This is a genomic window from Pseudomonas sp. App30 (genome assembly GCF_047947025.1).
In the GTDB taxonomy this organism is placed as follows: Bacteria; Pseudomonadota; Gammaproteobacteria; order Pseudomonadales; family Pseudomonadaceae; genus Aquipseudomonas.
This window is the reverse complement of record NZ_CP133165.1, coordinates 4,347,025-4,402,280: the sequence shown is the minus strand read 5'-3', so window position 1 is coordinate 4,402,280 and position 55,256 is coordinate 4,347,025. Positions and strand designations below refer to the sequence as shown.

The 55,256-nt window shown below is 65.0% G+C and carries 54 protein-coding genes and 1 pseudogene (2 of these 55 only partly in view); 33 read left to right on the top strand and 22 right to left on the bottom strand.

The genetic code is table 11. The annotated features are described in order from the left end of the window. Together RAM80_RS20540 and RAM80_RS20535 are read right to left on the bottom strand one after the other, a co-directional pair. On the bottom strand, positions 1 to 1,045 hold the 5' portion of the coding sequence (locus RAM80_RS20540) for a multidrug effflux MFS transporter (RefSeq protein ID WP_416422273.1). 140 nt of this gene lie to the left of the window's left edge; only the first 1,045 of its 1,185 coding nucleotides appear in the window; it begins with the start codon at positions 1,043 to 1,045; its stop codon lies off the left edge, out of view. Between the two features lie 90 nt (positions 1,046 to 1,135). Next, a complete protein-coding gene (locus tag RAM80_RS20535) occupies positions 1,136 to 1,327 on the bottom strand; it encodes a heavy-metal-associated domain-containing protein (RefSeq protein ID WP_416422272.1) in 192 nt (63 codons plus the stop codon). A gap of 149 nt (positions 1,328 to 1,476) precedes the next feature. Here RAM80_RS20535 and RAM80_RS20530 point away from each other — a divergent pair, with 149 nt between their 5' ends. The 3 genes from RAM80_RS20530 to cueR all read left to right on the top strand — a co-directional run bounded on the left by RAM80_RS20530 (position 1,477) and on the right by cueR (position 4,533). After that, positions 1,477 to 1,866, top strand: a complete 390-nt coding sequence (locus RAM80_RS20530; RefSeq protein ID WP_416422271.1) for a hypothetical protein — start codon at positions 1,477 to 1,479, stop codon at positions 1,864 to 1,866. Between the two features lie 71 nt (positions 1,867 to 1,937). Continuing rightward, on the top strand, positions 1,938 to 4,121 hold the full coding sequence (locus RAM80_RS20525) for a heavy metal translocating P-type ATPase (protein ID WP_416422270.1): 2,184 nt from the start codon (positions 1,938 to 1,940) through the stop codon (positions 4,119 to 4,121). 10 nt (positions 4,122 to 4,131) lie between these two features. Then, a complete protein-coding gene (cueR, locus tag RAM80_RS20520) occupies positions 4,132 to 4,533 on the top strand; it encodes a Cu(I)-responsive transcriptional regulator (RefSeq protein WP_416427530.1) in 402 nt (133 codons plus the stop codon). Between the two features lie 11 nt (positions 4,534 to 4,544). On the opposite strand, the gene RAM80_RS20515 is transcribed toward cueR, so the two are convergent. Both RAM80_RS20515 and RAM80_RS20510 read right to left on the bottom strand, forming a co-directional pair. Beyond that, positions 4,545 to 5,438 (bottom strand): PA4780 family RIO1-like protein kinase, encoded by an 894-nt coding sequence (locus RAM80_RS20515; protein ID WP_416422269.1) that lies wholly within the window; start codon positions 5,436 to 5,438, stop codon positions 4,545 to 4,547. After that, entirely contained in the window at positions 5,416 to 5,742 is a 327-nt protein-coding gene (locus RAM80_RS20510; RefSeq protein ID WP_416427611.1) for a hypothetical protein, read from the bottom strand. Before RAM80_RS20510 ends, RAM80_RS20515 begins: the two co-directional genes overlap by 23 nt. Between RAM80_RS20510 and RAM80_RS20505 the strand changes: the two are divergent. Both RAM80_RS20505 and RAM80_RS20500 read left to right on the top strand, forming a co-directional pair. After that, positions 5,645 to 6,823 (top strand): annotated as a pseudogene (locus RAM80_RS20505) (cache domain-containing protein); the annotation flags it as partial. The gene RAM80_RS20510 and the pseudogene RAM80_RS20505 overlap by 98 nt on opposite strands. Before the next feature lie 90 nt (positions 6,824 to 6,913). Beyond that, positions 6,914 to 7,681, top strand: a complete 768-nt coding sequence (locus tag RAM80_RS20500; RefSeq protein ID WP_416427529.1) for a methyl-accepting chemotaxis protein — start codon at positions 6,914 to 6,916, stop codon at positions 7,679 to 7,681. A gap of 62 nt (positions 7,682 to 7,743) precedes the next feature. Here RAM80_RS20500 and RAM80_RS20495 read toward each other — a convergent pair whose 3' ends face one another. Beyond that, complete coding sequence (locus RAM80_RS20495) at positions 7,744 to 8,724, bottom strand: autotransporter outer membrane beta-barrel domain-containing protein (RefSeq protein WP_416422268.1); 981 nt, start codon at positions 8,722 to 8,724, stop codon at positions 7,744 to 7,746. A gap of 152 nt (positions 8,725 to 8,876) precedes the next feature. Further along, positions 8,877 to 9,665, bottom strand: coding sequence for an AraC family transcriptional regulator (locus tag RAM80_RS20490; protein WP_416422267.1), 789 nt, complete (start codon positions 9,663 to 9,665; stop codon positions 8,877 to 8,879). Positions 9,666 to 9,753: 88 nt separating this feature from the next. Between RAM80_RS20490 and RAM80_RS20485 the strand changes: the two genes are divergently transcribed. Then, positions 9,754 to 10,788, top strand: a complete 1,035-nt coding sequence (locus RAM80_RS20485) for a bile acid:sodium symporter family protein (RefSeq protein ID WP_416422266.1) — start codon at positions 9,754 to 9,756, stop codon at positions 10,786 to 10,788. On the opposite strand, the gene RAM80_RS20480 is transcribed toward RAM80_RS20485, so the two are convergent. After that, positions 10,775 to 12,052: an acetyl-CoA C-acetyltransferase gene (locus tag RAM80_RS20480; RefSeq protein ID WP_416422265.1), complete on the bottom strand. Its 1,278-nt coding sequence runs from the start codon at positions 12,050 to 12,052 to the stop codon at positions 10,775 to 10,777. The genes RAM80_RS20485 and RAM80_RS20480 overlap by 14 nt on opposite strands. A 55-nt stretch (positions 12,053 to 12,107) precedes the next feature. Between RAM80_RS20480 and RAM80_RS20475 the strand changes: the two genes are divergently transcribed. The 11 genes from RAM80_RS20475 (at position 12,108) to RAM80_RS20425 (ending at position 22,924) form a co-directional block, all read left to right on the top strand. Beyond that, entirely contained in the window at positions 12,108 to 12,242 is a 135-nt protein-coding gene (locus RAM80_RS20475; protein WP_416422264.1) for a hypothetical protein, read from the top strand. Between the two features lie 205 nt (positions 12,243 to 12,447). Beyond that, a protein-coding gene (locus tag RAM80_RS20470) for an IS3 family transposase (RefSeq protein ID WP_416422263.1) occupies positions 12,448 to 13,979 on the top strand; the annotation gives its coding sequence in 2 pieces (ribosomal slippage) (positions 12,448 to 12,889 and positions 12,889 to 13,979; 1,533 coding nt in all). Between the two features lie 572 nt (positions 13,980 to 14,551). Continuing rightward, complete coding sequence (locus RAM80_RS20465; protein WP_416422262.1) at positions 14,552 to 15,895, top strand: 3-oxoacyl-ACP reductase; 1,344 nt, start codon at positions 14,552 to 14,554, stop codon at positions 15,893 to 15,895. 2 nt (positions 15,896 to 15,897) lie between these two features. Next, positions 15,898 to 16,752, top strand: coding sequence for a MaoC family dehydratase (locus tag RAM80_RS20460; RefSeq protein WP_416422261.1), 855 nt, complete (start codon positions 15,898 to 15,900; stop codon positions 16,750 to 16,752). A gap of 61 nt (positions 16,753 to 16,813) precedes the next feature. Further along, a complete protein-coding gene (locus tag RAM80_RS20455; RefSeq protein ID WP_416422260.1) occupies positions 16,814 to 17,653 on the top strand; it encodes an AraC family transcriptional regulator in 840 nt (279 codons plus the stop codon). Between the two features lie 48 nt (positions 17,654 to 17,701). Beyond that, positions 17,702 to 18,274: a LysE family translocator gene (locus tag RAM80_RS20450; RefSeq protein ID WP_416422259.1), complete on the top strand. Its 573-nt coding sequence runs from the start codon at positions 17,702 to 17,704 to the stop codon at positions 18,272 to 18,274. 295 nt (positions 18,275 to 18,569) lie between these two features. Beyond that, complete coding sequence (locus RAM80_RS20445; protein ID WP_416422258.1) at positions 18,570 to 18,875, top strand: MazG-like family protein; 306 nt, start codon at positions 18,570 to 18,572, stop codon at positions 18,873 to 18,875. Continuing rightward, complete coding sequence (locus RAM80_RS20440; RefSeq protein WP_416422257.1) at positions 18,872 to 19,621, top strand: methyltransferase domain-containing protein; 750 nt, start codon at positions 18,872 to 18,874, stop codon at positions 19,619 to 19,621. Before RAM80_RS20445 ends, RAM80_RS20440 begins: the two co-directional genes overlap by 4 nt. A gap of 16 nt (positions 19,622 to 19,637) precedes the next feature. Next, positions 19,638 to 20,228, top strand: a complete 591-nt coding sequence (locus RAM80_RS20435) for a DUF4136 domain-containing protein (RefSeq protein ID WP_416422256.1) — start codon at positions 19,638 to 19,640, stop codon at positions 20,226 to 20,228. A 19-nt stretch (positions 20,229 to 20,247) separates the two neighbouring features. After that, positions 20,248 to 20,811 carry a DUF4136 domain-containing protein gene (locus RAM80_RS20430; RefSeq protein WP_416422255.1) on the top strand — a complete coding sequence of 188 codons (564 nt, stop codon included), beginning with the start codon at positions 20,248 to 20,250 and terminating at the stop codon, positions 20,809 to 20,811. 145 nt (positions 20,812 to 20,956) lie between these two features. Continuing rightward, the gene (locus RAM80_RS20425) at positions 20,957 to 22,924 is read left to right on the top strand and encodes a pilus assembly protein TadG-related protein (RefSeq protein ID WP_416422254.1); all 1,968 of its coding nucleotides are present in this window, start codon (positions 20,957 to 20,959) and stop codon (positions 22,922 to 22,924) included. A gap of 69 nt (positions 22,925 to 22,993) precedes the next feature. Here RAM80_RS20425 and RAM80_RS20420 read toward each other — a convergent pair whose 3' ends face one another. After that, positions 22,994 to 25,678, bottom strand: coding sequence for an ATP-binding protein (locus RAM80_RS20420; RefSeq protein ID WP_416422253.1), 2,685 nt, complete (start codon positions 25,676 to 25,678; stop codon positions 22,994 to 22,996). After that, positions 25,675 to 26,124, bottom strand: coding sequence for a TadE/TadG family type IV pilus assembly protein (locus tag RAM80_RS20415; RefSeq protein ID WP_416422252.1), 450 nt, complete (start codon positions 26,122 to 26,124; stop codon positions 25,675 to 25,677). Before RAM80_RS20415 ends, RAM80_RS20420 begins: the two co-directional genes overlap by 4 nt. Before the next feature lie 74 nt (positions 26,125 to 26,198). Between RAM80_RS20415 and RAM80_RS20410 the strand changes: the two genes are divergently transcribed. Both RAM80_RS20410 and RAM80_RS20405 read left to right on the top strand, forming a co-directional pair. Then, a complete protein-coding gene (locus RAM80_RS20410; protein ID WP_416422251.1) occupies positions 26,199 to 26,669 on the top strand; it encodes a prepilin peptidase in 471 nt (156 codons plus the stop codon). Between the two features lie 128 nt (positions 26,670 to 26,797). Then, positions 26,798 to 27,568 carry a response regulator gene (locus RAM80_RS20405; protein ID WP_416422250.1) on the top strand — a complete coding sequence of 257 codons (771 nt, stop codon included), beginning with the start codon at positions 26,798 to 26,800 and terminating at the stop codon, positions 27,566 to 27,568. Between the two features lie 2 nt (positions 27,569 to 27,570). On the opposite strand, the gene RAM80_RS20400 is transcribed toward RAM80_RS20405, so the two are convergent. From RAM80_RS20400 to cpaB, 8 genes are read right to left on the bottom strand one after another with little or no spacing between them, the layout of a single operon-like run. Continuing rightward, positions 27,571 to 27,831 carry a DUF3613 domain-containing protein gene (locus RAM80_RS20400; RefSeq protein ID WP_416422249.1) on the bottom strand — a complete coding sequence of 87 codons (261 nt, stop codon included), beginning with the start codon at positions 27,829 to 27,831 and terminating at the stop codon, positions 27,571 to 27,573. 12 nt (positions 27,832 to 27,843) lie between these two features. Continuing rightward, positions 27,844 to 28,545: a hypothetical protein gene (locus RAM80_RS20395; RefSeq protein ID WP_416422248.1), complete on the bottom strand. Its 702-nt coding sequence runs from the start codon at positions 28,543 to 28,545 to the stop codon at positions 27,844 to 27,846. 22 nt (positions 28,546 to 28,567) lie between these two features. Further along, positions 28,568 to 29,452, bottom strand: coding sequence for a type II secretion system F family protein (locus RAM80_RS20390; protein WP_416422247.1), 885 nt, complete (start codon positions 29,450 to 29,452; stop codon positions 28,568 to 28,570). Between the two features lies 1 nt (position 29,453). Then, positions 29,454 to 30,338 carry a type II secretion system F family protein gene (locus RAM80_RS20385; protein ID WP_416422246.1) on the bottom strand — a complete coding sequence of 295 codons (885 nt, stop codon included), beginning with the start codon at positions 30,336 to 30,338 and terminating at the stop codon, positions 29,454 to 29,456. A 13-nt stretch (positions 30,339 to 30,351) separates the two neighbouring features. Continuing rightward, positions 30,352 to 31,620 carry a CpaF family protein gene (locus RAM80_RS20380; protein ID WP_416422245.1) on the bottom strand — a complete coding sequence of 423 codons (1,269 nt, stop codon included), beginning with the start codon at positions 31,618 to 31,620 and terminating at the stop codon, positions 30,352 to 30,354. Further along, positions 31,617 to 32,810: an AAA family ATPase gene (locus RAM80_RS20375; RefSeq protein ID WP_416422244.1), complete on the bottom strand. Its 1,194-nt coding sequence runs from the start codon at positions 32,808 to 32,810 to the stop codon at positions 31,617 to 31,619. The genes RAM80_RS20380 and RAM80_RS20375 overlap by 4 nt, the downstream gene beginning before the upstream one ends. After that, entirely contained in the window at positions 32,807 to 34,045 is a 1,239-nt protein-coding gene (locus RAM80_RS20370) for a type II and III secretion system protein family protein (RefSeq protein ID WP_416422243.1), read from the bottom strand. Before RAM80_RS20370 ends, RAM80_RS20375 begins: the two co-directional genes overlap by 4 nt. A gap of 20 nt (positions 34,046 to 34,065) precedes the next feature. Continuing rightward, positions 34,066 to 35,001, bottom strand: a complete 936-nt coding sequence (gene cpaB, locus RAM80_RS20365) for a Flp pilus assembly protein CpaB (protein ID WP_416422242.1) — start codon at positions 34,999 to 35,001, stop codon at positions 34,066 to 34,068. A 322-nt stretch (positions 35,002 to 35,323) separates the two neighbouring features. Between cpaB and RAM80_RS20360 the strand changes: the two genes are divergently transcribed. The 5 genes from RAM80_RS20360 to RAM80_RS20340 all read left to right on the top strand — a co-directional run bounded on the left by RAM80_RS20360 (position 35,324) and on the right by RAM80_RS20340 (position 39,238). Then, the gene (locus RAM80_RS20360) at positions 35,324 to 35,524 is read left to right on the top strand and encodes a Flp family type IVb pilin (protein WP_416422241.1); all 201 of its coding nucleotides are present in this window, start codon (positions 35,324 to 35,326) and stop codon (positions 35,522 to 35,524) included. Positions 35,525 to 35,601: 77 nt separating this feature from the next. After that, positions 35,602 to 36,015: a response regulator gene (locus RAM80_RS20355; protein ID WP_416422240.1), complete on the top strand. Its 414-nt coding sequence runs from the start codon at positions 35,602 to 35,604 to the stop codon at positions 36,013 to 36,015. Between the two features lie 290 nt (positions 36,016 to 36,305). Beyond that, positions 36,306 to 37,250 (top strand): IS110 family transposase, encoded by a 945-nt coding sequence (locus RAM80_RS20350; RefSeq protein ID WP_416422239.1) that lies wholly within the window; start codon positions 36,306 to 36,308, stop codon positions 37,248 to 37,250. Between the two features lie 317 nt (positions 37,251 to 37,567). Further along, complete coding sequence (locus tag RAM80_RS20345; protein ID WP_416422238.1) at positions 37,568 to 37,861, top strand: hypothetical protein; 294 nt, start codon at positions 37,568 to 37,570, stop codon at positions 37,859 to 37,861. Between the two features lie 39 nt (positions 37,862 to 37,900). Next, positions 37,901 to 39,238, top strand: a complete 1,338-nt coding sequence (locus RAM80_RS20340) for an MATE family efflux transporter (RefSeq protein WP_416422237.1) — start codon at positions 37,901 to 37,903, stop codon at positions 39,236 to 39,238. 33 nt (positions 39,239 to 39,271) lie between these two features. Here RAM80_RS20340 and RAM80_RS20335 read toward each other — a convergent pair whose 3' ends face one another. The 5 genes from RAM80_RS20335 to RAM80_RS20315 all read right to left on the bottom strand — a co-directional run bounded on the left by RAM80_RS20335 (position 39,272) and on the right by RAM80_RS20315 (position 44,501). Next, positions 39,272 to 40,114, bottom strand: coding sequence for an alpha/beta hydrolase (locus RAM80_RS20335; protein WP_416422236.1), 843 nt, complete (start codon positions 40,112 to 40,114; stop codon positions 39,272 to 39,274). Between the two features lie 36 nt (positions 40,115 to 40,150). Further along, positions 40,151 to 42,064, bottom strand: coding sequence for an arginine decarboxylase (speA, locus tag RAM80_RS20330; RefSeq protein ID WP_416422235.1), 1,914 nt, complete (start codon positions 42,062 to 42,064; stop codon positions 40,151 to 40,153). Between the two features lie 139 nt (positions 42,065 to 42,203). Beyond that, complete coding sequence (locus tag RAM80_RS20325) at positions 42,204 to 42,575, bottom strand: translation initiation factor Sui1 (protein WP_416422234.1); 372 nt, start codon at positions 42,573 to 42,575, stop codon at positions 42,204 to 42,206. A gap of 297 nt (positions 42,576 to 42,872) precedes the next feature. Beyond that, entirely contained in the window at positions 42,873 to 43,403 is a 531-nt protein-coding gene (locus RAM80_RS20320; protein ID WP_416422233.1) for an NUDIX hydrolase, read from the bottom strand. Between the two features lie 3 nt (positions 43,404 to 43,406). Continuing rightward, on the bottom strand, positions 43,407 to 44,501 hold the full coding sequence (locus tag RAM80_RS20315; protein WP_416422232.1) for a DUF2333 family protein: 1,095 nt from the start codon (positions 44,499 to 44,501) through the stop codon (positions 43,407 to 43,409). Between the two features lie 244 nt (positions 44,502 to 44,745). On the opposite strand from RAM80_RS20315, the gene RAM80_RS20310 reads away from it, so the two are divergent. From RAM80_RS20310 to purH, 9 genes are all read left to right on the top strand, one after another. Then, positions 44,746 to 46,359, top strand: a complete 1,614-nt coding sequence (locus RAM80_RS20310) for a diguanylate cyclase (protein WP_416422231.1) — start codon at positions 44,746 to 44,748, stop codon at positions 46,357 to 46,359. 170 nt (positions 46,360 to 46,529) lie between these two features. Continuing rightward, positions 46,530 to 48,305, top strand: coding sequence for a protein-disulfide reductase DsbD (locus tag RAM80_RS20305; protein WP_416422230.1), 1,776 nt, complete (start codon positions 46,530 to 46,532; stop codon positions 48,303 to 48,305). A gap of 446 nt (positions 48,306 to 48,751) precedes the next feature. Continuing rightward, entirely contained in the window at positions 48,752 to 49,210 is a 459-nt protein-coding gene (gene accB / locus RAM80_RS20300) for an acetyl-CoA carboxylase biotin carboxyl carrier protein (RefSeq protein ID WP_416422229.1), read from the top strand. 17 nt (positions 49,211 to 49,227) lie between these two features. Continuing rightward, entirely contained in the window at positions 49,228 to 50,589 is a 1,362-nt protein-coding gene (gene accC, locus RAM80_RS20295; RefSeq protein WP_416422228.1) for an acetyl-CoA carboxylase biotin carboxylase subunit, read from the top strand. A 234-nt stretch (positions 50,590 to 50,823) separates the two neighbouring features. Then, positions 50,824 to 51,702 carry a 50S ribosomal protein L11 methyltransferase gene (prmA, locus tag RAM80_RS20290; protein WP_416422227.1) on the top strand — a complete coding sequence of 293 codons (879 nt, stop codon included), beginning with the start codon at positions 50,824 to 50,826 and terminating at the stop codon, positions 51,700 to 51,702. 40 nt (positions 51,703 to 51,742) lie between these two features. Beyond that, positions 51,743 to 52,984, top strand: coding sequence for a DUF3426 domain-containing protein (locus RAM80_RS20285; protein ID WP_416422226.1), 1,242 nt, complete (start codon positions 51,743 to 51,745; stop codon positions 52,982 to 52,984). Between the two features lie 245 nt (positions 52,985 to 53,229). After that, complete coding sequence (gene dusB / locus RAM80_RS20280; RefSeq protein WP_416422225.1) at positions 53,230 to 54,243, top strand: tRNA dihydrouridine synthase DusB; 1,014 nt, start codon at positions 53,230 to 53,232, stop codon at positions 54,241 to 54,243. Beyond that, on the top strand, positions 54,240 to 54,560 hold the full coding sequence (gene fis / locus RAM80_RS20275; RefSeq protein WP_008368706.1) for a DNA-binding transcriptional regulator Fis: 321 nt from the start codon (positions 54,240 to 54,242) through the stop codon (positions 54,558 to 54,560). The genes dusB and fis overlap by 4 nt, the downstream gene beginning before the upstream one ends. A gap of 79 nt (positions 54,561 to 54,639) precedes the next feature. Further along, on the top strand, positions 54,640 to 55,256 hold the 5' portion of the coding sequence (purH, locus tag RAM80_RS20270; RefSeq protein ID WP_416422224.1) for a bifunctional phosphoribosylaminoimidazolecarboxamide formyltransferase/IMP cyclohydrolase. 991 nt of this gene lie beyond the right edge of the window; only the first 617 of its 1,608 coding nucleotides appear in the window; its start codon is at positions 54,640 to 54,642; the stop codon falls past the right edge of the window.

The following is a 55,256-nucleotide window of genomic DNA, read 5'->3' as shown; positions in this document are numbered from 1 at the left end:
CCGCCACGCTGAACTGCAGGCAGCCCAGCAGCGCCGAGGCACTGCCGGCGCGCGCGCCCTGGCCGTTCATGGCACAGGCCGAGGCGTTGGGAATGATGCAGCCCAGGCTGGCGATGCAGATGAACAGCGGGATCAGCAGCGGCCACAGTTGCGTGGTGTGCAGCGCGCTCACGGCCAGCAGGCTCAGCGCCGCAGCCAGGTAGACCCACACCGCCCGCGACAGCATGTGCGCCGGGCCGCGCTTGGCCAGCAGGCGGGCGTTCACCTGGGCCACCAGGATGAAGCCGGCGGCGTTGCTGCCGAACAGCCAGCCGTAGTGCTCCGCCGGCACGCCATAGAGCTTGATGAACACGAACGGCGACCCCGCCACGTAGGCGAACATGCCCGCCATGGCGACGCCGCCGGTCAGGGCGTTGCCCAGGAACTGCGGGTCCTTCAGCAGGCCGAAATATCGGCCCAGGGCGCCGCTTAGCGGCTGGCGCGGGTGGTGTGCGGGCATGCTTTCCGGCAGGCCCAGGGCCACCGAGAGCCCGGCCAGGGCGCTGAACGCGGTCAGCAGCAGGAAGATCCACTTCCAGCCCAGGGTGTTCACCAGCAACCCGCCGAGCATCGGCGCCAGGATAGGCGCCAGGCCCATCACCAGCATCAGCTGCGAGAACACCTTGGCCGACCCCACCGCATCGCACTTGTCGCTGACGATCGCCCGCGACAGCACCATCCCCGCGCAACCGCCCAAGGCCTGGATGAAACGCGCGGCAATCAGCCACTCAAGGCTCGGCGCAAACGCGCAGGCCAGGGACGACAGGGTGAACAGGGTCACGCCCACCAACAGCGGCACGCGGCGGCCGAAGCGGTCGGCAATCGGCCCGTAGGCCAGTTGGCCGATGGACAGGCCGAGGAAATACACCGCCAGGGTCAGCTGGATGTGCTGCTCGTCGGTGCCGAAGGCCTGGGCCATGGCCGGGAAGCCCGGCAGGTAGAAATCGATGGCCAGCGGCCCGAAAGCGCTGAGCGCGCCGAGAATGAGGATGGTTCTGAGGTTCATCAAGGATCCAGTGTGGGTGCTGCGAACAGGGCAACGGTACAGTTTAACCGCTCTGGATCCCGTGGGGCCAAAACCGCGACGCTATGTCACTCAAGCCACGGTGTAGCCTTCTTCCTTGATCGCCTCGACGATGGCTGCTTGCGGTTGCTGGCTTTCCACCCGCACCTTGGCGTTGGCCAGGTCGACCTCGACCACGGCGGCCGGGTCCAGGGCTTGCACCGCCTGGGTGACGGCGCGCACGCAATGGCCACAGGTCATGCCTTGAACGTTGAACTCTTGCATGGTGATGCCTCCTGAAGGTGATGAAGGTATAGCTTCAACCTTGCCATCATGACAAGGTCAAGTTCTGGCGTTGCCTGCCGGGGTGGAAATTAACGGGCGCGTCCGCCAAGCTTGGGCATCGAAGATTTCTACCGCAGGAGAAGTGCGCCATGCGCAGGTCCGTTTTCCGCCTTCTGGGCGCCCTGGGTCTGTTGACCCTGTCGCTCGGCGCCTACGCCGAGAGCATCCAGGACTACAGCGTCCTGATCGTGTCCCGTGAACGCCTGGAGGTCGGCACGCCGTGCGAACTGAGCATCTACATCGGTGATAACAAGGTCGGCCGCTTGTTCCAGGAGCAGGAAGTATCGTTCAACCTGCCGCCGGGCAAAGTGGTGGTGCGCCTGATGCAGGAGCCTGGCCAGGTGGGCGGTTGTGCCCCGGGGTTGCCGGCGCCCAACGCCACCGCCATCGAGCTGCACGCCGGCGCGGTGCAGAAGTACCGCATCGCCAACGGGCCGAACGGCCTGTACCTCAAGCCTGCGCCCGAGGACCAGTACTGAGGTTGCCTGACGCTTGACCTTGCCAAGGTGGCAAGGTTGATTCTAGGGTCCTCTGCCAAGGAGGACTTCCCATGTCCAACGCCCTTACCCTCGAACTGCCCATCAGTGGCATGACCTGCGCCAGTTGTGCCGGCCGGGTGGAACGCGCCCTGAATAAAGTGGACGGTGTGAAGCTGGCCAGCGTCAACCTGGCCAGCGAGCGGGCCCACGTCGAGCTGGTGACGGCCATGGACCCGGCCATGCTGGTTGCCGCCGTGGCCAAGGCCGGCTACAGCGCCAGCCTGCCCGACGCACCGCCCGTGGACCCGGCCAAGGCGTTGCTGCGCGAACGTCTTGCGCTCATCGCCGCCCTGCTGCTGGCCCTGCCACTGGTAGCGCCCATGCTGGCCCAGCCGTTTGGCCTGGACTGGATGCTGCCAGCCTGGCTGCAGTGGGCGCTGGCAACCCCGGTGCAGTTCATCCTCGGCGCCCGTTTCTACATCGCCGCCTTCAAGGCGGTGCGCGCCCGCGCCGGCAACATGGACCTGCTGGTGGCCCTGGGCACCAGCGCCGGCTACGGCCTGAGCCTGTACGAATGGGCGCACACCCCGGCGGGGCACATGCCGCACCTGTATTTCGAAGCCTCGGCGGTGGTGATCGCCCTGGTGCTGCTGGGCAAATACCTGGAAAGCCGCGCCAAGCGCCAGACCGCCAGCGCCATCCGCGCCCTGGAACAGCTGCGCCCCGAGCGCGCCACCCGCGTGCGCGACGGCGTGGAGCAGGAAGTGGCCATCGCCCAGTTGCGCCTGGGTGACCAACTAGTGGTGCGCCCCGGCGAGCGCTTCGCAGTCGACGGCCAGGTGCTGGAAGGCCGCAGCCACGCCGACGAATCGCTGATCAGCGGCGAGAGCCTGCCGGTGCCCAAGCAGGCCGGCGATGCGGTGATCGGCGGCGCCATCAATGGCGAAGGTCGCCTGCTGGTGCAGGCCACGGCCCTGGGCGGCGAAGGCGTGCTGGCACAGATCATTCGCCTGGTGGAAGACGCCCAGGCCGCCAAGGCGCCGATCCAGAAGCTGGTGGACCGCGTCAGCCAGGTGTTCGTGCCCGCCGTGCTGGTGCTGGCGCTGCTGACCCTGGCCGGCTGGTGGCTGCACGGTGCGCCACTGGAAACCGCGATCATCAACGCCGTGGCCGTGCTGGTCATTGCCTGCCCCTGCGCCCTGGGCCTGGCCACTCCGGCGGCAATCATGGCCGGCACCGGCGTGGCCGCCCGCCACGGCATCCTGATCAAGGACGCCGAAGCCCTGGAACGCGCCCAGGCAGTGACCCGCGTGGTGTTCGACAAGACCGGCACTCTCACTTCCGGCGCCCCGACGCTGGTGCACTGGCAGGCGCTGGGCATTGCCGAAGCCACACTGCTGCAGTGGGCGGGCAGCCTGCAGCGCGGCAGCGAACACCCGCTGGCCAAAGCCGTGCTGCAGGCCTGCGCCGAGCGCCAGCTGGCCGTGCAAACGCCTGCCGACAGCCAGGCCCTGGCCGGCCGCGGCGTCAGCGGCACGGTGCAGGGCCGGCACCTGGCGTTGGGCAACCGGCGCCTGCTGGAGGAGGCAGGCCTGAACAGCGACGGCCTGCCCGCCCAGGCCTGGGAAGACGAAGGCCGCACGCTGAGCTGGCTGGTGGCGTTGGGCGATACCCCGCAGGTGCTGGGCCTGCTGGCCTTCGGTGACAGCCTGAAACCCGGCGCGCGCGAGGCCGTGGCCCAGTTGCACGCACGGCACATCAGCAGCCACCTGTTGACCGGCGACAACCAGGGCAGCGCGCGAGTCGTGGCCCAGGCGCTGGGCATCGACGATGTGCACGCCCAGGTGCTGCCCGCCGACAAGGCCTTCAGGGTGACGCAGCTCAAAGCCGACGGCGTGGTGGCCATGGTCGGCGACGGCATCAACGACGCCCCCGCGCTGGCCGCAGCCGACGTCGGCATCGCCATGGGCGGCGGCACTGACGTGGCCATGCAGGCCGCGGGCATTACCCTTATGCGTGGCGACCCACGGCTGGTACCGGCAGCGCTGGAGATCAGCCGCAAGACCTACGCGAAAATCCGCCAGAACCTGTTCTGGGCGTTTGTGTATAACCTGATCGGCATACCGCTGGCCGCCTTTGGCCTGCTCAACCCGGTGCTGGCCGGCGCGGCCATGGCGCTGTCCAGCGTCAGCGTGGTCAGCAACGCGCTGCTGCTGAAAACCTGGCGCCCCGGCGGGCTGGATGACAAGGAATGAAAGCATGAACATGAACATCGGCCAGGCGGCCCGCCACAGCGGGCTGAGCGCCAAGATGATCCGCTACTACGAGGCCATCGGCCTGCTCAAGCCGGCATTGCGCACCGACAGCGGCTACCGCTTGTACCAGGACGATGACCTGCACACGCTGGCGTTCATCAAGCGCTCGAGGGACCTGGGGTTTTCGCTGGAGGAAGTGGCGCAGTTGCTGACCCTGTGGCAGGACCGCGGCCGCGCCAGCGCCGACGTCAAGGCGCTGGCCCATAGGCACATCGACGACCTGAACCGGCGCATCGCCGAACTGACCGGGCTGCGCGACACTTTGCAGAACCTGGCGTCGCACTGCCAGGGCAACGACCGCCCGGACTGCCCGATCCTGGCGGACCTGGCGTCGGGCGGCTGCTGCAGTTGAAGGGGTGACCTTTACTGCAACCAGGGCGGTGGCGGTTCCTCGGCCTTGGACGGTGGCGCGTCGTCGGCGCTGCGGGCCGCCTGGCGACGGGCTTCGTCCAGCCGCGCCGCTTCGATCTCACGCATCACGCTGTTGACGTCGGCCACGCTGTCGTCGTCGGCAAACTGGCCGGTCAGCACGCTGGCCGGGTGCAGCTTGCCTTCCTCGTACAGCGCCCACATTTCCCGCGCGTAGCGGGTGTCGCGCAGTTCCGGGGCAAAGCGGCCGAAGTAGCTGGCCATGTTGCCCACGTCGCGTTCCAGCATGCTGAAGGCGTGGTTGTTGCCCGCTGCATCCACCGCCTGGGGCAGGTCGATGATCACCGGGCCGTCCGGGCCCAGCAACACGTTGAACTCCGAGAGGTCACCGTGCACCAGGCCGGTGCAGAGCATCAGCACGATCTGGCGAATCAGGAACTCGTGGTATTCGCGCGCCTGTTCGGCGTCCAGTTCCACGTCGTTCAACCGTGGCGCCGCGTCGCCGTACTCGTCGGCCACCAGCTCCATCAGCAGCACGCCTTCGAGGAAATCGAACGGCTTGGGCACCCGCACCCCGGCGTTGGCCAGGCGGAACAAGGCGGCCACCTCGGCGTTCTGCCAGGCCTCCTCGGCTTCCTTGCGGCCGAACTTCGACCCCTTCGCCATGGCCCGGGCCTGGCGGCTGTTACGCACCTTGCGGCCTTCTTGATACTCGGCCGCCTGACGAAAACTTCGTTTGTTCGCCTCCTTGTAGACCTTGGCGCAGCGCAGTTCCTTGCCACAGCGCACCACATAGACCGCCGCTTCTTTACCACTCATCAGTGGGCGCAGCACCTCGTCGACCAGACCGTCTTCGATCAGGGGTTCAATGCGTTTTGGAGTCTTCATCAGCTTTTATTGTGGGTCCTTTGTAACCAAACACGCGGGAATGCAATGGTTCGGCGGCCATCCTCTCATAGTGGCGGCACAATGCCGACTTTTCCGGAGCAAAGGTAATGCCAGGCATTGCCGGCACCGCTATCAGCTGAAGCGTTTGACCCCAGCATGGCTGAAAATTCACCTCAACATTTTGGTATACCAGCCGACAATGCTCGATGCAGGCTCCAAAAAAACCAACGCCTGCCGCGCACGTTTTGTTTTCGATGAACTGCCCCTTTTTATATAAAAAAGATTCTGGAGCACGGATGAACATCAAACAGAAACTGACCTGGGCCTTCGCGGTGATCGCGTGTCTGCCCATTGTCCTGGTCGCCACCCTGGTCATCTTGAATCTGCGCAGCGATGCCAGGTCCAACTTCGTCGACGGCAGCAGCCGCGAGATCCGCCAGGTGGCCAACGCCATGCAGCTGTTCTTCGAAGGCATCAGCCAGAACGTCGATTTCCTGGCCAACCACCCGCTGGTAAAAGCCGCCGACGCCAACCTCAAGAGCTACCAGGGCGCCGACGCACCGAACATCCCCATGGGCGAGCAGGACAAGCAACTGTTCGACTTCTTCGCCAGCCTGGCCGCCACCCACCCCAACTATTCCTACGTGTCCTACGGTACCAGCGCCGGTGGCTATGCGTTCTGGCCGGGCGACCCGAAAATGGCCAACTACGACCCGCGCCAGCGCCCCTGGTACAAGACCGCCATGGCCAATCCCGGCAAGACCCTGCGCACCTCGGCCTATTACTGGGCCGGCGACGACGCCGTGCTGGTCAGCACCGTGCGCGCCGTGGCCAACCAGCTGGGCAGCCAGGGCGGCGTGGTCAACATCGACGTCTCGCTCAAGGGCCTGACCGAAATCGTCAAGCAGATCAAGCTGGGCGAAAGCGGCTACCTGATGCTGATGGAGCGCGACGGCACGGTGCTGGTCGACCCCAAGCAGCCGGAACACAACTTCAAGGCGCTGGGCAGCCTGGGTGAGGGCTACGCCGAGCTGGCCAAGGCCGGCCCTGGCCTTGTGGAAGTACAGATCAACGGCGAACGCTACATGGCCAACGTCTGGCCATCGGAACAGCTGGGGTGGACCTTCGTTGGCCTGATCAAGCAGAGCGAGGTAATGAGCGGCGCCACCCAGCTGGCCTGGCTGATCGGCGGCATCGCCGCCGTGCTGGCGCTGATCTTCGCCGTGGTGGGCGCCAGCTTCGCCACCCTGATCGTGCGGCCGATCCGCAGCGTGGCCAGCGGCCTGGAAGGCATTGCCCAGGGCGAGGGTGACCTGACCCAGAACCTGGCCGTGCGCGGCAGCGACGAAACCGCGCAACTGGCCAACTGGTTCAACCAGTTCCTGGGCGCCATACGCAGCCTGATCCAGAGCATCGGCGGCGCGGCGACGAAAATCCTCGCCAGCTCCAGCAGCTCCACCCAGGTGTCGGCGAACATGGCCGACGCTGCCGGGCGCCAGCGCGAGGCCGTGGACATGGTCTCCACCGCCTTCCACGAAATGGTCGCTACCGCCAACGAGGTCGCGCGTTCGTGCAGCCAGGCCGCCGACTCCGCCGACAGCGGCCAGCGCCAGGCCCGTGAAGGCCAGCAGCAGATCGACGCGGCGGTGAACAGCGTCGACCGCCTGAGCCACGAGATCGAGCAGTCGGCGCAGTCCATTGCCCAGCTGGAACGCGACAGCAACGACATCCAATCGATTCTTGGCACCATCCGCTCCATTGCCGAACAGACCAACCTGCTGGCGCTGAACGCCGCCATCGAGGCCGCCCGTGCCGGCGAGCAGGGCCGCGGCTTTGCCGTGGTGGCTGATGAAGTGCGAGCGCTGGCCAAGCGCACCGCCGACTCCACTGCCGAAATCGACGGTCTGCTGGGCAACCTGGCCCAGCGCACCAGCCAGGTGGCGCAGCAGATGCACGCCAGCCTGGAAGTGTCGCAACAGTCGGTGGAACGCATCGGCCAGGCGCGCGCCAGCTTTGGGCAGATTCGCGAGTCGGTGGACGTGATTCGCGACATGAACACCCAGATCGCCACGGCGGCCGAGGAACAGCACCAGGTAGCCGAGGACATCAACCGGCACATTAGCCAGATTCACGGGGATGCGCAGTTGGTGGCCGAGCTGGCCAACACCGCGCGTAGCGATTCCCAAAGCCTGGCGGGGCTGTCTAACGAGCTGGATGCGCTGGTGCGCCGGTTCAGGACGTAAAGAGGCGGCCTTCGGCCGCTGCTACGCGGTTCGTAGCAGCGGCCGCAGGCCGCGTCACAGACTCAGAACGCGTAGCGCATGCCCACGTTCAGCCCGTAGGGCTGCTCGACGCGCTTGCCACTGGCGTATTCGACATCGGCGTTGAGCTGCACCCGCTGTGACACCTGGGCGGCCAGGCCAACGCCGTACTCATAGCGCCCACCGGCCAGGTCGTTGCGGTAACGATCACCGGCCACGAACACTTCATTGGTATCGGCAAACTCCCGCGCATACGCCACCCGTGCATACGGCTGCATGGCGCCGCCCCGCGTGGTTTCAAGCTTGCGGCCTACCTGCAGGCCGGCCTTGCCCTGCATGGAGTGGCTGTTCTCGGCGTGGGCATCCAGGCCGTAGTTCAGCTCGTAGTCCTTGCCCTGCACGGCAACTGCCGCCATCTGCCCGAATGGCTTGACGTACCACCCCTCATCCAGCGTGATGACTTTGCCCGCCTCCACCGAAGTGCCCAGCGCCAGGTTACGATACTGACCCTTGATACGGTACTCGCCATGGCTGGATTTCAAGTCGTTGCGCAGCTGGTTGGCCTTCACCAGCCCGTCGACGTAGTAGCCCTGCTCGTTCATCCAGGTGCCGTAGACGCCCAGGTAGTAGCTGGACAGGTAGGCACTGTCGGGGCCTTTGATGCTCAGCACCGAACGGCTGTAGCCGCCCATCAGCCCCACCCGCGCCTCATCGCTGAGGCTGGCGTCGATGCCCAGGGTGAAGCCGCCCTGGCGCTGGGTGTAGTCGGCGTCACTGGTGGGCGAATAACGCGCCTTGCTGTTGAGGGTGCGCACCCACAGGCCTTCCTGCCCGCCCTGGTTGCGCAGTTCATCGAAACGCCCGCGAACGCCCGACAGTTCACCGTACCAGGCCTGGGTGTCGGCGCTGGCAGCGGCGAGGATGGCGTGTTCGCCCCAGAAGAAGGCTGGCGGGGCGGCTTGCGCCGCCTGGCTCAACGCTGCTGCACCGGCCGCCAGTATCGCGAGGGAAAAATACGTGCTCATGTTCAACCTTCCTTAGTTGTGATTGCCGTTGGCCAAGACAAACTACGGAGGTCTGCAGCATCTGCATTTAGGACAGGGCCGACGTGCGGCGCGGGAAAGGTCTGACGTTCAAGCCTGGGTCCTACAACCACGGCGTGGGAAAACAGCCGCGGCTACCTGAACAGCTCGCCCGGAGTGATGCCGAACAGGCTCTTGAACGCGGCAATGAACGCCGACGTGGAGTCGTAGCCACAGGACAGCGCCGCAGTGGTCACGCTGTACCCCTGCTCCAGGCTGTCCAGCGACGACAGCAGGCGCATGCGCTGGCGCCAGCCGCGAAAGCTCAGGCCGGTCTCGCGCTGGAACAGGCGCATCAGGGTTTTCTCCGAGGTGCCCAGGCGGCTGGCCCAGTCGCTGAGGGTGACGGCCTGTTCGGGGTTCTCGATCAGCTCGTTGCACAGCCCCAACAGGCGCGGGTGGCGCGGCAACGGCAGCGAGAAGCCCACTTCAGGCAGGCTGGCCAACTGGTCCAGCAGCACCTGGGCCAGGCGCGCTTCGGCGGTGTCGCCCTCGGGGTAGTCCACCGGCAGCTGGCAGAAGCCCTTGATCAGCTCGCGCGCCAGCGGTGTCACCTCCAGCACCCGGCAGCGCGGCGAGGCCCAAGGGGCGTCCTCGCGGCGCACGTACAGGCTGCGCATCTCAGCGCGCATGGAGGTCACCACTTCGTGTTCCAGCCCGGCGGGAATCCACACGCCCCACTGGGGCGGGGCGAAGAAGCTGCCCTCGGCGGTGTGCACGCCCAGCACGCCACTGATGGCGTAGGAAAACTGCACCCAGTCGTGGCGGTGGCGTGGGGTCCAGGACCCCGCGTGCAGGCTCTCGGCCCTGGCATAGAGCGGCCGGGGCAGTGCCAGCAGCTCGGGAATGCGGCGGGGCAGGCCGGTTTGTCCGTTAGTCGGCATCGATTGGCCTTGTGTCGCAAGACGGCAGAAGATTGCTCACGGTAATCTTTGCGACCAATGATTACAAATCCGTCCGCAGGATCCTGTTATGCAAGCGCTCAAACACCTTAAACGCGTAGTGACCGACTGGTTTCTGCTCGGCATGTTCCTGGCCACGCTGCTGGCCTACTTCTTCCCACGCTTCGGCGCCAGTGGCGGTTCGATGCATGCGGAATACGTGATCAACGCCGGTGTGTTCATCGTGTTCTTCATGCACGGCATCAACCTGTCGGGCGAGCAGATCCGCCACGGGCTGAAAAACACCCGGCTGCACATCATGGTGCAGGTGTTCACGTTCGTGGTGTTCCCGCTCATCTGGCTGGTGTGTGACAAGCTGTTTGGCCACTTCGTGTCGCCGACGCTGATGCTGGGCTTCTTCTACCTGTGCGCCCTGCCCTCGACCATTTCCTCGTCGGTGGCGCTCACCGGCAGCGCCTCGGGCAACGTGCCGGCGGCCATCCTCAACGCCAGCCTGTCCAGCGTGCTGGGCATTTTCATCACGCCGTGGCTGGTGAGCCTGGTGGTGGGCACCGGCAGCGGCGGCATCGACCTGGGCAAGACCCTGCTCGACCTGTGCGCCATGCTGTTGCTGCCGCTGGTGCTGGGCCAGTTGATGCGCCCGCTGCTGGGCAAGTTCTTCGCGCGCTACAAGAAATACACCAACGTCATCGACAAACTGGTGATTCTGCTGCTGGTGTACGCCGCGTTCTGTAACTCCATGGTCTCGGGCATGTGGCAGCAACAGGGTGACAGCGTGCTGGTGACAGCGTTCGTCGGCACCGCGATCCTGCTGGCGGTGATTCTGGTGCTCACCACCCGCAGCGCCAAGGCCCTGCATTTCAACCACGCTGACGAGGTGGCGGCGGTGTTCTGCGCCACTAAGAAATCCCTGGCCGCCGGCGCGCCCATGGCGGCGCTGATCTTCGGCGCCAACCCGGGCCTGGGCCTGATCCTGCTGCCGATCATGATCTACCACCCGCTGCAGCTGATCGTCTGCTCGGTGATCGCCGAGAGCTACTCGCACCGCATCAAGGCGCGGACCCTGGCCGAGATCGACGCCCAGGCCCCAGTCAGCGCTCGATAATCGCGGTCACCCCCTGGCCGCCGGCGGCGCAGATGGAAATCAGCCCGCGGCCGCTGCCGGCCTGGGCCAGCAACTTCGCCAAATTGGCGACAATGCGCCCGCCGGTGGCGGCGAACGGGTGGCCGGCTGCCAGCGAGCTACCCTTGACGTTCAGCTTGCTGCGGTCGATGGCGCCCAGCGGCGCGTCCAGGCCCAGGCGCGTGTGGCAATAGTCCGGGTCTTCCCAGGCCTTGAGGGTGCACAGCACCTGGGCGGCGAAGGCTTCGTGAATTTCGTAGTAGTCAAAGTCCTGCAGGCTCAGGCCGTTGCGTGCCAGCAGCCGCGGTACGGCGTAGGCCGGGGCCATCAGCAAGCCCTCCGCGCCCTTGACGAAATCCACCGCAGCGGTCTCGCCGTCGCGCAGGTACGCCAGCACCGGCAAGCCGCGCTCCCGCGCCCAGTCTTCGCTGCCCAGCAGCACCACCGAGGCGCCATCGGTAAGCGGCGTCGCGTTGCCCGCGGTCAGCGTGCCCTTGGCGCTGCGTTCGAACACCGGCTTCAAGGCGGCGAGCTTTTCCAGGGTCAGGTCGGGGCGCAGGTTATTGTCGCGGGTCAGGCCCAGGAACGGCGTCACCAGGTCGTCGTGCCAGCCGTCGCTGTAGGCGCGGGCCATGTTCTGGTGGCTGTGCAGCGCCAGCAGGTCCTGGGCTTCGCGCGGAATCTGCCAGGTCTGCGCCATCAGCTCGCAGTGCTCGCCCATGGACAGCCCGGTGCGCGGCTCGCCGTTGCGCGGCAGTTCCGGCTTGAAATGATGCGGGCGCAGCTGCAATAGCGCGCGGACCTTGGCCCCCGTGCCCTTGGCGCGGTTGGCCTGCAAGAGGATCTGGCGCATGCCTTCGCTGACCGCAATGGGCGCATCGGAGGCGGTGTCGACGCCGCCGGCGATGCCGCATTCAATCTGCCCCAGGGCGATCTTGTTGGCCACCAATAGCGCCGCTTCCAGCCCCGTGCCGCAGGCCTGGCTGACGTCATAGGCTGGCGTTTGCGGCGACAGGCGCGAGCCCAGCACGCATTCGCGGGTCAGGTTGAAATCGCGCGACAGCTTCAGCACCGCCCCTGCGGCTACCTCGCCCATGCGCAGGCCGTGCAGGCCGAAGCGCTCGATCAGGCCTTCCAGCGCCGCCGTGAGCATGGCCTGGTTGCTGGCCTTGGCGTAGGCGCCGTTGGCGCGGGCGAAGGGGATGCGGTTGCCGCCGATGATGGCGACCCGGCGCGGTGCATTCATGTGAAGACTCCCTGTACGGCTGAACAAAGTGGTTTGAGCGTAGGCGACCCAGCCGATGCTTGATCTTGATCTTGATCTTGATCTTGATCTTGATCTTGATCTTGATCTTGATCTGGCTTTTGACGTTGATCTTGGCCCCGTAAAGCGCCAGGGCCGACTGGAGGCGTCGCTCAAGCGGTCCACGGCGTAGCCGGGGAAGACGGAACCGGAGGCGCTTCTATTCCGGGCCGTCGTCCGCTTGGGCGACGCCGGAGGGAGGGGACCCGTAGCGCAGCGAAGGGCCCAAGCAGGGGCAAGCCCTTTTTGCTTACTTTTTGGGGCGACCCCCCCGTGTCAGCCTACCTGTCACCTTTGTTGATTGACTCAATCATCCAAGGGGGCGAAGGTGCAAGGCAATGACGAAGCGTTATGACAATGACTTCAGAGACTGGGCGGTTCAGCAAATGATGCCGCCCCTGAACCGCTCCGTGGCAGAGCTCGCCGTCGCAATCGGCGTCACTCCACAGTCGCTTAGGAACTGGAGACAAATGGCTAGAGATAAAGGGTTGATCGTTCCTGGAAACAACAAGACCAGCGATCAATGGTCCAGCGCTGACAAGTTCAACGCTGTCATGGAGACCGCGCCGCTGAGCGAGGTCGAGCTTTCCCAGTACTGCCGGATCAAGGGTATTTTTCCCGAGCAGATCCAGCAATGGCGCCTGGCCTGTCAGAACGCCAACGCGGCGCTCGATGTTCAACCCAGCAAAAAGCAGACTGCCGATTCACGGCGAATCAAGGAGTTGGAGCGACAATTATCGCGCTCTGATGCCGGTCGCAAGGAGGCGGAGGCTTTGCTGGAACTCAGAAAAAAAGCCAATGCGATCTGGGGCAAGGACAAGGAAGGCTGATCAGCGCCCCCGATCGCATGCAGGCTCTGGTATTGATCGCTGCTGCCGTCGACGCCGGCGCACGCCGGTTTCGTGCTTGCAACGAGCTGGGATTGTGCCTTCGGACCGTGCAGCGTTGGCGTCACAGCGACGCCGACAAGCGTCAGACAGTCCCGCGCAAACCGCCGCCGAACAAGCTCAGCGAAGCCGAGCGCCAGGCTGTGATGGACGCGGCCAACCAGCCGGGTTATTCGAGCCTGACGCCGCATCAGATTGTGCCAAAGCTGGCGGACGAAGGGATTTACCTGGCCTCGGAGTCGACGTTTTACCGAGTATTGAAAGCGCACAACCAGCTCACGCGACGCGGCCGTGCAAAGGCCCCCAAGCGTCGCATCTTGACCACGCATCGGGCGGATGGCCCCAACCAGGTCTGGTGCTGGGATATCACCTGGTTGCCGAGCACGGTGAAGGGTCGTTTTTTCTACTGGTACATGGTCAAGGACATCTACAGCCGCAAGCTGGTGGCCAATGAAGTGCACGAATCCGAATGTGCGGAACATGCCTGTGTCTTGCTGGAAAAGGGCTGTTTACGCGAGCGTACGGCCGGTCGAGCGCTGGTGCTGCACTCGGACAACGGCCATGTGATGAAGGGCTCGTTGCTGCGCGAGAGCATGATTTCACTAGGTGTCGAGCCTTCGTTCAGCCGTCCGCGGGTGAGCAATGACAATGCCTATGCGGAGACGCTTTTCCGCACGGCCAAATACTGCCCGCAATGGCCTGAACGTCCCTTTGACAGCTTGCTTGAAGCGAGGCTGTGGGTGCAGAAATTTGTTGAATGGTACAACGAGGAACACCGCCATAGCGGCCTGAAGTACGTAACACCGAACGAGCGTCACGAAGGCTTGGCCCCCAAATTACTGGAGGCCCGAGATAGGTTGTATGCAGCTGCCCGGGAAAGGAACCCGGTTCGGTGGAGCCGGAACACGCGTAATTGGCAGCTTGCCGAGGCGGTGTATTTGAACCCGGAGCGGCCTGATGCCGGGGTTGCTATCGTGAGTTGAGGCAGGAATTAGGCGACAGGTACATTGACACGTACCGCGACTGCCAAAAAGTGAGTCGGCGTAAGGCCGAAACGGTCGGTGGTCTCCCCGCGAAAATGGATATGTTCGAAATCGCCGAAGCGGGATGCTAAATCCGTGACCATATCCATTACCGAGGGCGATGCAGAATCACCTTTTCGGCCTTACGCCGACTCACTTTTTTTCAGACGCCAAAAAAAGTAAGCAAAAAACGCTTGCCCCTGCTTGGGCCCTCCGCTGCGCTACGGGTCCCCTCCTTCCGGCGCCGCTCAACGGGCAGACGGCACCCGCTATAGAAGCCTGCGGGTTACCGTCTCTTCGGCCTGCGGCCTCGGCCCTTCGGGCAGCCCGTTGATCGACACCTCCAGTCGGCCCGGGCGCTTTACGGGGCATACAATCAAGATCAAGAGCCAGATCAACAGCCAGATCAACAGCCAGATCAACAGCAGATCGCAAGCCAGATCAAAGGCTGGATCAGACGCCGGTCAACAGACCGAACGACCAAGTCGTCAACGTGGTCCACACTTTGAACTCAATCTGCCGGAGAGCGTTCCATGTCCGACCGTTATATCGACTTCGCCAATTCCGACCTAGGCCGCCGCCTGGTGGGCGCCGTGGGGTTGCCCACGCCGGCCCGGCTGGAGCGTTGGCAGGCCGGACGCCTGCGGCCCATCGACGGCACCCTGGTGGTGGGCGGCGGCCCCTTGGCGGCTAACGTCGCCGAACTGGCGCCGCGGCTCACCGACAGCGCCTTCGGCTTTGCCACCGACAACACCAGCCTGCCCGCCTGGACTGCCGGCCTGGGCCCGAAGATAAAGGCCGTGGTGTTCGACGCCAGCCACATCAGCGACAGCGCCGAACTCAAGCAGCTGCGCGAGTTCTTCCAGCCGCTGATCAAGAGCCTCGACAACAGCGCCCACCTGCTGATCCTGGGCCGCGCGCCCGACGGCCTGGCGCCTGCCGCGCATATCGCGCAGAAGGCCATCGAGGGCTTCAGCCGCTCGCTGGCCAAGGAGTTGCGCAACGGCGGCGTGCTGCAACTGCTACAGCTGGACGATGACGTTGAGCTTGAAGGCGCCCTGCGCTTCTTCCTCTCGCCGAAAAGCGCCTATGTCGACGGCCAGGTGCTGCGCCTCAGCCACTGTGCCAGCCAAGTAGCGGACTGGACCCGACCGCTGGCTGGCAAGAAGGCCCTGGTGACCGGTGCTGCCCGCGGCATCGGCGCCGCGATTGCCGAAACCCTGGCCCGCGACGGCGCCGAGGTGGTGCTGCTGGACGTGCCACAGGCCAAGGCCGACCTCGACGCCCTGGCCGCGCGCCTGGGCGGGCGCACCGTGGACCTGGACATCTGCGCCAGCGACGCCGCGCAGCAGTTGATCGCCGCCCTGCCCGACGGCATCGATGTGGTGGTACACAACGCCGGCATCACCCGTGACAAAACCCTGGTCAACATGACCCCCGAATACTGGGACTCGGTGCTGGCGGTGAACCTCAACGCCCCGCACCTGCTGACCCTGGCGCTGTTCGACAGCGGCACCCTGAAGGACCACGGCCGGGTCATCCTGCTGTCGTCCACCAGCGGCATCGCCGGCAACCGCGGGCAGACCAACTACGCCGCCAGCAAAGCGGGGCTGATCGGCCTGGCACAGGCGTTCGGGCCCACCCTGGCCGCCCGTGGCGCCAGCATCAACGCAGTGGCGCCGGGCTTCATCGAGACCCACATGACCGCGCAAATGCCCTTCGCCCTGCGCGAAGCCGGGCGGCGCATGAACGCCCTCGGCCAGGGCGGCCTGCCCCAGGACGTCGCCGAGGCCGTGGCCTGGTTGGCCCAGCCGGGCAGCGGCGCGGTCAATGGCCAAGTGCTGCGCGTGTGCGGCCAAAGCGTGGTGGGGGCCTGAGCATGAGCGTGCATTGGCAAGACCTCGACCGCGTCGACGGCCTGTCGGGCCTGTACACCCGCGCCGCGCTACGCCGCAAGATCAGCGGCACGCAGTTGCCCGACACCGGCCTGCGCGCTTGGCTGACAGTGGATAACCCGCGCCTGGCCGCCTACCGCCAGGCCTGCGGCTTCGGCGAAAGCGGCCTGCTGCCGGCCACTTATCCACACGTGATGGCCTTCGCCCTGCAGATGCAGCTGCTGACCAGCCACGAGTTTCCCTTCCCCTTGCTGGGGCTTGTGCACCTGAGCAATCGCATTCGCGTGCTGCGACCGCTGGGCGGCTTGAGCCGGGTGCACGCCAGCGTGCATGTGGAAAATCTCGAGCCGCACGAAAAAGGCGCGACCTTTGACCTGGTGACCCAGGTCGACGACGCCCTGGGGCCGTTGTGGGAGGAACACAGCGTGATGTTGTGCAAAGGCGTGAAATTGGACGGCGTGCCCCCGGCAGAACTGCAGCCCAGCGTGGCACCGCTGATCGAGCACTCGCGCTGGTACGCCGGCAACGACTGCGGCCGCCAGTACGCCAAGGTCTCCGGCGACTACAACCCCATCCACCTGAGCGCCGCCAGCGCCCGGCTGTTCGGTTTTCCCACGGCCATCGCCCACGGCATGTGGAGCCTGGCGCGCTCACTGGCGGCGTTGCGCGAGCAGCTGCCTGCGGCGAACGTCGAGCTACACGCGCAGTTCCGCAAACCGGTGCGGCTGCCCAGCGAGCTGATCCTGTGGGCCAGCACCGGCGGCTCCAGCGGCCAGTTCGAGCTCAAGGGCAAGGCCGACCTGCTGCACATGGAGGGCGGCTGGTCGCCCGTCGCCTGATGCCCAGGGGCTGCACAAAGCTTCTAGACAGCCCCCGGCGCGCGCGCGATAAGCTTGGCCCATGAACCCATCCAACTGGATCGACCTGGCCCAGGACCGGGAAACCGGCATCGAAACCCTGCGCGCCCACTTCTACAAAGGTCATGCCTACGACCCGCACTGGCATGACAGCTACCTGGTGGGCGTCACCGAGCAGGGCGTGCAGCGCTTCAACTGCCGGCGCACCCTGCACGACAGCACGCCGGGCAAGATTTTCCTGATCGAGCCCGGCGAGATCCACGACGGCGAAGCCCCTGACGACGCCGGCTTCACCTACCGCATGCTGTACCTGGACCCGCACTGGCTGGAGCGCGAGCTGGCCAGCCTGTTCGAGGAGGCCCCGGCCAACCACGCCCTGAGCTTCGCCGAGACCCTGACCCAGGACCCGCGCCTGGCCCACGCCGCGCTGTTCGCCTTTAGCGCCTTGCACGGCCAGGAACTGCGCATCGTGCGCCAGAGCGCGCTGGACGGCCTGCTGGAACGCCTGACCACCCACACCCAATGGCGCCAGCGCCAAAACAGCGACCCGCGCCTGCCGCTGGTGGCCCAGCGCGCCCGCGATTATTTGCACAGCAACTGCTTCCGCGACCTGGGCATGGACGAACTGGCCATCGCCTGCGGCGTCGACCGCTTCCGCCTGACCCGCGCGTTCAAGGCCGCCTTCGGGCTGCCGCCGCACGCCTACCTGGTGCAGCTGCGCCTGGCCCGCGCCCGCCGCCTGCTGGCCGGGGGCGCCTGGCCAGCAGACGTGGCCAGCGACCTGGGCTTCGCAGACCAGAGCCACCTGGGGCGCTGGTTCATGCGCGCCTATGGCATGACCCCGGCGGCATACCGCAAGCGCTGCTCAAACCTTCCAGACTGAGCGCCGCGCAACGCCGATCATGGCCACTTCCCGTTCTCGGAGCCTGCCATGCTCGCCTTCATGCTGTTCGCCTTCGTCGCTTCCATCACCCCCGGCCCCACCAACATCCTGGTGCTGAGCAACAGCGCACGCTTCGGCCTGCGCGCGGTGCTGCCAATTATCCTCGGCGCCTGTGCGGCGGCGGCGCTGATCGTGCTGGCGGTAGGCACCGGCCTGGGCCGCACGCTGATGACCCTGCCCTACGTGAAACCGGCCATGACCGTGGCCGGCCTGCTGTGGCTGACCTCGCTGGCGTGGAAAATCTGGGCCGCGCCGGCAACCGCCGTGCACGCCGACGACGAGCGCCGCCTGGGCCTGGCCAGCGCCGCCAGCCTGCAGCTGGTGAACCCCAAGACCTGGATGATGGCCCTGGCGGTAGTCAGCGTGTTCAGCGCCCAGGGCCTGGCCGTGCAGTGGCTGGCGCTGGCATTCTTCCTGGTGTCACTGCCGTGCATGGGCTGCTGGGCACTGCTGGGCGCAGGCTCCGCGCGCTGGCTGCGTTCGCCCCGGGCCATGCAGCGCATGAACCGCACCCTGGCGGTGCTGCTGCTCATCTCCACCTGGCTCACCGTCATCCTGTAGCAGCGGCCAAAGGCCGCGTCACAGCCAACGCGGTTTCCAGGATTCATCGCGTCGGGGCCGGACGCAGCCTGCGGCAGCTGCTACGAGGTCCGTAGCAGCAAATGTCTTTGTGGGAGCTGGCTTGCCAGCGAGTTTTTAGGGCCCCAACGTCATCCTGTAGCAGCGGCCGCAGGCCGCGTCCCAGGCACCACGCACCGGGAATTTGCACAGGTTTCAGCCGCCATACAGATTTTCATTCGCGTTGCTCTTGCGCGCCGCGCGCCTGCGCCCCAAGCTTTAGGCACAGGAGAGCCCCATGAACCTCGAAGAACTGACCCAACGCCTGCATCGCATCCGCGACAACAATGACTGGCGTGGTTTCCACAGCCCCAAGAACCTGGCCATGGCCGCCAGCGTCGAAATGGCCGAGCTGGTGGAAATTTTCCAATGGCTGAGCGAAGACCAGTCGCGCCAGCTGCCGGCGGACAAGCTTGAGCACGCCGGCCAGGAAGTGGGCGACATCGTCCTCTATCTGTTGCTGCTGTGCAGCGAACTGGGCCTGGACATGGACGCCGTGGTGCGCGCCAAACTGGCCCACAGCGAACGGCGGTTCGCCAAATGAGCGACCGTCACTTCGATGAACTGGCCACCCGCTTCGCCGAAAAGATCTACGGCGGCGCCAAGGGCGCCATCCGCCTGGCCGTGTTGCAGACCGATCTGACCGAAGCCCTGCCCCAGCGCCCGCTGCGGGTGCTGGACATTGGCGCCGGTCTGGGCCACATGTCGCTGTGGCTGGCCCAGCAAGGCCACCAGGTAACCCTGGCCGAGCCCGCCGAGCCCATGCTCGAAGGCGCGCGCCAGCGTTTCGCCGAGGCCGGCCTGGCCGCCACCTTCATCCAGGCACCGTGGCAGGACCTGCCCGGCCTGCTGAGCGAGCAGTACGACCTGGTGATCTGCCACGCCGTGCTGGAATGGCTGGCCGAGCCGTTCACCATCCTGCCGGTGTTGCGCAGCCTGGTGGCACCGGGCGGCTGGCTGTCGCTGGCGTTCTACAACCGCGACGCGCTGGTGTATCGCAACCTGCTCAAAGGCCATTTCCGCAAGCTGCGCAGCAACGACATGGCCGGTGAAAAACAGAGCCTCACCCCGCAAATGCCTCTGGACCCACGCGAACTGCAGGCGCAACTCGACGGCCATTGGCAGGTCGAAAGCAGAAGCGGCGTACGGGTTTTTCACGATTACATGCCGGTCGACTTCCAGAAGAAAGCGGCGCTGGACGACCTGCTGGAAATGGAACTGGCCTACCGTCGCCACCCGGCGTACGCGGGCCTTGGCCGCTATCTGCACTGGATCTGCCGTCCCGTCTGACGCTGTGGAGATCACCATGTACCGCCCACTTGCCTTGAGTCTGATCGTGCTGGCCCTGGCCGGCTGCGAAAGCCCCAACCCCTACACCGCCAGCTCCAACCCGCTGCCGCCAGCACCCCCGCAGGCGGCGCAGACCTTCGACCGCAGCGCCTACCCGGCGCAGCCGCGGGATTTTGCCAGCTACCGCAGCTGGACCTGGTTCAACCACCAGCCGCCGCCGGGCAGCCCGCTGGCTGAGTCCGACCAGATCGCCGAGGCCGTCAGCGAGGGCCTCGACCAGCGCGGCCTGCGCCCGGCGCGCAACGGCCCGGCGGACCTGCTGGTGAGCACCGACGTGCGCATGGAGAAGCGCCTGCGCCAGGTGCAGGAAGATTACGGCCCGGGCCCCGGTTACGGTCCCTATGGGCCCTACGGCGGCTATCCTCCTGTAGTGCGCACCTATGAGGTGCAGGTCATGGTGGTGCGCATCAACCTGTTCGACGGCGCCACCGGGCAACCGGTCTGGAGCGCCAGCGCAGAGACAGACGGCCAAGGCAGCATCAGCCAACGCGGCGACGCCTTGCGCGGCGCCGTGAACAAGGCCCTCGCGGCCTACCCCCCACGCTAGGTAACTGGAGAACATCATCATGTTCCGCCGTCTTGCTTTACTGTCAGTGGTGGCGCTGTTGCTCAGCGCCTGCGAAAGCAACCAGGTCAACCACGACTTCGACGCCAGCCGTGACTTCGGTGCCTACCGCAGCTGGAGCTGGAAGGAACCGGCCCTGCAGTACCGCCCCGATGACCCGCGCATCAAGAGTGACCTCACCGAGCAGCGCATCCGCGAAGCGGTGGCCAGCGAACTCGACCAGCGCGGCCTGCGCCCCGCCCAGGCCGGGGCCCGCGGTGACCTCAGCGTGCAGACCTACCTGATCGTCGAGAACCGCCAGCAGCAGATCACCACCAACTACGGTGGCGCCTGGGGCGGTTACTGGGGAGGCTACTGGGGCGGGCCGATGTACAACGAGACCCGCAGCGTCGACTACAAGGTGGCCACCATCCAGGTCGACCTGCTGGACGGCCACGACGGCAAGCTGGTGTGGCGCGGCAGTTCCGAGCAGATCATGAACAGCTACCCGCCCAGCCCCGCCGAGCGCACCGCGGCCATCCAGAAGACCGTGACCAAGGTGCTGTCCACCTACCCGCCAAAATAACCCCCGTAGCAGCGGCCACCGGCCGCGTCCGGACCGTGTCACGGCGGGACGCGGCCTTTGGCCGCTGCTACGGGTGCAAGCACGCCACCGGCTGCTACGCTGAAACACACCCACTGGATGTGACAGTGTCGGCAAGGAGTGCTCGATGGTCCCGCGCTTTGCTTACCCGTACCGGCAACGCGGTGCGATCGGCCTGATGGCCGCCATCACCCTGGGCATGGCCTTGTTGTTCATGCTGCTGGTCATCGACAGCGGCCGCCTGTACCTGGAACAGCGCAAATTGCAGCGCGTGGTCGACGCCGCCGCCCTGGAAGCCTCCAACCTCAACGCCGTGTGCAGCGGCACCGGCGTCAACGCCCTCACCCAAGCCACCACCAGCGCCGCCCGCAACGGCTTAACCGTCGGCACCGGCAACACCCTCACCGTCACCTGCGGCACCTTGAGCACCGGCAGCAACAACCTGCGCGCGTTCACCGCCAACGCCACGGCCACCCAGGCGATACAGGTAGTGGCCAATGAAACGGTGGCCACCAGCGTGGCGGCGGGGTTGTGGGGGATGGTGGCGGGTGGGGGGTTCAATGCCAATACGGTGTTGCGGGCTACTGCTACGGCGGGGTATGTGGGGAATCCTTTGGCGCAGTTGAGTATTCGCAGTACCTTGGCGACGGTGAATACTGCGCAATCCAGCATCCTCAATCCCTTATTTTCCGGACTTTTGGGAGGAAACGTAAATTTAAGTGTGGACGGCTGGAACGGACTGATTACAACAGACGTCAATCTGCTGAGCTACCTCAACCGGTTAGCGCTTAACCTTGGTGTCAGTGCAGGTAATTACACTCAATTGCTGGCTACCAACGTCTCGGTTGGACAACTGGTGCAGGCCGCTATTGACGTACTACCGCAGAGCGGAAATACCGCCACCATCACCACTAGCTTGGCCGCTATACAATCGGCAGCTATCAATGTGCCAAATGTGACCTTGGGCAGCCTCTTGCAACTCCAGTCAGGCGCAACAACCGCTGGACTAAACGCCAACATTCAACTTTTCCAACTTATTCAGAGCTTTGTTCAGCTGGCCAATAGCGCGAGCTCCGTGAGCGCAACACTACCAGTAAGCGTCTTGGGCTTGGCCAATGTCACTACGCGAATTAAGGTTATTGAGCCGCCGCAGCTTTCCGCCATAGGGAACCCCACTCTCGCGGTGGCCGATCCAACACTGAATAACCCAAATCGAATTTATGTAAAAACTGCTCAAGTTCGGGCCTTGGTCTCAGTAAATCTTCCCGTACTTACTTCCCTTTCAGGGTTGACCACTTTACTCACCGACCTGGTTTCATCATTGGCAAACGTTCTTGGCAGTTTGCTCCAGCTAAATCTGGTCGCAACTCTTAACGCAGTATCCTGCTTGCTGGGGGCCGGTTGTGAGCAGTTGGACCTACTGCCCATGCCATCGCCTGAAATTGATATTGGGCTGGAATTGGCAAGTGCTCAAAGCTATATAACGGCGTTCAGCTGTACGTCTAACAAGTCAATTACTGCTCATACCCTCACATCCGCGGCGACGCTAAAAATCGGTCAAATTGACGCCAGCACTGCATTTTCTTCCTCGACTGACATGGTCGTGAATCCATTGCGCATTATCGATATCGGAACAAAGACCTGTCACCAAGTTCTTGGGATCGGCAGCTGTGGCCCAAGGACGGCTGGCACTGGCGGGGGCCTTGGTATTCTTGTGAATACCACTGTGGCTGGAAATACCACTGACCTCATTTTCAATAGTGCGAGTGCCCCGCCGAACGTAGGTTTGACCCCCAGCTATTTGACGCTGAGTAACAGCAGTATCGTGAACAGCCTGGCCAGTACAATTTCTGGCATTCAAGTACAAGCTTACAAACCAGTAACTAGCAATTTGCTGGGCGATTTGCTGGTAACTGTCTCGAGCTTACTTGGTACGCTCAATAGCCTCTTGCTCCCGGTGATCCAAGGACTGCTTAGCCCTCTGCTGGATCCTTTGTTGAATCAACTGTTGAGTTCCTTAGGCATCGACCTTACCCAAGTCCAGGTCGGCGCCAACCTCACCTGCCAGACCGGCCGGGCGCAGCTCGTGCTCTGACGCGGCCTGCGGCCGCTGCTACAGGGAGCGGCGTAGCAGCTGCCGCAGGCGGCGTCCGGGGGCGCGCGGTTATTCGGGGTGGGCGATGGGCAGTTCGATGCAGAAGCGTGCGCCTTCGTCGGTGTTGGTTACGCTCAGGCGGCCGCCCATGTTCTCGATGATGCCGTAGCTCACCGACAGCCCCAGCCCGGTGCCGACACCCACCGGCTTGGTGGTGAAGAACGGCTCGAAGATTTTCTCCAGCAGGCGCGGTGGGATGCCGCCGCCGTTGTCCTGCACGTAGAGGCGCACGCGCTCGTCGTCGGCCTCGGCGGTGGTTTCGATCCAGGGTTCCAGTTCGCGGTTGCCCTCGCGCTTGGTCAGCAGCGCGTCGCGGGCGTTGACCATCAGGTTGATCAGCACCTGTTCCAGCTGGTCGACGTGGCCGCGCACCACCACCTCCAGGGTAATTTCCGGCACGCGCAGTTCCACGCCCTTGCCTTTCATGCCCTCGGCCAGCAGCGACAAGGTGCCCTCCACCGCCACCTTGGGGTTGAACAGCTGCATCTCGATTTCCGAGCGGCGGCCGAACACCCGCATGTGGTCCACCACCCGCGCGGCGCGTTGCACCTGGGCGTCGATGCGGTTGAGCTTGTCCTGCAGGTAGTCGATCTGCACGTCGCCGTTGCCCAGGCGCTTGAGCACGTTGACGATGGCCATGCGCATCACGTTCAGCGGCTGGTTGATCTCGTGGGCAAGGCCGGTAGCCATCTCGCCGAGGGTGGCCATTTTCGCGCTCTGGGTCAGCTGCTGCTGGGTGCGCCGCACCTCGGTGTTGTCGCGGCCCACGGCCTGGATCTCGATCAACTGCCCGCGCTCGTCGAACACGCCACGGTCGGACCACACCCACCAGGCATGCTCGCGGCCGGGCAGTTGCAGGGCGATTTCCGCGGCGCTCACCGGTTGCTGCGGGGTCAGGGTGGCCAGGCGCGCCACGAAGGCGTCGCGCTGTTCGGTGGACAGCCAGTTGCCCAGGTTGATGCCCGGCAGCTCTTCGGTGCTGCACTCCAGGTACTTGGCCAGCGGCTGGTTGCCGAAGGTCAGGGTCAGGTCGGGGCGGTAGCGGCAGATCATCGCCGGCGAGTCTTCCACCAGGATGCGATAGCGCTCCTCGCTCTGGCGCACCAGCTCGCTGGCGACGGTGGCTTCGGTCACGTCCAGCCACAGGCCAACGGCTTCCACGGGCATGCCCAGGTCATCGCGCAGCAGCCGCGCTTCATCCAGCACCCAGTGGTAATTGCCCTGGCGGTCGCGCAGGCGGTAGCGGCTGCGCACCGCGCCTTCGCGCAGCAGTTGGCGGGTGCGCTGGAAGTAGCCGTCGCGGTCGTCGGGGTGCACCCACTGGGCCATCTCGCCGTCCTGGCAGTCTTCCAGGGCCCAGCCCAGCAGCGGCCGCAGGCTGTCGCTGAAGAAGGTGGGTTGCAGCGCGCCCTCGGCGTAGCGCTGCACGTAGATGACCGCCGGCGAGCTGGCGATCACGTTGTCCAGGCGCTTGTGGGCGGCGGCGGCCTGCTGTTGCTGGTTCTTGATGTCGCTGATGTCGAGCATCATGCCCACCACGCGGCGGATGCGGTCGCCCTCCAGCACGCGGCCCTGCACCCGGAACCACAGCGGCGGGTCGCCCTTGTGCAGGCGCACGCTGAGGCTCAGCTCGTGGCCGCGCTGCACGTCACGCAGGCGGCTTTGCAGCTCGGCGCGGTCGGCCGGGTGGATCAGCGCCAGCCAGTCCTGCAGCGGCAGTTGTTGCGGGGCGTCCAGGGCCTGGGCCAGGCCGGGGGCCAGCTGCAGGCTGTCACGTTCGGGGAAGAACTCCCACCAACCGGTGCCCATCAGCCCTTGCAGGGTTTCCAGGCGCTCGAGCTGGTGGCGATGGCCGCGCTCGGCCAGGCGTGCCAACACCGGCCCGGCCAGCGCCGCGAACAGCGCCTGGCCATGTTCTTTCAGCGCAACAGGTACGCCCGTGGGCGGCAGCGCGCACAGCAGCCAGGCGGCGACGCCGTGGTTTTCGCGGTACGGCACCAGGCAGCCCTGGGCCGGCGCCAGCAGGTCGCTGTCCAGCACGCCATGGCTGTCCAGCCCGGGCAGGCTGCGGTTCAAGCGCGGTTCGGCGGGCCACAGGGTCAGCTCGCCGGGGCGCAACCAGTCGCTGAACACCTGCCACTGGGCCGCCTCGCCGGCACGCAGCAGCAGTGCCACGCCCGGCAGCTGGCACTGGCTGGCGATGCCGTGCAGTTGCTCGGCGATCACCTCGTCCAGGCGCTCCAGGCTGCTCAGGCGCAGGCGCTCGGCGATCTGTGCCAGCAGGCGCTGGAACTGGCCGTGCGCCTGCTGCTGGCCACGCTCGGCCAGCAGGTCGCCAACGTCGAACACCTGCAGCACCCAGCCTTCCGCCTGGTGTTGCACCCAGCCGCGGGTGTGCAGGGTGCCGTCGGCGGCCTTGAAGTCGAGGTCAAGGGTCTGGCCCTGCCAGTCCGCCGGCTCGCCCTCCACCACCAGGCGGCTGTTGGGCTGCAGGTAGTTGGCCAGGCGGCGGTCGGCGCTGGCCGCTGCGGCCAGCTGGTGGCGCAGGGGGCCACTGAGGCGCAGCACCTGGCCCTGGGGGTCGAGCAGCAGTTGCAGGCCGCTGGCCACCTGGGGCGCCACTTCCAGCGCCACCGGCAGCACGGGCGGCGGCTGCGAGCGCCAGCGCCCGAACAGCTTCTCGCCGGCACTCAAAGGAAGATGCTCGAGGAGACGGTGATTGTGGCTGGCAGGTTCGGCACCTGACCGATGCCAGGCAAGGTCAGGAACGGCAAGACGTTGTTGATATTGCTGGAAGGGTATTTGATGTAAACCGTGAGAGTGTTACCCGCGCCAGCGTAGTCCGCGGTGATGTAGCTCTGGGAAAAATTCAACGCCGTGGGCAACCAGGTCAGGGCGGCGAACGCCTTGCCTGTCGCCGTGGACCTCACCAGCGCGGCATACCCGGTGCCCGTGGTCGTGGGGTCCACCGCCACCGCCTGGCGCACGCCCTCAGCCGCCGCCTCGTTGAATGACTGCACCATCAGCAATGGCAAGCTGTAAGCCACAACCCCGTAGAACACCGCGAAAAACAGGATGAAGACCAGGGCGAATTCAATCGCGGCCGCACCTTTTTGCTTGTGGGGGAGGCTTGCATTCATGATCGCGTCTACCCTGACAGTACACCTGTGTTAGAGCATAGAATCATTCGACGAAAAGGGACGTTTTTTACCGGATGCCAAGCCTAGTACTATTGATCTGGTTTACCCTCTGCGCCGAACAGGACATCCGCCACCGGCAGATTGCCAACGGACTGACCTTGGGCGGAGCCCTGTTCGCGCTGTTCTTTCTGTTCTACAGCGGCCACACGTGGCTGGGCGGCACCGCCGAGGAAGCCGGCCTGGCACTGGCCATCGCCATGGTATTGACCCTGCCCGGCTACATCAGCGGCCGGCTGGGCGCAGGTGACGTCAAATTGCTGTGGGCCCTGGCCCTGGCCACCGACCGCATGCATGTGCTGGCCACGTTCATAGGCGCCGGGGTGACCATGATCGCCTGGATGCTGCTGGGCCCCCGTGTATGGAAACGCCTCAGCCCACGGCTGCGCAAACGCCTGCAGAACCTGCAGCCGGATCCCCAGGTCAAGCCACCCTTTGTGCCATTCCTGCTCGCCGGCTTCCTGGCGTCGCTTTTTTGGATCCACTGATCGATAAATAGGCGTGCACCTATGTACTTAGTCGGAAAGTAGGGCTAACGTCAGAAGGTAGTGACTGGCCATCATGTGCCACTACTCAAAGAGACCGGGCCTATCAGGTTGCCAACAGGGAGTTGCTCGTGAACAAGCGCGTCTCGTCCGTCAGAGTGCTGGTCGTCGACGATGAACCCGAGATCGTCGAACTGCTCTGCGAGCTGCTGGAGACCAGCGGTTACCAGTGCGTGCCCAGCCTCAGCAGCCAGCAGGCGCTGGAATGTTTTACCCGCGACCCCGCCATCGGCCTGGTGCTGTGCGACCTGCACATGCCCGGCCTGGACGGCATCGAACTGGTCCAGCAACTCAAGCGCGTGGCGGGCAAAGGGCGCCCGTTCGAGCCCATCATGATGACCGGGCGCGCCGACAAGCAGGATGTGATCAAGGCGCTACGCGAAGGGTTCGTCGACTATTACCAGAAGCCCGTGGATATCGACGAACTGCTGGAGGGCCTGCAGCGCCACGAGGCCAACCTGGCGAGCCGGCAGCAGACCGTCCAGCACCTTGGCCACCTGAACGAAAAACTGCAGTTCCTCGCCAGCTCCATCAATGACCTGTACCAGGACCTTGAACAGGTGCGCGCGCCCCTGCGCGAGCAGGCGCTGGAAGCGCCGGCAGCTGAAGCGGCGCGGGTGATGCCTGCCGGCTTCGACCAGCTGTCGCCGCGGCAAATGGCCGTGGCGCAACTGGTGGGCAGGGGCCAGACCAACTACCAGATCGCCTGCGAGCTGGGCATTACCGAGAACACCGTCAAACTCTACGTGAGCCAGGTGCTGCGCCTGACCCACATGCACAACCGCACGCAACTGGCCCTGGCCCTGGCGCCCAACCAGCGGCAGCGGGCCAGCGCCTACTGAGGCTACTTGCTGATTTTTCCGGAGTCGTCCGCGGTGTACCACTGCGGAATCTTCAGCTTGTAGCTGTCCAGCCAGCGCTGCATCGCCGCCTCATGCTCCACCGCCGTGGTGGCCTGGGGGTTGCGCGAGGCCACCTGGCCGCTGCTTTGCAGCTGCAACCACTGCTCGGTGCCCTGCTGCGCCGCAGACGCCGGGCCGGGCTCGATGGCCCAGGCCGGGCTTGCGCCCAGCACCATCATGACTGCCAATGCCTTGATTGCCATGCTGCCTCCTGACTATTTGACCGGTGAGACCGGTGCCGCGATGGTGGCGACCACCTTGCCGCCGGTCCTGAGTTTGTCGGCGCGCGCCTGGGCCTCCGCGACCTGCTCGGGGGTGAGGTTGGCGCGGGTCGTCAGTTCGGCGGCCTGCTGCCATTTGTCCTGGTAGATCAGCAACGTCACCATGTTCAGTGCCGCCAGGTTGTCGCCCTGCTTGAGCTCCATGGCGGTCAGGAACTCGAAGCGCGCATCGTCCAGGCGCAGTTGGTTGAGGTAGACCACGCCCAGGTCATTGCGGATCTTCTCGTCGGTGGGTGACAGCCGCGCCGCGCGCTGCAAATGGCTCATGGCCAGGCCATTGTCGCCCTTGGCGGCTGCCAGCTGGCCCAGGCCGTGCTCGCCCTCGGCCGCCATGCAGGTGCCCAGCAGCCCGCGGTACAGGGGCTCAGCCTCGCTGCGCCCCAGCAGGCGCATCACCCGCGCCTTGCGCACGCGCACCTGCACCAGGTTGTCGGGCAGCCCCTCCAGGTTGGCCAGGCTGGCGTGCAGGCGGCCTTCGTTGGCCATGTCATCGGCCAGGTTCAGCGACAGGTCCTGCTCGGGCGTAGGCTTGGGGCATTGCCCGGGCTTGCCGTTGAGGGCCTGCAAATCGAAGCGGCCATCGGCGGCGCAGCCTGTCAGGGCGAGCAGCAGGGTGGCCAGTAACAGTGCTTTCATCCGTGAAGCTCCAAAGTCAGGTTCATTTGCCAAAGGCCCGGGAAATGGCCATGAGCCCAGGCCCGGCAAGTACGATCAACAAGGCCGGGAACAGAAAGACCATCATCACCACCGACATCTTTCCCGACAACTTGGAGATGTATTCCTGCAGGGTCGTCAGGCGACGGTCATCCAGCAGTTGCTTGAGCGAGAGCAGCGACTTCATCGCACCGCCACCCTGGTTGATCAGTTGGCGAAGAATCACGCAGGTATCGGTGAATTCGTCCACGGCAAGCAAGCGTGCGGCGACGTCCAATTGCTCGCCCAACTCCAGGCCCGAATCGACCCGGTTCAGCACCAGGCGCAACTCGCTGCTGAGTACCGGCAACAGGCCCTCGGATTCATTGGTCAACACCCGCAGCGCCTGCTCCACGGCCAGGCCCGACTCGAAAAGGATGCGCAGCAAGGGGATGAAGGTCGATATCTCGCGCGCCACTTGCTGCTGGCGGCGCCTGGCTGCCCACGCCAGCACTCGCTTGGGCAGGATATAACCCAACCCCAGGGCGAACACCGGGGCGACCACCTCATGGCTCACCGGTAAAAAAAACACGGTCTGCACTAACCACACCAGTACCAGCGCCACCAGGGGCGTCCCCACCTGCCAGGCGGCGAACTGGGACCGCTGGCTAGCCTTGCGCCAGCCGATGCGGTCCAGCAGTGCCTGGGTTTCGCTGTCCAGGCTGACGGCACGCTGGCCCAGGCGGCTGTCGCCCAGGCGCTGCCAAAGCCCCCCGATGCGCCGGTCCACGTCGGCTTCGCCGCGCAAGCGGCGCTCCACCAGCCGCTCACGACGGCGCTGCTCGACAAACTGGTTAGCCAACATGCCGGCCGCCAGCAATAGCAGCAACGCGCTGAGCAACATCGCCATTTCAGATACTCCTCAGCATGCGCCACAGCGCCAGGCAGCCCGTGAGCTGCAGGACCATGGCGGCGATCAGCAGGTGCTGACCGCTGGGGTCATGCCACATTCGGCTCAGGTAGCTGGGATTGGTGAGCAGGAAGTAGCCGGCCAACAGGGCCGGCAAGCCCGCCAGCACCACCGCAGTCATCCGCGTCTCGCCGGTCATGGCCGCCAACTGCCTGGCCCCCTGCTCGCGCTCGCGAATCAGCTTGATCAGGTTTTCCAGCAGCTCGCTGGCATTGCCGCCGAACCGTTGGTTGATGCGCAGGCCCAAGGCAAACAGCCTGAATTCATCGCGTTCGTACAATTCAGCGAAATCCTCAACGGCCTCATCCAGGGCCACCCCCAGGCGCACGTTGCGCTCAACCCGGGCCATGGCCTCGCGCAACGGGTCATTGCTGGCCTCCATGGCGCCCAGCACCGCGTCGGCCAGGGTGCGCCCGGACTTCAGGCTGCGCACGGTGTAGTCCAACAACGATGGCAGTTGCTGAATCATGCGCTGAACCCGGCGGCGGTAGCGCCAGCTGACATACAGCCGCAGCCCCATGGGTGGGATCACCACCATCAGCAACACGCCAAACCATTCGCCAGACAAGGTGCCCAGCAGCACCAGCACGCCCCAGATGGCGAGGAAGATGCCAATGCGATCGTTGGGCCGCCCCAGCCCGGCACGCAGGAAACGGCGCTCCAGCCAGCGCATCCACGGCCGCTCGCTGGGCGCGACCACCTGGCCCTGGCCCAGCCGTTCGAGCACGCGCTTGTCGCCCGTGCGGCGCAGCCCGGTCACGAAGAACCGCACCGACAAACCCAGCAGCCCCAGGCTCAGCACGCCCATCACGATTGCCGCCATCATGCCTGCGGCCCTCTCAATGCGCGTGGCTGAAGGTGTCGCGGCGCAGCTTGTCACCCGCGGGGTTGATGGCCTCGCGCACGAAGCCATAGCCGGTCTGGCGGTCGAGGCGGAACAGGGTGTTGGTGACGTACACGTCATCGCGCACGCCCACCACCTCCACCACCTCGCTCACGCACCGGCGACCGTCGGGCCGACGGGTGAGCTGGATGACCACATCCAGCGCGGCGACGATCATCTGCCGCAGGGTTTTCTCGGCCACGGTGCGGCCGGTCAGGCCCACCAGAGTTTCCAGGCGCAGCAAAGCGTCCTGCGCGTTGTTGGCGTGCACGGTGCTCATGGAGCCGTCGTGGCCGGTGTTCATGGCGGTCAGCACATCCACTACTTCCACACCCCGGATCTCGCCGAGGATGATGCGGTCAGGGCGCATCCGCAGGGCGTTGCGGATCAGGTCGGCGGACTTCACCTCGCCGTGGCCCTCGGCATTGGGCGGGCGGGTTTCCAGGCGCACCACGTGCGGGTGGTCCAGTTGCAGTTCGGCGACGTCCTCGATGGTGACCAGCCGTTCATGGGGGTTGATCAGCTGGCTGAGGATATTGAGCATGGTGGTCTTGCCGGTGCCGGTACCGCCGCTGACCAGGATGTTGCAGCGCTTGCCCACCGCCTCCTGGATGAAATCGTAGATGGCCTGGTCGATGGTCTGCGTAGCCATCAGGTCGGCGCTCTTGAGCATGTCCTTGCGAAACTTGCGGATCGACAGGCACGGCCCGTCCAGGGCGATGGGCGGGATGATGGCGTTGACCCGGCTGCCGTCGGGCAGCCGGGCATCCACCATGGGCGAGGATTCGTCCAGGCGCCGGCCCAGGGGCGCGAGGATGCGCTGCATCACCCGTTCCACGTGGTGCGAGTCGATGAAGCGCAGGTCGGTGTGGTGCAACACGCCCTGGCGCTCGACGAACACCCGGTGGGGGCCGTTGACCAGGATCTCGGTGACGTTGGGGTCGCGCAGCAACACTTCCAGTGGGCCGAAGCCGGTGAGCTCATCCACCAGTTCCTCGGCCAGGCGCTCCATTTCATAGCGTGACACCGCCAGGTGGCGGCGGGCGATGTAGTCGCCGACCCGGTCCATGACGAACTGCGCCAACACCGCGCGCGAGCCCTCCAGCAGGTTCTTGCCGGACTCTTCGATGGCATCGATGATGAAGCGGTGCAGTACCAGCTTGAGGCCCTGAGGGTCGCCGCTGGACGTCTGGCCGCGCGGGCCGCCGAACAGTTTCTCGCTCATTCCTTGTTCCCCCACAGCCGGTTGAACCAGCCAGCGCCCGGCGGCTTGACCGCTTCAGAGCGCTTGGCCAGGCGTTCGCCCAGGGCCTTGAGGCCATTGGTCAGGGTTTCCCGTGGCGCCAGCTCAAAAAGGCTGATGCCCTGGTTCTTGGCGTTCATGCGGATCTCGGGGCTGAACGGCAGCACCGACAGCACCGGCAAGCCATAGCTTTTGCCCAGGGCGTCGGAATCGGGGGCCACGGCGCGCAGGTAGCGGTCCACCAGCAGGCGCGCGTGTTGCAGTTTCATGCCCTTCTCGCGCCACAGGTTGAGCACCGCCAGGTTGCGCCGGCACTCCACCACGCTCTGGTCGGTGTACCAGAGCAACTTGTCGCAGTGGCTGACGAAGGTGCGCAGCGCCTCGCTGTCCGGTTGGCCCATGAGGTTCACGACAATGTGCTGGAAGTGCTGGCGCAAGGCGCTGAGCAGCATATAGAGCTCGGCGGCGCTGGTGGCTTCCAGCGGTTCGTCGTTTTCGCCGTAGGCAAGGATGCTCATGCCCGAGGGTGAGCGCGGGAAGGCGCTGTCGATCATGGTACCGTCCAGGCGCCGCAGGTTGCGCAGGGCGTCGCCGAAGTGGAAGGTGGTTTCCAGGTTGAGCATCGCCAGGCTGGCACCGTGGGGCAGGCCCAGGTCCAGCAGCAGCGTGTGCTGCTTGCTGCGGTGCACCACCAGGCCCAGGTGCGCAGCCAACAGGGCGCCGTCACCGTCGGACTGGGCGCCATACAGCACGGTCAGGGCGCCGAGGTTGGGGTTGGTGGCCACGGGTGGCAGGCGCTTGCTCAGCCGGCGCACCAGGCCCGCCACCTCGCTGGAGCGCGAGCCGTAGGCGACGAAGTCGCGGGCGCCGGCGCGCATGGCGTTGAGCACCAGCTGGTTGTCCATACCGTCGCCCAGGGCCACCACCGCCAGCATCGGCTTGGCCTCAAGGGCGCCTTCGATCAGCGCGCACTGGTTGCTCACCTGGTCGCGGTCCAGGCCAATGAACACCAGGCTGGCGAAGGTCACGTCCACCAGCGCCAGCAGTTCGTCGAGGCTGCCGCTGGCGGCACCCACCACTTGGCCCAGGGGCGCCAGGGCGCCCTGCAGCCACTCCAGGTCACCGTCGTTGCGGGTGATGGCAAGAAAGGTCTGGCTCAGGCTCTGGCTCATTTGGACAGCCCACTCATGCGGTCGAAGTCACCGTTTTCGAGGAAGTACATGCGGTACCAGTTGGGGTCGTAGTTGTGCAGGTTCTCGCCGGGCAGGTTGGGCAGGCGCGCATCGGCGGCCAGCGGCCTGACCAGGTGCGGGGTGACCACCATCAGCAACTCTTTCTCCTCGCGGCTGATGGACGAGGTGCGGAAAAACGCGCCCAGCACGGGGATGTCGCCCAGCCCCGGGAATTTGCTCACGTCCGAGGTGGTCTTGTTGCTGATCAGCCCGCTGATCACGAAGCTTTCGCCGTCGGCAAGGGACACGCTGGTGTCGGTACGGCGCACGTTCAGGGCCGGCACCGTGGTGCCGGCGATGGTTATGCCGCCGGTGTAGTCCAGTTCGCTGACCTCGGGTGCGACCTTCAGGGAGATGCGGTCACCGCTGACCACCGTAGGCGTGAGCGTCAGGCGAATACCGAATTCCTTGTATTCGATGGAAATGTTGTTGCTGCCGCTGCTGGGTACCGGGATAGGCACCTCGCCACCGGCTAGGAAACTCGCGCTCTGGCCGCTCAGCGCCACCAGGCTGGGGCGTGCCAGGGTGTAGGCGAAGCCGCTGCTTTCCAGGGCGTTGATCAGGCCCAGCACCTTGCCGCCACCGAAGGCGATGTTGAAGCTGCCGCTGGCCAGGGTGGCGGCGCCTGCCACGTCGCCGATGGCGCCGGGGGCCACGGTGCCGGTGACGGTATTGGGCGAGCCGAAAAGAAAGTTGGAACCCTTGCCGAAGATCGAGGTGCTGGCTTCCTTGAGCTTGGTGCGGCTGACCTCCACGAAACGGATATCAGTCTGCACCTGGCTGGGCAAGTCGACGTCCTGCGAAGGTGGGCCGCCGTGGGCGTCGAGGCCGGCGGTCGCGGTGCCGCGCACGAATACCATGCTTTGCCGCGGCGCGCTGGCGCAGGCGGTCCATACCATCAGGCTGGTAGTACCCTGGGCCACGCCGGTCAGCAGGAAACCGGTGTCCCCCGTGGGGTGCACGTCGGCTATTTTCGGGTCACCGACGGCCACGCGGGTGATGGCGACCGGGCTGTGCATTTCATTCTGCAAGCCCTGCTGCACTTCAAACACGCCGGGCAACGCCGACAGTTGCGCGCAGCCTGCCGCGGCGGCCTGCGCCCCGGGCACACAGAACCCCGCCAGCAGCACGCTGTAGATCAATCGCTGGAAAACCGGCACGGTACGACAGCTCATTCAAGGCATCCTTGCTGTATTCAGGGCGTTTGCGCAGTGGCCTGGTTGGCAGGCTGGTTGCCGCGTATCACTTCCATGCCGCGCCGAGCGGGGCTTTCGCCCTGCGCCGTACGCTGCGGTGTCGGGTTGCTCAAGGCAAGTTGGCTGAACTGCAGCAACTGCCGGTTGGTACTTTCCACCGCGGGCGCCGCGTCGTCCTGGTTGGCCCAATAGCGAGCCAGGCGCTTTTCCTCGGCGCTGCGCACGGCCAGGCGCAAGGTGCCAGCCTGGGCCGCCAGCATCAGCCGGCTGACCAGGGCTTGCGGCACCGCCAGCACAACGGTGCGCGCGCCTCGGGTGTTCTTGCTGTCATTGGCCGCGCCCGGCGAGGCCGGGTGCCCATCGTTCGCCAGGCCAAGCTGATCGCCGATGCTCAATACTCGTACCGCAGGGATCACCACCTGTGCCGAGGCCGCTGGGTTGCTCTGTTCCTGGCGCAGGTACAGCATCACGTCCACATAGTCGCCAGGGGCCATTTGCCCAGCGGCGCCAATGACCTCATCCACGGCCACGGCCAACGCGCGTTCGTCAGGGCGGATCATGCGCGCCAATGGGCCGCCCGGGCTGAAGGCGTCGTCGCTTAGCCAGGTACCGGCGGGCAACGCACGCCAGGTTGAGCGGCCCACGACCTTGTCGACACTGGCGAAACTGCCCGGCGGGGCAACGCGAACACGCTCCACGGCAAGGTCTGCAGCCGTGAGAGGGGTATAGGGCGGTACTTCGTGCGCCAGCACCACCAGCGGTTGCAACAGGTCCGGCGGCGCTGGCGCAGGTGCCGGCTCGGCAGCCACCGGTTCGGCCACCACCGGCGCGGGGGGAGGCACGGCAGGCTTGCTGAGCACGATGCCCCAATACCCGGCTACCAGTGCGCCCACCAAAAAAAGGCCGGCCAGGATCATCGTGAATCGACTACTCATCGAGGGCGCCTCCTTATGCCTTTAAACCGTCTGCCTTCCGAAGTCTGGCCATGCGCCGGTGTTAAGTGCGTGAAACTATTTCGCTATTTCAAGGTAGTAGAGGTAGGACGAAACGCCATTACTGGGACGAACAAAATCACCGCAAACGTTGGCGGGTTGTAAAAACAACGACTTGTTGACGCGGAACCGCGAATACCTACTTTAGTACTAACGCTTTCTTACAGTTGTGGGCCGTCAGGATGTTGTCGATGCTGCTGTGGAAGGGAACTACGTCGCAAAAACTGAGGTAGCAGCGTTCGCACAGCGCTAAGGAGAGGTTCGCATGTCCTTCATGAAACTCATGGTCAACGCGCAGATCCGCATCAGCAAGTTCATGCGCGACAAAGAAGGCGCCTCGGGTATCGAATACGCAATCATCGCTGCCATGGTCGCGGTTATCATCATTGGTTTCAGTAGCAGTATCCAGGGTGGGATCACTGCCATCTTTACTAAAATCCAGGCTGCCCTGCCCTCTGGCTCCTGATGTTCTACACTGATCAGCACATGACATGATCAACGTGGCCGCCTACTCATGACTTCACCCGGCATCAGGTATTTCCTATGAGTCCCTCCCCACCCCCACGCCAACAACTGCTTCTCGTGGACGACGAAGAGGACGCACTGCTGGAACTCGCCGAGTTGCTCGAAGGCGAAGGTTTCTGCTGCTTCACGGCGACCTCGGTCAAGCTCGCCCTGCACCACCTCACCCGCAACCCCGACATCGCGCTGGTGATCACCGACCTGCGCATGCCGGAGGAAAGCGGCATGTCGCTGATCAAGCGCCTGCGCGAACACACCTCGCGCCAGCACTTGCCGGTGATCGTCACTTCGGGCCACGCCGACATGGAGGACGTCAGCGACATGCTGCGCCTGCAGGTGCTGGACCTGTTCCGCAAGCCCATCTACCACGTGCGCCTGCTGGAAACCCTGAACAACCTGTTCCCCGAGCCGAAAATCCACCTGGTCGGCCATTAGAGCTGTCACCGCAACCACTTCTTACCGCCTGTAGCAGCTGCCGAAGGCTGCGTCACGCCCTGACGCAGCCTTCGGCAGCTTGTGTCTAGAGAAGGGAATAGAATCTGAGGTGAGAGCGGTGAATGGCAGGTTGTTCGGCAGCAGTGTTGATAAGCACGTGTAGCAGCAGAACCGCCATTCACCTCTCCGCTCTGGCTACAAGCCCGAACAGTTGAACGAGCCGACCTCGAACATCACAAGCATGGGCATCACCAGAGTGCTCTCATCCTTGAGTGTAAGAGGTGTTCCCCATGATTTCCTGGCTCGGTATCGACGTCGCTAAATCCTCCCTCGCAGTTTGGCTTCGCCCCCAAGACATCAGCTTCAATGTCCCCAATAACTCAACAGGTTATGCCCATCTGATCGAAAAGCTGAGCGGTTGCGACGTGCAGAAGGTCCTGCTTGAGGCGACCGGCGGCTACGAACGGGGGGGGATGGCGGCCCTTCGCCTGGCTGGTTTTACCGTCGTGCGCGTAAACCCTCGCCGTGCCCGGGCGTTTGCCGAGGCGATCGGTAAGCAAGCCAAGACAGACCCCATCGATGCCCAGGTCCTGGCGCAGTTTGCCGAAACTTTGAAGGCGGCCAAACCCCAGCAGGATTCGGCGCCGACCCAGTTTTTACGGGAGCTGGTACAGCAGCGCGAGCGCTTCGTACAGCAACGCGACGACGACAGACGCCGTCTGAAACAGGCCCAGTCCCCCAGGATAATCGAGCTACTGGAAGGCCATATCGCCTTCCTGAAAGCACAGATCCTGGAGCTGGAAAAGGCCATCGAGCAAACGATGCAGGCACTTGATGCGCCCAAGGTGGCGCAACTGACGTCAGTCAAAGGTCTCGGCACGATCACCGCGGCCAGCCTGATGGCTTACCTGCCAGAACTGGGCGAGTTGGACCGGCACCAGATAGCGGGGCTGGCCGGCCTGGCCCCCTATAACAACGACAGTGGCAACTTCCAGGGCAAGCGCAAGATCTGCGGCGGGCGCAGTGCGGTGCGGCGAGTGCTGTACATGTCGTGCTGGACGGTCATCCGCTACGACGCCTCGTTCAAGGCGCGTTACGAGGGGCTGCGCGATAAAGGCAAGAGTGCAAAAGTGGCGCTGGTAGCGTGCATGCGCGTGCTGCTGGTCCGGCTTAACGCCATGCTGCGCGACGGCACAGCATGGCGGACGTCATTAACTGGGCAAGACAGTGGCTAGGCGAATCTGTAGCAGCGGCCGCAGGCCGCGTCCTGGAGCAACGCAGGACCGCCGCCGGACGCAGCCTTCGGCAGCTGCTACGCGAATGCGGATACCCCATAGACCGCGTCGCCTGCATCGCGGCCAAGGCCGGCTCCTACCACGAATAGTGTAGGAGCCGACTTTAGTCGCGATGCAGACGACGCCATTTCAAGACAGTTGCTGCTACGGGTCGGCGCGTTGAGCGTCATCCGGCTACGATGTAGTTGAACTTGGTGCCGTTGGTCGTGCCCAAGGCTCTGGCCGGCAGCACGCCGGTAATCGATCGGGAAACACACATGCACGCAGACGGTTTTTTCGAATGGCTGGGCCAGGCGCTGGGCGCCATCATTCGTTTCGTGGTCGACAGCCTGGGCTGGCTGTTCAACCTGCTGGCCCACGCCGGCGGCAATTTCGTCGACGGCCTGTCGCGCACCCTGGGCATGGACGCCTCGCTGATCAGCATCATCGCCCTGGTGATCGGCCTGATGTTCCTGTATTCGGCCTTGCGGGCGTTCATGCGTGCCTCGATCTTCCTCGGGGTGATCTGGTTGATCCTGGGCCTGTGGCTGCTGAGCTGGATCATTCACTGACGCCAATCAGGTAGGATGGCGGGCCCGCAAGGAGCCTGCATGAGCACACTGCTGAACGACTGGCGCGACCGCCCCACCCACCGCCGGGTGTGGGCCCTGGCCGCGCCGATGATCCTCTCCAATATTTCCGTGCCGCTGGTGGCGCTGGTCGACAGCACCGTCATCGGCCACCTGCCCCACGCCCATCAACTGGGCGCGGTGGCCGTGGGCGCCAGCCTGTACGGCTTCCTGGCCTGGGTGATGGGCTTCCTGCGCATGGGCGCCACCGGCTTCGCCGCCCAGGCCGCCGGGCGCAACGATGGCGCCGGGCTGCGCCAGGTGCTGGCCCAGGGCCTGATTCTGGCGCTGCTGTTTGCGCTGCTGCTGTGGCTGCTGGCCCTGCCCTTCAGCCACCTGGCGCTCAGCTTGATGCAACCCTCCGGGGCGCTGGCGCAAAGCACCCAGGCGTTCTTCCAGGTGCGCCTGCTGGGCCTGCCGGCGGCGCTGGCCAGCTACGCGCTGGTGGGCTGGTTCCTGGGCACCCAGAACGCCCGCGCGCCGCTGGCGATTCTGCTGGTGACCAACATCACCAACATCATCCTCAACCTGTGGTTCGTGCTGGGCCTGGGCTGGGGCGTGATCGGCTCGGCCTGGGCTTCGGTGCTGTCGGAATGGCTGTCGGTGGCCATCGGCCTGGCACTGACCCGCCCGGCCCTGCGCGCCTACCCCGGGCAGGTGGCATGGGCAGCACTGCGGGTGTGGCAGAACTGGAAGCCGATGCTGGTGGTGAACCGCGATATTTTCCTGCGCAGCCTGGCCCTGCAACTGGTGTTCTTCCTGATTACCGTGCAGGGCGCGCGCCTGGGCGATGCCACCGTGGCGGCCAATGCGCTGCTGCTCAATGGCCTGATGGTCACCGCCTACGCCTTGGACGGCCTGGCCCACGCGGTGGAAGCCCTGTGCGGCCACGCCATCGGCGCCGGCCAGCGTGACGAACTGCGCCGCTCCATGACCGTGGCCTGCGGCTGGTCACTGCTGGCCAGCGTCGTCTTCGCGCTGGCGTTCCTGTTTGGCGGGCACCTGTTCATTGCCGCGCAGACCAACATCCCCAGCGTGCGCGCGACGGCCGACATCTACTTGCCGTACCTGGCGGTGTTGCCGTTGATTGCGGTGGGCAGTTACTTGCTCGATGGGCTGTTCATTGGCGCCACCCGCGCGCGGGAAATGCGCAATGCCATGCTGTTGAGCGTGGCGCTGATGCTGCCAGTGGGGGTGGTGACCATGGGCTGGGGCAACCATGGCTTGTGGTTGAGTTTCCTGTTGTTCATGGCGCTGCGCGCGCTGACCCTGGGCGTGGTCGGTTGGCGCCTGCACCAGCGCGACGGTTGGTTTAACTGACGGCCCGTGGGAGCTGGCTTGCCAGCGAGATTTTCAGGGTCTCGAAGAACTCGCTGGCAAGCCAGCTCCCACAAAGGCAACCACATCGGGTAGCACCGGGGCCAGCCAGCGCAGGGGCTTGGCCAGGCTGCCCACCAGGGTGACGTGGTTGATGCGGTCGTAGTAGAAGTCCTGCACCGGCACGCCCAGCGCGCGCAGGCGCCCGGCCAGTTGGTGGGTGTTGCGTTGCGGGTTCACCAGGCTGTCGCTGTTGGCGGCAATCAGCAGCGCCGGCGGCGCGCTGGCGCTCAGGTGGTTGATGGGCTGGGAATCGGGCGGCTCGTGCGGGGCGAAGAACACCGGCTTGGCCTCGGGGTTTTCGATGGGCAGGAAGTCATAGGGCCCGGCCAGGCCGATCCAGCCATGCAGGATGGCCGGCGTCAGGCCCTCGGCCGCCAGCCAGCGCGGGTCCAGCGCCAGCATCGCGGCGTTGTAGGCCCCCGAGCTGTGGCCCATCAGGAAAAAGCGCTGGGGGTTGCCGCCGTACTCGCCGATGTGGCGGTAGGCCCAGGCCACTGCCGCGGCGTTGTCCTTGAGAAACGCCGGGTAGCGCACCTGTGGATAAAGCCGGTAGTCGGCCACCACCGCCACGATGCCCTGGGACGCCAGCGCCTCGCCGACGAAGCGGTACTGCTGGCGCGAGCCGCTGTTCCAGGTGCCCCCATAGAAAAAAACCACCACCGGATGGTCCGGCAGTGGTTTCAGAGGCTGGTAGATGTCGAGCATCTGCCGGGGGTCGGGGCCGTAGGCCACCCCCGCGGTCAGCCGGTAGCTGTCCGAGGGGGTGACGCGGTCCACCAGTTTCAGCGGCGAGCAGGCTGCCAGGGCAGCCAGCATCACGCCGCCCAGGACTGCCAGCAGCCCCTTCACCGGTTACGACGACAGGTACGAGGAACGGGTCAGGCCCAGGCGCAGTGCGTCCAGGTACTGGGTGCGTTCACGCGGGCTGATCTTGGCGCTGGCCACCTTGTCGCGGTAGTGGTTCATCAGTTCCTCTGGCGACAGGTGCACGTAGCGCAGCATGTCCTCGATGGTGTCGTGGGTCTCGATGCCGGCGCTGTAGGCGCTGCCGTCGGCGTTCTGGTAGATGTTCACCGAGTCGGTGTCACCGAACAGGTTGTGCATGTCGCCGAGGATTTCCTGGTAGGCGCCCACCAGGAAGATGCCCAGCAGGTAATCCTCGCCTTCGTTGACCGCGTGCACTGGCAGGCTGGTCTCGATGCTCTGCTCGTCGACGTACTGCTTGATCTTGCCGTCGCTGTCGCAGGTCAGGTCCTGCAGCACCGCGCGGCGCAGGGGCTCTTCGTCCAGGCGGTGCAGCGGCAGGATCGGCAGTACCTGGCCGATGGCCCAGGTGTCGGGCAGGCTCTGGAACACCGAGAAGTTGCAGATGTACTTGTCGGCCAGCTTGTCGTTGAGCTCGTCCAGCACCATGCGGTGCGAGCGCTGGCGGGCTTTCAACGAGTTGTGCAGGCGGCGGCACACGGCGAAGTAGCACTGTTCGGCCAGGGCCTTCTGCGCCAGGGTGATCTTGCCGTCGGCGTACTGGGTGGCCACGTCGCTCATGTAGTGCGTGGCGCGCCAGTAGGTCTCGGTGACCATTTCGATGTCGGTCGGCCCCAGCAGGTCCACCAGCCACTGCACTGTCTCGGGCAGGCTTTCCTTGTCGAGGATTTCCGGCACTTCGTCGTTGTGCTTCTCGACGTCGGTCACCTGCACCACCAGCATGGCGTGGTGCGCGGTCAGCGAGCGGCCGCTCTCGGAGAAAATGTGCGGGTGCGGCAGGCCCTGGGCGTCGCAGAACTCCTTGAGCATGCCCACGACCACGCCGGCGTAGTCGTCCATGTCGTAGTTGATGGAGCTGGCGTTACGCGAGTGGGTGCCGTCGTAGTCCACGCCCAAACCGCCGCCCACGTCGATGTGGTCAACCGGCAGGCCCAGGGCGCGCAGTTCGCCGTAGTAGCGAATGGCTTCCTTGAAACCGTGCTGGTAGTCGGCCAGGTTGGCGATCTGCGAACCCATGTGGAAGTGCAGCAGGCGGATGCCGTCGTCCAGGCCGGCGGCGCGGAAGCGCTCCACCACCGAGATCAGCTGGGCAGCCGAGAGGCCGAACTTGGACTTCTCGCCACCGGTGTCGGCCCACTTGCTGGAAGCCAGGGACGACAGGCGCACGCGCAGGCCCACCTGCGGCTTGACCTTGAGCTCGGCGGCCTCTTCGATCACCAGGCCCACTTCCGATTCTTTCTCGATGACGATGAAGACGTTGTGGCCCAGTTTCTGGCCCATCAGCGCCAGGCGAATGAATTCGCGGTCCTTGTAGCCGTTGCAGACGATGGTGCCGCCCTTCGGCGCCAGGGCCAGCACGGCCAGCAGCTCGGGCTTGGAGCCGGCTTCAAGGCCGATGGACACATCCTGGGTGGCGATGATGTTTTCCACCACCGCTTCCTGCTGGTTCACCTTGATGGGGTACAGCGCGGTGTACTTGCTCTGGTATTCCAGGCGCTCGATGTTGGCATCGAAGGCGCCGGTCAGTTGGCGCACGCGGTCCTGCAGAATGTCCGGGAAGCGCACCAGCAAGGGCAGCGACAAGCCGCTCTTGCGCAGTTCGTCTACCTGTTCGAACAGGTCGATGGGCGCGCTTTTCGGCCCATTGGGACGCACTTCCACGCGCCCGGCCTCGTTGATCGCGAAGTAACCGGCCCCCCAATGGCGTATCCCATAAACGCTGCGGCTGTCCGCAACTGTCCATTGGCTGCCATCGTCTTTGCGTGTGCGTCGTACGGACATCGAAGTCCCCTATAGAAAGTCAGAATCCACCGGTAATTCGGCCGGTGCAGTGTAATAAGCGAAGATGACGATTACCTGCCAGTGCAGGGTAGACCCTGCTGGCCGCGTCAAGTTTAGAAATGGCAATGCGTGGGGCTGGTCAGCCGCCAGACTTTTTGGCCTTGAAACCCTGCTTGACCAGCTCGGCGAGCAGCAGCTCGACGTGGTCGCCCTGGATTTCAATCACGCCATCCTTCAGCGCGCCGCCGGTACCGCAGCGGCGCTTGAGGGTGGTGGCCAGTTCCTTGAGGTCGTCGGGCGCCAGCGGGACGCCGGTGATGGTGGTCACCGTCTTGCCGCCCCGGCCCTTGCTTTCACGACGCACACGGGCAATCCCGTCACCTTCGGGGATGACGGTCTGCTTGCAGATGCAGGCATCCATGGGTTGACGACAGTCCGGGCAATGCCGGCCAGCATCGGTGGAGAACACCAGGCCGCCGAGAGCGGCGAAGGATGTGGTTTTCTTGGCCACTGGCAATCCTCAGTTGAGGACGAAAAAACTGGCCGGCGCACAGGGCGGGTTCCGACCGCGAAGCCCCACTCAGGCAGGGGCAGCGCTACTGCGCCATGGGGATGGCTGCAGCTTGAAAAGGTCGCGCAGTGTAACGGCAAATGCAAGGCTTGCTAAGTGCCAAAACGCGCCATTTATCAAAGGATTCGCGACGTATTCCCTCGTAGCAGCTGCCGCCAGGCTGCGTCGACCGGCGACGCGGTCCGTCATGGGGACCGCGTTTGGGGCGAAGACGCCGCCTGCGGCAGCTGCTACGGGTTAGCCGGCGACTACGCGTTGCAGGGCCACCAGGGAATCGGGGCAGTAGGGGCGGGTCTCGCTTTCGGCCAGGGCCTGGGCCACAGGGATGAACTTTGCTTCCAGCACTTCCTCGGGCTGCACGTTCAACGGCCCGTCCCACACGGCCGAGAACACCGCGCACCAGGCACGGTTGCCGGGCTGGTCGAAGAAGAACTGGCCGTGGGGCGTCAACGGCACGCCGGCCACGCCCAGTTCCTCGTGCAGCTCGCGGGCCGCCGAATCGGCGTAGCTTTCGCCGGCGCCGACCATGCCGCCCGCGGCCACGTCCCAGTAACCGGGGTACACCGCCTTGCTCAAGGTGCGCCGATGCACGCACAGCTCGCCGGCGGAGTTGAACAGCAGGATGAAGGTGGCGCGGCCGATCAGGCCGCGCTCGCGCAGTTGCTGGCGCGGCAGGGCGCCCAGCACGTGGTCCTGCTCGTCCACCCAGGCGATGGCCTCGGCGTCGGAGGCGGCGCGGTGCGCCGCTTCTTTATCGGAGTACGACATCCCTCACCCCTGGGACAGCAGTTGGCGAAGGTCGATCACCGCGGCGTTGGCGCGGGAGATGTAGTTGGCCATCACCAGCGAGTGGTTGGCCAGGATGCCGAAGCCGCTGCCGTTGAGGATCATCGGGCTCCAGACCGGCTCCTGCGAGGCTTCCAGCTCGCGGATGATCTGGCGCACGCTGACGGTGGCGTTCTTCTTCGCCAGCACGTCGGCGAAGTCGACCTCGATGGCACGCAGCATGTGCGACAGCGCCCAGGCCTGGCCGCGGGCTTCATAGAAGACGTTGTCGATCTGCATCCACGGGGTCTCGACGATTTCCTCTTCCAGCTGCGGCGCCTGGCCCGGCACGATGGTCTCGGTCTTGGAGGTGGTGTTGAGCTTCACCCGGCCAACGCTGGCCGACAGGCGCTGGGACAGCGAGCCCAGGCGCGTGGCGACGTCACCCAGCCAGTTGTTGAGGTTGTCGGCACGCGGGTAGAACAGCGCGCCGGTCTGGTTGGGGTCGGACAGGCGCGCCTGGTAGCGGCTCAGGGAATTGATGCCGTCCTGGAACTCGGACTCGCTGGACGGCCAGATCCAGCTCTTGTTGTCGAAGTTGAACTTGGGCTCGGCGCGCACCAGGTCGGCGTCTTCAGCCGACTGCGACTGGGAACGGGCGAAGTCCTTGCGCATGGCCCGGGTCAGGTCGCGCACCTGCACCAGCACGCCGTATTCCCAGCTGGGCATGTTGTCCATCCACAGGCCAGGCGGGAAGCGATCGTTGGAGATATAGCCACCGGGCTTGTTCAGCAGGGTGCCGGCCACGGTCTTGAGGGTTTCCACGGTGGTGTAGCCCACCACCATCTTGTGGCCTTCGCGGGCGGCGGCTTCCTGGGCGTGTTGCTGCACCGGGAACAGCGCCGGCTCCTCGCTCCAGTACCAGCCCAGCAGGCCGGTGACCACCAGGTACAGCCCCACCACCGTCAACAGCGCGCGGCTGACCAGCAGGCCGCCCAGGTAGCTGCGGGGTGCGGCCTTGGCAGGGCCCTTGCTGTTGCTGTCGGCGGGCTCGCGCGGTTCGCCCTTGCCTTTGCCTGTGCGGTTCTTCCAGTCCAGCATGGCTATATCCTTTCGATCACTGAATTCAAAGGTTCGACCGCAAGCCCTTGGCATCGTGCCAGTGGGGCTGTCGATCCTGGGTGCACTATAAAGGATGCGACGCCGCAGGCATAAGCGACTAGCCAGTCATTAAATGAATACACAAACCGAAGGGTTATTTTCCGGATGACAGTCGCGTGAAAGGAAATGAGTGCTAGCATAGAGCCACTATCGAGTCGCAGCACCCCCAATAAGTAGTCAGGACATGACCGAAGCAGACGATCCCGGCCGCGAACGCCTCAAGCATCACTTTGCCCAGCGGGTCATCCATCAGGCCCGGCAGATCCTGGAAGTCTGGCAGCGCCTGCAGCGCAGCGAGTGGTCCAGCGAAGACCTGTGCGAGCTGAACGAGGCCAACCTGCGGCTGCTGCGCTTCGCCGAACGCTTCGAGCAACCCGAGCACATCACCATCGCCCGCAGCCTCAACCAGGCCCTGCTGGCCGTGGAAGACAACCGCGGGCGCCTGAGCAGCGAACTGATCCACGAGCTCAACCGCCTGATGCAGCGCCTGTCGCGCACCGGCCTGCGCCATGGCGACGAGCTGGACCACACGCTGCTGCCACCGCTGCGCAAGCCGGTGTACGTGCTGCTGCAGGATGCCGAGCGCGGCGAGCGGCTGGCCACGCAGCTGGAATTCTTCGGCCTACACGCCCAGGCGCTCGACAGCGCGGCGGCGTTCCAGGCCTCGATGCAGGAGTGCACGCCGGCGGCCATCGTCATGGACGTGGACTTCGGCGGCTGTGGCGTTGGCCTGCAGTTGGCGGCCCAGGCCCAGGAGGGCCAGCAGCCGAGGCTGCCGCTGTTGTTCTTCAGCCTGCTGGACACCGACACCCCTACCCGCCTGGCCGCCGTGCGCGCCGGTGGCCAGGAATTCCTGACCGGGGCGCTGGAAGCCTCCAGCCTGCTGGAGAAAATTGAGGCCCTGACCTGCGTGGCCCAATACGAGCCGTTCAAGGTGCTGGTCATCGACGACTCCCGGGCCCAGGCCATGTACACCGAACGCCTGCTCAACGGCGCCGGCATCGTCACCCGCACCCTCACCGACCCCATCGGCGCCATGGCCGAGCTGGCCGATTTCCAGCCCGACCTGATCATCCTCGACCTGTACATGCCGGCCTGCACCGGCCCGGAGCTGGCCAAGGTGATCCGCCACAACGACCGCTACGTCAGCGTGCCGATCATTTACCTGTCGGCCGAGGATGACCTGGACAAGCAGCTGGACGCCATGAGCGAGGGCGGCGACGACTTCCTGACCAAGCCGATTCGCTCGCGGCACCTGATCACCACCGTGCGCAACCGCGCCTCGCGGGCGCGCAACCTCAAGTCGCGGATGGTACGCGACAGCCTCACCGGGCTGTACAACCACACGCACATCCTGCAACTGCTGGAGGACTGCGCCTTCCGCGCACGCCGTGAAGCCAAGCCGCTGAGCTTCGCCATGCTCGACATCGACCATTTCAAGAAGGTCAACGACAGCCACGGCCACCCCATGGGCGACCGGGTGATCAAGAGCCTGGCGCTGTTCCTCAAGCAACGGTTGCGCAAGACCGACTTCATTGGCCGCTACGGCGGCGAGGAATTCGCCATCGTCATGCCCGACACTGACCTTGCCGCCGCCCACGACGTGCTGGACGAAATCCGCCAGCGCTTTGCCGAGATCCACTACCCGGCGCAGCCCCAGGACCTGCGCTGCACCTTCAGCGCCGGCGTGGTGCAGATGGCCTCCGACAGCGACAGCCTGAGCATGGCCGCCCAGGCGGACGAGGCGCTGTACCGCGCCAAGGGCGCCGGCCGCAACCACGTGCAAACGATTTCGTAGCAGCCGATGTTTTTGTGGGAGCTGGCTTGCCAACGAGCTTTCACGGCCTCAACAGCTCGCTGGCAAGCCAGCTCCCACAAAGGCTGCGACACGGCAGGTAACAACCCTGTCACCTGCACGGCCACCCTCGCTGGGCTATGATGCGCAGACTTTTGTGTTGCGAGATTGCCATGCGCCGCCTGCTTTGCCTCCTGTTACTGGTGCTGACCCTGCCCGCCATGGGCGCCAGCCTGCTGGACAGCCGCCCCAGCGCCACCCTGGGCAGCGCCCTGAACAACAGCAGCGATTTCCTGCCGGTGCACCAGGCGTTCCAGCTCAACCTCAGCAAGACCACGCCCGAGGCCATCACCCTGCAGTTCGTGGCCACCGATGGCTACTACCTGTACCGCCACCGCTTCGCGTTCAAGCCCACGCCTGCCGACATCAAGCTGGGCGCGCCGCAGATCCCCGACGGCGAGAAGAAACACGATGAATATTTCGGTGACGTCGAGGTGTACCACGGCATCGTCGAGATCACCCTGCCCCGCGACCCCAAGGACACCCGCCCCTTCACCCTGGCCGTGACGTACCAGGGCTGCGCCGACAAGGGGCTGTGCTACCCGCCGGAAACCGAGAAACTGGCCATCGACGGCGGCGCCAGCGCGCCCGCCGCGGCACCTGCCAGCACCCCGGCCAAGGGCTGGGACTGGAAGGAACTGCTGCTGTACCTGCTGGGCGGCATCGGCCTGACCTTCACCCCCTGCGTGCTGCCCATGCTGCCGATTCTCTCTGCCGTGGTGATGCGCGGGCAGACCAGCCGCCTGCGCCGCTACAGCCTGGCGCTGGCCTACGTGCTGCCCATGGCCCTGTGCTTCGCCCTGCTGGGCGCGCTGATGGGCCTGTTCGGCGCTGGCCTCAACCTGCAGGCACGCCTGCAGTCGGCCTGGGTGCTGGGGCCGTTCGCGCTGTTCTTCGTGCTGTTCGCGGTGTCGATGTTCGGCGTGTTCGAGCTCAAGCTGCCGGCCGCCCTCACCCACCGCCTGGACCGCATCGCCGGCAACACCCAGGGCGGTTCGCTGTGGGGCGCGGCGGTGATGGGCGTGCTCTCCAGCCTGCTGGTGTCGCCCTGCGTATCCGCCCCCCTGGCCGGCGCGCTGCTGTACATCAGCACCACCGGCGATGCTTTGGGCGGCGCCTTGAAACTGTTCGCCCTGGGCCTGGGCATGGGCATTCCGCTGATGCTGGTGGCCATTGGCGGCGTTACCTGGCTGCCGAAAAGCGGGCCGTGGCTGGTGGTGGTCAAGAACGCCATCGGCGTGCTGCTGCTGGGCCTGGCCATCGGCTTGCTCAGCCGCGTGCTGCCAGGCCCGGTGACGCTGGTGCTGGTGGGCCTGCTGGCGGTCGGCGTCGGCCTGTTCCTGGGCGCCCTGGAATTTGTCTACAAGGCGCCGCGCCAGCGCCTGGCGCAACTGCTGGGCCTGCTGTTGCTGGTGTACGGCCTGGCCTGCTGGTACGGCGCGCTCAGTGGCCAGGGGGACCCGCTGCGGCCCCTGCCGGCGCCGGCGAATGCCCTTGCCACCCCTGCAACTGCCAGCACCTGGCAGACTGTCACCACCCCGGCGCAACTGGAGCAGGCCCTGGCCGCCGCCAGGCAGGCCGGCAAGCCACTGGTGCTGGACTGGTACGCCGACTGGTGCATCAGCTGCAAGGTCATCGAGCACGAGGTGCTCACCGATCCGGAGGTGAAGGCGCGCCTGGCTGGCTACCAGCAGGTGCGTTTCGATGTCACCGACAGCAACGCCGAACAACGCGCCCTGCTGGACCGCTACAAGCTGTTCGGCCCCCCTGCGCTGATGTTCTTTGCCGCCAACGGCGACGAAATCCACGAGGCCAAGGTGATCGGCGAGATCAATGCCGCCGATTTCGTTGGCAAGATCGCCATCGCCGACGGCAAAAAGGCGCCATGACCCGCCAGGCCGGAGCAATTCCGGCCTAAATGACCGCCAATAGCAATTTAGTCACAAATTTCAGGCGAACATCGGGCAACGTGCTGGCTATTGTGCTTGACTGGACAGTCGTTGCCCCGTTGCGGCATAGTCACCCCGCCAGCACCCACTGGCCCATGCAGGGAGCCCGCGAATGAAGATGATCCACCGGTTTTCGCTTGAGTTGCCCTTGGTATCAACGCAAAACGTGACGCGCCGCCAAGAGTGAGCATCCCACTCTTCGACGTGCGATTGTCCGACAGGCCATTCGTAGAAATCTTTGCCATCGCCCCGGCACGGCCTCACGGCCACCGGGGTGATCAGCGACCTTGGCGCCAGCGCACACGCAGACTGGCTGGGAGGTCGCCCTGGAACTGCTTGAAACACTACCTGAACGCCCCTGACCGACCCTTGGGAGTTGATGATTAATGGATATTCGCAAAGTAAAGAAACTGATCGAGCTGCTGGAAGAATCCGGTATCGACGAGTTGGAAATCCGTGAAGGCGAAGAATCCGTACGGATCAGCCGCCACAGCAAGACCCCAGCCCAGCAGTACTACGCGCCAGCCCCGGTTGCCGCGCCAGTAGCCGCCCCGGCTGCCGCTGCTCCAGCCGCTGCCGCCGACGCGCCAGCCGCTGCACCGAAGCTGAACGGCACCGTTGCCCGTTCGCCAATGGTCGGTACGTTCTACCGCAAGGCTTCGCCAGCCTCGCCAGCCTTCGTTGAAGTCGGCCAGACCGTGAAGAAAGGCGACACCCTGTGCATCGTCGAAGCGATGAAGATGATGAACCACATCGAAGCTGAAACCAGCGGTGTGATCGAATCGATCCTCGTGGAAGACGGCCAGCCGGTTGAGTACGACCAGCCGCTGTTCACCATCGTTTGAATCGCGGAGAGCCAACGATGTCCCAACCTGCGAAATTGGAAAAAGTCCTGATTGCCAACCGCGGCGAAATCGCCCTGCGGATCCTGCGCGCGTGCAAGGAAATGGGCATCAAGACTGTCGCCGTCTACTCCAAGGCCGACAAGGAGCTGATGCACCTGGGCCTGGCAGACGAATCCGTTTGCATCGGTCCGGCACCGGCTGCGCAATCCTACCTGCACATCCCGGCGATCATCGCGGCCGCCGAAGTGACTGGCGCCACCGCCATTCACCCAGGCTACGGCTTCCTGGCTGAAAACGCCGACTTCGCCGAACAGGTGGAGAAATCCGGTTTCGCCTTCATCGGCCCGAAAGCCGACACCATTCGCCTGATGGGCGACAAGGTATCGGCCAAGCACGCCATGATCGAAGCTGGCGTGCCTACCGTTCCAGGTTCCGACGGCCCGCTGCCGGAAGACGAGGAAGAAGCCCTGCGCATCGGCCGTGAAGTCGGCTACCCGGTGATCATCAAGGCCGCCGGTGGCGGTGGTGGTCGCGGCATGCGCGTGGTGCACAAGGAAGAAGACCTGATCGCCTCGGCCAAACTGACCCGTACCGAAGCCGGTGCTGCGTTCGGTAACCCGATGGTGTACCTGGAGAAGTTCCTGACCAACCCACGCCACGTGGAAGTGCAGGTGCTGTCCGACGGCCAGGGCCACGCCGTGCACCTGGGCGACCGCGACTGCTCGCTGCAGCGCCGTCACCAGAAGGTACTGGAAGAAGCGCCGGCCCCGGACATCGACGAAGAAGCTCGCAAGATGGTCTTCGCCCGCTGCGTCAAGGCGTGCATCGACATCGGCTACCGTGGTGCCGGTACTTTCGAGTTCCTGTACGAGAACGGCGCGTTCTATTTCATCGAAATGAACACCCGCGTCCAGGTAGAGCACCCGGTATCGGAAATGGTCACCGGCATCGACATCGTCAAGGAGATGTTGAGCATTGCGGCGGGCAACCCGTTGTCGTTCACCCAGGATGACGTCGTCATCCGCGGTCACGCCCTGGAATGCCGTATCAACGCCGAAGACCCGAAGAACTTCATTCCTAGCCCAGGCACGGTCAAGCACTTCCACGCCCCAGGCGGCAACGGCGTTCGCGTCGATTCGCACCTGTACAGTGGTTATGCCGTCCCGCCGAACTACGATTCGTTGATCGGCAAGCTGATCACCTACGGCAAGGATCGCAACGAGGCCATGGAGCGCATGCGCAACGCCCTGGACGAGATCGTGGTTGACGGGATCAAGACCAACATCCCGCTGCACCGCGACCTGACCCGCGACGAAGGCTTCTGCAAGGGTGGCGTCAACATCCACTACCTGGAACACAAGCTGGCTGCCCAGAAGTGATCCACGGTTGTAGATAGCTGCACCAGAAACCGGCCCCAGTGGCCGGTTTTTTATTGCCTGCGCCCCGGGCGCCGCCGACGCAGCCTGCGGCAGCTGCTACGCGAAATCTGTAGCCGCTGCCGCCAGGCTGCGCTGGCCAGCCTGTGCCCCGGAGATTTTCAGCGAGGCACAGCTTTTGCCTGCGCGCTCTAGTAAACTGCCCCGCTTTAGTTCCCGATTCCAAAGGTACCCGCCATGCCCTGGCTACAAGTCCGTCTGGCCATCAGCCCAGAACAAGCCGAAACCTACGAAGACGCCCTGCTGGAAGTCGGCGCCGTTTCGGTCACCTTCATGGACGCCGAAGACCAGCCTATCTTCGAGCCAGAGCTGAACACCACGCCGCTGTGGACCCACACCCACCTGCTGGCGCTGTTCGAGGCCGACGCAGAACCTGCCAGCGTGTTCGCCCACCTGGAACTGTTGACCGGCGCCGCGTTGCCCGAGCACCACGCCGAAGTCATCGAGGACCAGGACTGGGAACGCAGCTGGATGGACAACTTCCACCCCATGCGTTTCGGCCAGCGCCTGTGGATCGTGCCAAGCTGGCATGCGGCCCCCGAGCCTGGCGCGGTGAACCTGCTGCTGGACCCGGGCCTGGCCTTCGGCACCGGCACCCACCCCACCACCGCGCTGTGCCTGGAATGGCTGGACGGCCAGGACCTGGCCGGCTGCAACGTGCTGGACTTCGGCTGCGGCTCGGGCATCCTGGCCATCGCCGCGCTGCTGCTGGGCGCCGAGCACGCCGTGGGCACCGACATCGACGTGCAGGCGCTCGAAGCCTCGCGTGAAAACGCCGGGCGCAACGGCGTGGCCGAAGCCAAGTTCCCGCTGTACCTGCCTGAAGACCTGCCGCAGGTGCAGGCCGACGTGCTGGTGGCGAATATCCTCGCCGGCCCACTGGTGTCGCTGGCGCCGCAACTCAGCACCCTGGTGAAGAGCGGTGGCCGCCTGGCGCTGTCGGGCATCCTCGCCGAACAGGGCGAAGAAGTGGCTGCCGCCTACGCCGCCGACTTCGACCTGGACCCTATCGCCAACCGCGATGGCTGGGTACGCATCAGTGGTCGCCGCCGCTGAGACGGCCTAGAATGCCTGTCTGCATAAACCGGATCCGCGCATGACCGACAGTTTCGTCACCCAGTGCCCCCATTGCCAGACCAGCTTCCGCGTCAGCCACAATCAGTTGAGTGTGGCCCGCGGGGTTGTGCGTTGCGGCGCCTGCCTGCAGGTGTTCAACGCTGCCCGCCAGCTGCTGGAGCAAAGCACCGGCCAGCAGCAGCCCGCCGCCCCCGAACCGGCCCCTGCGGCCCCGGAGCGGCGCGCCACGCCTATCAGCCTGCGCGAGTGGTCAGCCAACGAACTGGACCTGGACAAACTGGACCTGGACGGCGAACTGGCACGCCTGGAACAGCGCGAAATCCAGCCGGCCAAGGCCTTCCGCGACCAGCCGGGCCGGGAAGAGTCCTTCAGCGCCAGCCGCGACGAAGCGCTGGACGAGTGGCACGACCAGCCGTTCGGCACCCATGCCGACGAGGAAGAGCTGCACGAGGACGACCCGGCACCGCCGATCATCGAGCGCGACCCGCCGCTGGACGAAGCCCCTGCTGCCCCTGAGGCGCGTACCGAGCCTTCGTTGACCCTGGCGCCCATCGAGGCCAGCGAGCCGGGCATTGGCGCCCTGCATGCCGACGATGACGTGCCGGCCAGCCAGCGCCTGTCCGCACTGGATGCCGACGACGAGGACGACGAGCCTCGCGAAGCCCCGGTGCGCCAGGGCAAGCAGAAGCACGAGCGCAGCGAGCCGAACCTGCGCGACGCGCCGCTGCTGGACCTGGTGGACGACCCGCTGCAGCTGGACTGGCAGAAGCGCCGCACGCCCTGGGGCAAGCGCCTGCTGTGGCTGGCCCTGACCCTGGCCGCCGCCGCGGCGCTGGCCGGGCAGTACGTGTGGTACCACTTCGACGAGCTGGCCCGCCAGGACCAGTACCGCCCGTGGTTCCAGCAGCTGTGCCCGAGCGTCGGCTGCACGGTGCCGTCCAAGGTCGACATCGACAAGATCAAGAGCAGCAACCTGGTGGTGCGCAGCCACCCGGACTTCAATGGCGCGCTGGTGGTGGATGCGATCATCTACAACCGTGCGGCGTTCTCCCAGCCGTTCCCGCTGCTGGAGCTGCGCTTCGCCGACCTCAACGGCCACCTGATCGCCAGTCGTCGGTTCAAGCCCGGCGAGTACCTGTCGGGCGAGCTGGCCGGGCAGGACGAGATGCCGCCGCATACGCCGATCCATATCTCCCTCGATATCCTCGATCCGGGCCCGAAAGCCGTGAACTATAGCCTCAGCTTCCGCTCCCCCGAGTAGCCGGCACCCCGCCGTTTCCAGGCCTTGTGGGAGCTGGCTTGCCAGCGAGCTTTTCATCAGCCCCAAAAGCTCGCTGGCAAGCCAGCTCCCACAATTTAGACGCTTCAGGGCAACCGAACGCTTGGGCATAAGCCAATAGTTGTTCAGATTTTATCCAAAACGATCTTTATCCGGTCACCGAGAGCGGGTATTATGCCCACCCTTTTTCGAACTCTAATGATCCGGCCCCACAACAGGGAACACCTATGTCGGCGGTACGCATCGGCCCATATACATTGAACAACTCCCTGATCCTTGCCCCGATGGCAGGGGTCACGGACCAACCCTTCCGTCAACTTTGCCGACGGATGGGGGCAGGCCTGGTGGTCTCGGAAATGGTCACCAGCGACATGAGCCTGTGGAACAGCCGCAAGTCGCGCCTGCGCATGATTCACGAAGGTGATCCCGAGCCCCGCTCGGTACAGATCGCCGGCGGTGACGCGCAGATGCTGGCAGCGGCAGCACGGGCCAACGTCGAGATGGGCGCCCAGATCATCGACATCAACATGGGCTGCCCGGCGAAGAAAGTCTGCAACAAGGCGGCAGGTTCCGCTTTACTGAAAGACGAGGCACTGGTGCAGGAAATCCTGCACGCCGTGGTAGCCGCCGTCGAGGTGCCGGTCACCTTGAAGATTCGCACCGGCTGGGACCGGGCGAACAAGAATGGCATCACGGTTGCACGCATTGCCGAACAGGCAGGCATCAGCGCCCTGTCGGTGCACGGGCGCACACGCGCCGACCTGTATACCGGTGAAGCCGAGTACGACACCATCGCTGCCATCAAGCAGGCGGTGTCGATCCCGGTCTTTGCCAATGGCGACATCACCTCGCCGCAAAAGGCCCGGCAGGTCCTCGACGCCACCGGCGCCGACGGCCTGCTGATTGGCCGGGCTGCCCAGGGGCGGCCGTGGATCTTTCGCGAGACCGAGCATTACCTGCGTACCGGCGAATTGCTGCCGGCGCCGCAATTGAGTGAAGTGGAACAGATTCTGCTGGAGCACCTGGCTGCGCTGCACGCCTTCTATGGCGATGTGATGGGCGTTCGAATCGCCCGCAAGCACGTCGGGTGGTACCTGGCAACCTTGCCGGGCGCCAAGGAATTTCGCGCCCAGTTCAATCGTTTGGAAGATACGGAAGCGCAGTGCGCCAACGTTCGCCGGTTCCTCAGCGAATGTAACGAGAGCCCTGTGAAAGGGGACGGACAGGGGGTGGCCGCATGACGATGATGACCGAGACTTTAGTGAGTGGAACAACGCCCGTGAGCGACAACGTCAACTTGAAACAGCACCTCAACACGCCCAGCGAAGAGGGTCAGACCCTTCGTGGCAGCGTCGAGAAGGCGCTGCACAATTATTTCGCCCATCTTGAGGGCGCTGCCGTCACTGACGTGTACAACCTGGTGCTTTCCGAAGTCGAGGCCCCCTTGCTCGAAAGCGTGATGAATTACGTCAAGGGCAACCAGACCAAGGCCAGTGAGATGCTGGGCCTGAATCGCGGTACCTTGCGCAAGAAGCTCAAGCAATACGATCTGCTGTAAGCATGCATTCAAACCAGAAAAGGCGACCTGTCCAGGGTCGCCTTTTTTGCTGACTCCTCTGCTTTAGACGGAAATTGAAATGACCGACCAGACTACCCGCCTGCCCGTCCGCCGCGCTTTGATCAGCGTCTCCGACAAGACCGGTATCCTTGAATTCGCCCGTGAACTCGAAGCCCTGGGCGTCGAGATCCTGTCCACCGGCGGTACCTTCAAGCTGCTTGCGGACAACGGCGTTGCCGCAGTGGAAGTGGCGGATTACACAGGTTTTGCCGAAATGATGGACGGCCGGGTGAAAACCCTGCACCCGAAAATCCACGGCGGCATCCTGGGCCGTCGCGGCATCGACGACGCCATCATGAGCGAGCACGGCATCAAGCCGATCGACCTGGTCGCGGTCAACCTCTACCCGTTTGAAGCCACCATCAGCAAGCCAGGCTGCGACCTGCCGACCGCCATCGAGAACATCGACATCGGCGGCCCGACCATGGTCCGCTCCGCTGCCAAGAACCACAAAGACGTGGCCATCGTGGTCAACGCCAGCGACTACGGCCAGGTGCTGGAAGGCCTGAAAGCCGGCGGCCTGACCTACGCCCAGCGCTTTGACCTGATGTTGAAAGCCTTCGAGCACACCGCTGCCTACGACGGCATGATCGCCAACTACATGGGCACTGTTGACCAGGCCGCCGAGACCCTGAG

What these genes read in the sequence shown, in the direction of transcription:
- RAM80_RS20310 (WP_416422231.1), top strand. Translation starts at nt 44,746, where the DNA reads ATGACCGAAGCAGACGATCCCGGCCGCGAACGCCTCAAGCATCACTTT.
- RAM80_RS20450 (WP_416422259.1), top strand. Translation starts at nt 17,702, where the DNA reads ATGCTCGCCTTCATGCTGTTCGCCTTCGTCGCTTCCATCACCCCCGGC.
- fis (WP_008368706.1), top strand. Translation starts at nt 54,240, where the DNA reads ATGACGATGATGACCGAGACTTTAGTGAGTGGAACAACGCCCGTGAGC.
- RAM80_RS20515 (WP_416422269.1), bottom strand. Translation starts at nt 5,438, where the DNA reads ATGAAGACTCCAAAACGCATTGAACCCCTGATCGAAGACGGTCTGGTC.
- RAM80_RS20400 (WP_416422249.1), bottom strand. Translation starts at nt 27,831, where the DNA reads ATGGCAATCAAGGCATTGGCAGTCATGATGGTGCTGGGCGCAAGCCCG.
- RAM80_RS20305 (WP_416422230.1), top strand. Translation starts at nt 46,530, where the DNA reads ATGCGCCGCCTGCTTTGCCTCCTGTTACTGGTGCTGACCCTGCCCGCC.
- RAM80_RS20410 (WP_416422251.1), top strand. Translation starts at nt 26,199, where the DNA reads ATGCCAAGCCTAGTACTATTGATCTGGTTTACCCTCTGCGCCGAACAG.
- RAM80_RS20380 (WP_416422245.1), bottom strand. Translation starts at nt 31,620, where the DNA reads ATGAGCGAGAAACTGTTCGGCGGCCCGCGCGGCCAGACGTCCAGCGGC.
- RAM80_RS20475 (WP_416422264.1), top strand. Translation starts at nt 12,108, where the DNA reads ATGCTTGATCTTGATCTTGATCTTGATCTTGATCTTGATCTTGATCTT.
- RAM80_RS20345 (WP_416422238.1), top strand. Translation starts at nt 37,568, where the DNA reads ATGCACGCAGACGGTTTTTTCGAATGGCTGGGCCAGGCGCTGGGCGCC.
- RAM80_RS20495 (WP_416422268.1), bottom strand. Translation starts at nt 8,724, where the DNA reads ATGAGCACGTATTTTTCCCTCGCGATACTGGCGGCCGGTGCAGCAGCG.
- RAM80_RS20350 (WP_416422239.1), top strand. Translation starts at nt 36,306, where the DNA reads ATGATTTCCTGGCTCGGTATCGACGTCGCTAAATCCTCCCTCGCAGTT.
- prmA (WP_416422227.1), top strand. Translation starts at nt 50,824, where the DNA reads ATGCCCTGGCTACAAGTCCGTCTGGCCATCAGCCCAGAACAAGCCGAA.
- accC (WP_416422228.1), top strand. Translation starts at nt 49,228, where the DNA reads ATGTCCCAACCTGCGAAATTGGAAAAAGTCCTGATTGCCAACCGCGGC.
- RAM80_RS20460 (WP_416422261.1), top strand. Translation starts at nt 15,898, where the DNA reads ATGAGCGTGCATTGGCAAGACCTCGACCGCGTCGACGGCCTGTCGGGC.
- RAM80_RS20485 (WP_416422266.1), top strand. Translation starts at nt 9,754, where the DNA reads ATGCAAGCGCTCAAACACCTTAAACGCGTAGTGACCGACTGGTTTCTG.
- RAM80_RS20320 (WP_416422233.1), bottom strand. Translation starts at nt 43,403, where the DNA reads ATGTCGTACTCCGATAAAGAAGCGGCGCACCGCGCCGCCTCCGACGCC.
- RAM80_RS20340 (WP_416422237.1), top strand. Translation starts at nt 37,901, where the DNA reads ATGAGCACACTGCTGAACGACTGGCGCGACCGCCCCACCCACCGCCGG.
- RAM80_RS20480 (WP_416422265.1), bottom strand. Translation starts at nt 12,052, where the DNA reads ATGAATGCACCGCGCCGGGTCGCCATCATCGGCGGCAACCGCATCCCC.
- RAM80_RS20335 (WP_416422236.1), bottom strand. Translation starts at nt 40,114, where the DNA reads ATGCTGGCTGCCCTGGCAGCCTGCTCGCCGCTGAAACTGGTGGACCGC.
- RAM80_RS20390 (WP_416422247.1), bottom strand. Translation starts at nt 29,452, where the DNA reads ATGGCGATGTTGCTCAGCGCGTTGCTGCTATTGCTGGCGGCCGGCATG.
- RAM80_RS20285 (WP_416422226.1), top strand. Translation starts at nt 51,743, where the DNA reads ATGACCGACAGTTTCGTCACCCAGTGCCCCCATTGCCAGACCAGCTTC.
- RAM80_RS20425 (WP_416422254.1), top strand. Translation starts at nt 20,957, where the DNA reads ATGGTCCCGCGCTTTGCTTACCCGTACCGGCAACGCGGTGCGATCGGC.
- RAM80_RS20535 (WP_416422272.1), bottom strand. Translation starts at nt 1,327, where the DNA reads ATGCAAGAGTTCAACGTTCAAGGCATGACCTGTGGCCATTGCGTGCGC.
- RAM80_RS20530 (WP_416422271.1), top strand. Translation starts at nt 1,477, where the DNA reads ATGCGCAGGTCCGTTTTCCGCCTTCTGGGCGCCCTGGGTCTGTTGACC.
- RAM80_RS20455 (WP_416422260.1), top strand. Translation starts at nt 16,814, where the DNA reads ATGAACCCATCCAACTGGATCGACCTGGCCCAGGACCGGGAAACCGGC.
- RAM80_RS20435 (WP_416422256.1), top strand. Translation starts at nt 19,638, where the DNA reads ATGTACCGCCCACTTGCCTTGAGTCTGATCGTGCTGGCCCTGGCCGGC.
- RAM80_RS20415 (WP_416422252.1), bottom strand. Translation starts at nt 26,124, where the DNA reads ATGAATGCAAGCCTCCCCCACAAGCAAAAAGGTGCGGCCGCGATTGAA.
- RAM80_RS20370 (WP_416422243.1), bottom strand. Translation starts at nt 34,045, where the DNA reads ATGAGCTGTCGTACCGTGCCGGTTTTCCAGCGATTGATCTACAGCGTG.
- RAM80_RS20315 (WP_416422232.1), bottom strand. Translation starts at nt 44,501, where the DNA reads ATGCTGGACTGGAAGAACCGCACAGGCAAAGGCAAGGGCGAACCGCGC.
- cpaB (WP_416422242.1), bottom strand. Translation starts at nt 35,001, where the DNA reads ATGAGTAGTCGATTCACGATGATCCTGGCCGGCCTTTTTTTGGTGGGC.
- RAM80_RS20360 (WP_416422241.1), top strand. Translation starts at nt 35,324, where the DNA reads ATGTCCTTCATGAAACTCATGGTCAACGCGCAGATCCGCATCAGCAAG.
- RAM80_RS20510 (WP_416427611.1), bottom strand. Translation starts at nt 5,742, where the DNA reads ATGTTCATCCGTGCTCCAGAATCTTTTTTATATAAAAAGGGGCAGTTC.
- accB (WP_416422229.1), top strand. Translation starts at nt 48,752, where the DNA reads ATGGATATTCGCAAAGTAAAGAAACTGATCGAGCTGCTGGAAGAATCC.
- RAM80_RS20490 (WP_416422267.1), bottom strand. Translation starts at nt 9,665, where the DNA reads ATGCCGACTAACGGACAAACCGGCCTGCCCCGCCGCATTCCCGAGCTG.
- RAM80_RS20395 (WP_416422248.1), bottom strand. Translation starts at nt 28,545, where the DNA reads ATGAAAGCACTGTTACTGGCCACCCTGCTGCTCGCCCTGACAGGCTGC.
- RAM80_RS20430 (WP_416422255.1), top strand. Translation starts at nt 20,248, where the DNA reads ATGTTCCGCCGTCTTGCTTTACTGTCAGTGGTGGCGCTGTTGCTCAGC.
- speA (WP_416422235.1), bottom strand. Translation starts at nt 42,064, where the DNA reads ATGTCCGTACGACGCACACGCAAAGACGATGGCAGCCAATGGACAGTT.
- RAM80_RS20355 (WP_416422240.1), top strand. Translation starts at nt 35,602, where the DNA reads ATGAGTCCCTCCCCACCCCCACGCCAACAACTGCTTCTCGTGGACGAC.
- dusB (WP_416422225.1), top strand. Translation starts at nt 53,230, where the DNA reads ATGTCGGCGGTACGCATCGGCCCATATACATTGAACAACTCCCTGATC.
- RAM80_RS20525 (WP_416422270.1), top strand. Translation starts at nt 1,938, where the DNA reads ATGTCCAACGCCCTTACCCTCGAACTGCCCATCAGTGGCATGACCTGC.
- cueR (WP_416427530.1), top strand. Translation starts at nt 4,132, where the DNA reads ATGAACATCGGCCAGGCGGCCCGCCACAGCGGGCTGAGCGCCAAGATG.
- RAM80_RS20445 (WP_416422258.1), top strand. Translation starts at nt 18,570, where the DNA reads ATGAACCTCGAAGAACTGACCCAACGCCTGCATCGCATCCGCGACAAC.
- RAM80_RS20500 (WP_416427529.1), top strand. Translation starts at nt 6,914, where the DNA reads ATGGCCGACGCTGCCGGGCGCCAGCGCGAGGCCGTGGACATGGTCTCC.
- RAM80_RS20375 (WP_416422244.1), bottom strand. Translation starts at nt 32,810, where the DNA reads ATGAGCCAGAGCCTGAGCCAGACCTTTCTTGCCATCACCCGCAACGAC.
- RAM80_RS20465 (WP_416422262.1), top strand. Translation starts at nt 14,552, where the DNA reads ATGTCCGACCGTTATATCGACTTCGCCAATTCCGACCTAGGCCGCCGC.
- RAM80_RS20440 (WP_416422257.1), top strand. Translation starts at nt 18,872, where the DNA reads ATGAGCGACCGTCACTTCGATGAACTGGCCACCCGCTTCGCCGAAAAG.
- RAM80_RS20385 (WP_416422246.1), bottom strand. Translation starts at nt 30,338, where the DNA reads ATGATGGCGGCAATCGTGATGGGCGTGCTGAGCCTGGGGCTGCTGGGT.